Here is a 50,172-nt window from a genome sequence, read left to right as displayed (position 1 = left end):
CCTGATGAGGGTCCTCGCGTGCGGGAGCCGCATGCAGATTCTCCAGCTGCTCCAGGAGCGGCAGCGTCCGCTCCCGGTCGACGAGATCGCGACCGGCGTCGGGCTCCACGTGAACACCGCGCGGGAGCACCTCGACCGCCTCGTGGCGAGCGGCTTCGTCGAGCGCGAGGTCGAGCACCGCACGACCCGCGGGCGCCCGCGCATGCTCTACAAGTCGATCGACGCCGCCGCGGTGGCCGCCATCGACTCCAAGGCGCGCGCGCACCTCGTGTCCCTGCTCCTCGACGGCTACGGCCAGCCGATGGAGTCGCCCGTCGGTTCCGCGGAGATGGCGGGCATCGCCTGGGCCGCCGAGCTGGGCTGCCCCGGCTCCGAGCCCGCCGGCGACGACGAGCGCGACAGCCGCGAGCAGTTCGCGGCCCTGCGCCGGCACCTCGAGGAGCTCGGCTTCGAGCCGGAGACCATCGTCGAGGAGTCGGAGCTCGCGCTGCACCACTGCCCGTTCGCCGACATCCAGGGCGAGCGGCGCGGCGTCATCTGCGGCGCCCACCTCGGCCTCGCGCGCGGCATCCTCGAGCGCCACCAGGGTCCCCTGACGGTCGACGAGCTCGTCTCGCGCGGCCAGGGCGACCACTGCCTGCTCCGGCTCACGCGCGTGCCCACGCAGGCGACGCCGCACCTCGTCCCCGCCTGACGGGCTCGCCCACCCGGCGCCCCGCGCCGCCCGACGGCCCCCGCGGCCGCTCCGGCGGCCCGCCGACGGCTCCCGGTGTCGACAGTGCCGTCGGCGCCGGGGACCCTTGAGGTGTGCCTGACACCGTCCTCACGCTCGGCCACGGCGCCGCCGGCCAGGAGGCGTTGACGGCGTTGCTGCACGACGCCGGCGTCGGCCTGGTCGTCGACGTCCGGCGCTTCCCCGGGAGCCGCGCCCACCCGCACGTCGGGCAGGACGCCCTGGGCGCCTGGCTGCCGGCCGCGGGCATCGGCTACCGGTGGGAGCCCCGCCTGGGCGGGCGCAGGTCGCGTCCGGCGGACGCCGGGGAGGCCGCACGCGACGGCTGGTGGCAGGTGGCGGCCTTCCGTGCGTACGCCGCCCACACCCGCACGGACGAGTTCGCCGCAGGCCTCGACGACCTCGTCGCCGACGCGCGGACCCGCACGACGGCCATCATGTGCAGCGAGTCGCTCTGGTGGCGCTGCCACCGTCGGCTGATCTCCGACGCCCTCGTCCTGCTGCGGGGGACGGCGGTCGTGCACCTGGGCCACGACGGCCGTCGGACGCCGCACGAACCGTCCGCCGGCGCGCGCGTCGGGCCCGACGGCCTCACCTACCCGGCGACCGGCTGACGGCCCGTCAGGTGTGCGGGTCCGGCGGGGGCGTCTGCTGGTCCGCGACCCGCCGGCTCGCCCGCCCGAGCACCGTCGGCAGGACGAACCACGCCGCCACGAGCCCCGCGAGCAGCAGGAGCGAGGCGGTGAGCGCGGCCGCCCGGGTGGTCACCACGTCGAACACGAGCAGGACCACTCCCGAGACCGTCAGGGCCAGGAACACCAGGCCGACCCGCATGAAGCGGTCCGCCTCCGTGACGAGGGCGGACTTCGCGCGGCGACGGAACAGCATCCGGTGCAGGCTCACGGGCGCGACCATCAGCCCCGTGGTCACCGCCGCGAGGAGGACGAGCACGAGGTAGAAGCCGCGCTGCTCGTCGCTCAGGTCGGTGAACCGCTGCTGGAACGGAACCGTGAGCAGGAAGCCCGTGAGGATCTGGATGCCGGTCTGGGTGACCCGGAGCTCCTGCAGGATCTCGGCCCAGTTCCGGTCGAGGCGCTCGGTCGGCGTCTCGTGCCGGTCGTCGACGAGGGGCCTCTCGCTGCGGTCCATGGGCACATCGTGGAGCGTCCGGTGGCTGCGCGCCACCGGCCGACGCCGTCCGGAGGCTGCGCCGTCCGGTGGCCGCGCGCCACCGTCCGTCAGAGGTAGGCCGTCGGGTCGAACTCGGCCAGCGGGATGATCCGCACGCGGGGCAGGACGACGGTGAACGCCCGCGCGTCGGTCTCCAGGTCGAACAGGTGCAGGCCACCCTCGGTGAGGTGCTGCAGCGACGTCGAGGTGAACTCGCGGAAGCCGAGGACGCCGACGTTGCGGCCCGGCGCGAGCAGCCCGGCGACCTGGCTGGCGAAGTCGCTGTCGTGGCTGGCCAGGAGCACGTCACCGGGACGCTCCGCGAGCGCCTCCAGCGTGCGCTGGATGCCGATGTCCACGACCTTCTCGGTCGGCGCGCCGGCGAGGGGGATGGGGCGGAACCCGATCGCCAGGAGCGCCTGCACGAACGACATCGGCATCGTGCCGTTCGAGGCGTCCAGGAAGAACAGGCCGACGACGTCGTCGCCGCCGAACGCGGTGCGCGCGAACTCGAGCACCTTCTCCCAGCGGGGGCGCTGCTCCGGTGCGGGTCGCGCGCCGAGGATCGAGCCGCCGAGCGTGGCGTCGATGTTCTCGCCGTCGACGAGGAGGTAGGTGGTGCGCCGCGCGTCGGGCCCGTCCGTCATGGATCGAGGCTAGCGGGCGGCCCGGCGTGGCGGGGCCTCGGGGGGTGCGCCCCCGCTCACGTGGCGTGAGCGGGGGCGGGGCGGTGCCCGTCTCACCCGCACAGGGTGTGGCGGTGCACCACGGCCGGACCGGCCGGTCATCGCTCTCGCGATGACTGTGACGTGTGACCAAACCGTAACCCGGCCTTGACCAAACCGCACCCGCTGATCTGCGACCACGTGGTGCGGGGCGTGCGCGGGCCATGTGACGAGCCCGTGAACTCCTCCGGATGACCTGCGGATTCCCGGCCCGCGAGACGGGGCGCTCTCGACATCCGGACGAACCGGTCGTTCGGCATCTGATCTACCCGACCCGGCTCGGTCCGGATGGCGAGACGGCGACGGCGTCGTCGCACGTGGGAGGCCGATGGGTGAAATGTGGGTGAGTCTCGGGGGAGGCCGGAGGGGAGAGCGTTCCCACCTGACTCTTGACCGGGCCAGAGCAGCGGGCACATCCTGGCCCCCGTCACGCGAGCCCTGGTCGACGCGTGACCGCCCGGTCGGCGACGGAGCCGGCCCGAACCCAAGGGGGACCATGACAACGACGCGTCTGGCGCGCGCCGCGACCGCCGCGCTCGCCACCACCACCCTCGTGCTCGTCGCCGCGTCGTCGGCCACCGCCGCCGACGACGTGCTCGAGCCGGGGACGCCGCTGTACCTCGACATGTGGAGCTCACGCGTCGAGGCGGCGGCCGGGCTGTCCGGGCAGGACCGGACGAACGCCCTGCTCCTGGCGCAGTACCCCGCCGCGACCTGGCTCGAGACCGGCTCGCCCGCGCAGGTGGCCGCTCAGGCCGCCGACGTCGTGCAGCAGGCCGAGGCACTCGGCGAGGTGCCCGTGCTCGTCGCCTACAACATCCCGTTCCGGGACTGCGCGCAGTACTCCGCGGGCGGTGCGACGTCGGTCGCCGAGTACACGGCGTGGATCGACGGCGTGGCCGAGGGCATCGGCGACAGCCCCGCCGTCGTCATCGTCGAGCCCGACGGGCTGGGGATCATCCCCTGGTACACGCCGCTCGACCAGACGGCCCCCGAGTGGTGCCAGCCGGCCGAGGCCGACCCCGCCACGGCCGCCGACGAGCGCTTCGAGATGCTCAACTACGCGGTCGACGCGCTCGGCGCCCTGCCCGCGACCGCGGTGTACCTCGACGGCACGCACTCCGGCTGGCTCAACGTCGGCGACATCTCCGACCGGCTCGCCAAGGCCGGCGTCGCGGACGCCAACGGGTTCTTCCTCAACGTCTCCAACTACCACCACACCGAGAACCTCGTGCAGTACGGCACGTGGATCAGCAAGTGCCTCGCGCTGGGCACCTTCTCCACCTGCCCGAACCAGTACTGGAACGGCGGGCCGGGGGAGACGATGATCGGCCAGCTCCTCGGCCCGTGGACCGGCGTCGCGCTGAGCGGCGCGGGTGTGTGGAGCGACACCGCGACCGACCCCGCGCTCAACACCTCGGGCATCAACGCCCGGTACGCCGGCGTCGTCGGCCAGGCGCACTTCGTCGTCGACACCTCGCGCAACGGCCTGGGCCCCTGGACCCCGCCCGCCGGGACCTACCCGGACGCGCAGGACTGGTGCAACCCGCCGGACCGCGGCCTCGGCATGCGGCCGACCACCGACACCGGCAACCCGCTCGTCGACGCGTACCTGTGGGTCAAGATCCCCGGCGAGTCCGACGGCCAGTGCTCGCGGGGTCTCGGCCCGACCGGGACCGTCGACCCTGAGTGGGGCGTCGTCGACCCGGGCGCCGGGCAGTGGTTCACCCAGCAGGCCGCTCAGCTGCTCGAGCTGGCGAACCCGCCGGTCGCCGCGCCCGCGTGCGAGGTCGAGTACACGGTGCACGGCAGCTGGCCGAAGGGCTTCAACACCCAGGTCTGGCTGAAGAACACCGGCGCCACGCGGATCAACGGGTGGGACATCCGGTTCGCGTTCGAGGGTGAGCAGTCGCTGAGCAACTACTGGAGCTCGGACCTGACCCAGGTCGGCTCCGTCGTCCTCGGCGAGAACCTGTCGTGGAACGCGCAGCTCCGCCCCGGCCAGCGCACGACGTTCGGCTTCATCGGCCGGACGCCGGACGGCCCGGGGGCCGAGCCTCTCCTGTTCATCGTGAACGGGGCTGCCTGCACGGTCCGCTGACGCCGGCAGGGGGGAGTGGGGCCGGGCCGCGTGGCCCGGCCCCACTGCTGGCTGCGCCCGGAGTGGAGAGTTCCCGACGCGAGTGGAGCGAAATCGACCGACACGCCCGGCGTTTCCGTCCCGAACGCTCCACTCGGTGGGGGAGGGGGTGGGGTCAGCGGTGGTCGAGGCGGGCCAGGCCGCACGGCGCGGGGCCCTCGAGCCGCGTGCCGTCGGCGGCGAAGCGTGAGCCGTGCAGCGGGCAGTCCCACGACGTCTCGGCGTCGTTCCAGGTCAGCACGCCGCCCAGGTGCGGGCACACGGCGCTGACGGTGCGCACCTGGCCGTCCACGCGCGAGACCCCGACGGGACGCGCCCCCTCGCGCCCGACGACGCCCTTGCCCTCGGCGACGGCCGCCGGGTCCGGTCCGGCGCCGCGCAGTGCACCCAGCCAGCCCCGCGCCAGGTGCTCGGCGACGTGCGCGTTGAGCTTCGCCGTCGGCGGGGCCTGGACGGCGACGTCGCCGCGCCACGGGTCCCAGTCCGCGCCCCAGGGCACCGGCGTGCCGCGGATGGCGCCGGCGAGCGCGAGCGCGGCGGCCGTGCCCGTCGTCGTGCCCCACTTGGCGAAGCCGGTGGCCACCCACACGTCGTGCGCCCAGGGCTGGTGGCGCCCGACGAACGGCAGGCCGTCGGGCGTCCGGTAGTCCTGCGCGGCCCAGCGGTGGGTGACGTCGACGACGTCGAACGTCGCCCGCGTCCACGCCTCGAGGTCGGCGAAGCGCGCGGCGACGTCGTCGGCCCGGCCCACGGGGAAGCCGTTGCCGCCGACCACCAGCAGGTCGTCGACGGCGCTCGAGCGCCGCACCGACCGGGTCGGGGAGTCCACCGACAGGTACAGGCCTGCCGGCCGCTCGCCGCGCACGCGCACCGCGACGCACAGCGACCGCTGCGGCTCGAGGCGACCGAAGAAGCCGGACCGGTCGAAGACCGGCGTCCCCGTCGCGACCACCACGTGCTCCGCCTGGACGACGCCGTGCCCCAGCTCGGACCGCGTCCGCACCTCGCGCGGGCTGCCGGTCGCGCTCAGCCCCTCGGCGCGCGTCCCGACGTGCACGCGCACGCCCGCACGCAGGGCCTCGTCGAGCAGCGCGTGCAGGTAGGCCTGCGGCTGGAAGGCGAGCTGGCCGGGCAGGCGCAGCGCGCCGGTGACCGGGAAGGGCAGGTCGGGGGCGGCGTCGGACAGCTGCGGGCTCAGGCCGGCCACCGCCATCGCGGACGCCTCCGCGGTCAGCGCGGCGCGGCCCTGGGCGGTCGTGGCGTAGGAGACCCCGTCGCTCTCGTCGTAGGCGACGCCCGCGGCCTCGCACAGCTGGCGGATCCGTTGCTGCCCGACGATCGTCGCCTCCGCGTACCTGACCAGGGCCCCGGCGTCGTGCCGCTCGGCGAGCCCGGAGAACCGCGTGCCCTGGACGAGCGTCGCCTTCGCCGTCGAGCCGCCCGTCGTGCCGGCGCCCACCTCGCGCGCCTCGAGCACGACGACGTCGGCGCCCGCCCGGGCGAGCTCGACGGCCGTCGTCAGCCCCACGATGCCCGCGCCGAGCACGACGACGTCGGCCGTCACCGTGCCGACGAGGGGCCCCGCCGGCGCGACGGAGGCCGGCGCGGCGGTGTCCCGCCACAGGGGGTAGGAGGCGCGGGGGCGGGTCGCCGGGCGGGAGGTCGTCATGCCCCCACGATTCACCCGCCCCCGCGCCCCTGCATCCCCACGGCCCCCACGGCGCGGCCACCCCCACCCTCACCGCCGAGTGGAGCGTTTCTGACGGACACGCCGGGCGTGTCCGTCAGAAACGCTCCACTCGTGGTGCGAACGCTCCACACGCAACGGTGGGGGCCGCGTGCGGGCCGTGGGTGCGGGCGGGGCTTACGGGTACAGGCCGCGGGTGCGGTGCGCCGTCGCGACGCGCTGCACCGAGAGCAGGAGGGCGGCGTCGCGCAGCGTGACCTGCTCGCGGCGCGCCATCTCGGCGACCGCGGCGTACGCGGTGGCCATCCGCTCGGCGAGCTTCGCCTCGATCTCCGCCTCGGTCCACCAGTACGCCTGCTGCGCCTGCACCCACTCGAAGTAGGACACGACGACGCCGCCCGCGTTCGCGAGGATGTCCGGCACCACGACGACGCCGCGGTCCGCCAGGATCGCGTCCGCGCGGGGTGTCGTCGGGCCGTTGGCGCCCTCGACCACCCAGCGGGCCTTGACCTCGGGCGCGTTCTCGTGGGTGAGCACGCCCTCGACGGCGGCGGGCACCAGCACGTCGACGTCGAGCGTGAGCAGGGCGTCGCCCGGCAGCGGGTCGCCGCCGTCGAAGTCGACCACGGACCCGGTGCGCCGCACGTGGTCCAGCAGGCGGGGCAGGTCGAGCCCGCCGCTGCGATGCATGGCCCCGAACTCGTCGCTGACGGCCTCGACGCGCGCCCCGCCCTCGGCGAAGAACCGTGCGGCGTGCGAGCCGACCTTGCCGAACCCCTGCACCGCGACGCGCACGTCGGGCAGGTCGAGCCCTGACTCGGCGAGCGCGGCGCGGGCGCAGTGCACGACGCCGCGGGACGTCGCCGTCGCGCGGCCGAGCGAGCCGCCCACCTCGAGCGGCTTGCCGGTGACGACCGCCGGGATCGTGTAGCCCTGGTTCACCGAGTAGGTGTCCATGACCCAGGCCATGGTCTGCGCGTCGGTGCCGACGTCGGGCGCCATGATGTCCCGCTCGGGGCCGATCATCGGCATGATCTCGCTGGTGTAGCGCCGGGTCACGCGCTCGAGCTCGCCGGGGGAGTACAGGCGCGGCTCGATGGCCACGCCGCCCTTCGCACCGCCGTACGGCAGCTCGACGACGGCGCACTTCCAGGTCATCCACATGGCCAGCGCCCGGACCTCGTCGATGTCGACGCTCGGGTGGTAGCGCAGCCCGCCCTTGCCCGGCCCCCGCGTGATGTTGTGCTGCACGCGGAACCCGTGCAGCACCTGCGTGCTCCCGTCGTCGCGGCGCAGCGGGATCGCGACGTGCAGCTCGCGCCGGGGCGTGGCGAGCATCGTGTGCAGCCCCTCGTCGTAGCCCAGGCGTTCGACGGCGGCGGCGAGCTGGGCCTGCGCGGTCGCCAGCGGGCCGGCGTGGTTGGGCCGCGCCATCTCGGGCAGGGCGTCGGGGAGCGGGACGGGCTCGGGCGTCGGCTCGTGGCTCGGCTCGGGCATCGGTGGTGGCCTCCTGGCGCGTTCCGGCCGCGTCCTCGTCGACGCGGCGCTCGGCGTGCCCACTCTCCCGCGCCCCGTCGGGAACCGCCAACGTCGCATCGCCCGGCCGGCCCAGCGGGCCGTGTCCGCGTTGGGCGAAAAGGCATGACGTCGTGTGGGACCTCGGTCCTACAGTCGCCGACGTGGAGACGAACGCAGCGAAGGGGCCCGCCGTCGTCGCGCGGGGGCTGGTGAAGCGGTACGGGAAGGTCACGGCGCTCGCCGGGGTGGACCTCGATGTCCCCAAGGGCACCGTGCTCGGGCTCCTGGGGCCCAACGGGGCGGGCAAGACGACGACCGTCCGCATCCTCAGCACGCTGCTCAAGCCCGACGAGGGGACCGCGTCCGTCGCGGGCGTGGACGTCGCGCGGCACCCGCGCGAGGTGCGGCGCCGGATCGGTCTGTCCGGCCAGTACGCGGCCGTCGACGAGTACCTCACAGGGTACGAGAACCTCGTGATGATCGGGCGGCTGTATCACCTGGGCCGCGCGCGGGCGAAGGCCCGGGCCCGCGAGCTGCTCGCGCAGTTCCGGCTGGAGGACGCCGCGGACCGGCCCAGCCGCACCTACTCCGGCGGCATGCGGCGGCGCCTGGACCTCGCGGGCGCGCTGGTCGCCGACCCGCCGGTGCTCTTCCTCGACGAGCCGACGACGGGCCTCGACCCGCGCGGGCGCACCGAGATGTGGGAGGTCATCCAGGGCCTGGTCGCGGGCGGGACGACGCTGCTGCTCACCACCCAGTACCTGGAGGAGGCCGACCGGCTCGCGAACACGATCGTCGTCATCGACCACGGCCGCGTGATCGCGCAGGGCACGGCGGACGAGCTCAAGGCCCAGGTGGGCGGCGACCGCCTCGAGGTCACGGTGCGCGACGCCGCCCGCGTGGGCGAGGCCGCGTCGCTCCTCGCCCCGATCGGGGTGGGCGAGCCCACGGTCGACGAGCACCGACGCGCGGTCCTGCTGCCCGTCAGCGGCGGCTCGGCGGTCCTGACCGACGCCCTGCGTCGCCTCGACGCCGCGGGCGTGGTGATCGACGACGTCGGCCTGCGCCGGCCCACCCTCGACGACGTCTTCCTCGCCCTGACCGGGCGGCCCGCCGAGGAGCACGAGGACGCGTCCGACGACGGCGCCGCGTCCGGTCCCGCCGCCCGCACGCCCCAGAAGGAGACGGTCCGATGAGGGTCCCCACGGTCATCGCCGACGCGGACGTCGTCGCGCGACGCAACCTCATCAAGATCAAGCGGGTCCCGGACCTGCTGGTCTTCACCACGCTGCAGCCCATCATGTTCGTGCTGCTCTTCGCGTACGTGTTCGGCGGCGCCATCGGCGGGTCGCTGGCCGGGCAGAACTCCCTGGCCTACCGCGAGTTCCTCATGGCCGGGATCTTCGCCCAGACGGTCGTCTTCGGCGCCACGATCACCGGCTACGCGCTCGCCGAGGACGTCCGCAAGGGCATCATCGACCGCTTCCGCTCGCTGCCGATGGCGCCGTCCGCCGTCCTGACCGGGCGCACCTTCAGCGACGTCATGAACAACGTGCTCGTCCTGATCGTCATGTCGCTGACCGGCCTGCTCGTCGGGTGGCGCATCCGGAGCTCGATCGGGGAGGCCGTCCTCGGCTACCTGGTGCTGCTGATCTTCGCCTACGCGATCTCGTGGATCATGGCGTGGGTCGGGATGCTCGTGCCGAGCCCCGAGGTGGTCAACAACGCGGCGTTCATCATCATCTTCCCGCTGACGTTCATCGCCAACACGTTCGTGCCCCTGGAGACGCTGCCGGGCCCCCTGCAGACGTTCGCCGACTGGAACCCCGTGTCCTCGGTCACGCAGGCCGCGCGCGAGCTGTTCGGCAACGTGCCGCCGGGCACGCCCGAGCCGACGAGCTGGGCGCTGCAGAACCCGGCGCTGTACACGTTCATCTGGGCGGGCGTGATCCTGCTGATCTTCGTCCCGCTCGCGAACGCGCAGTACCGGCGGGCCGCCAGCCGCTGATCGGCTCAGCCCCGGTACTCGAAGTGCCAGTACTCGGGGTTGCCGGGCTCGCTCGCGGCCGGGTTGTGCCAGCCGTAGGCCGGCCCGTTCGCGACGAGCCACGCGTAGCGCTCGGAACCGAAGTCGTACGCGGCCCACTCCCACGTGTCGACGGCGGTGCCCAGGCCGTGGTTGGACGTCCCGGGACGGGCCGCGAGACCGCCGTACAGCTCGCGCGCCCGGACCTGGTCCTCGTAGGAGCGGTACGACAGGTCGATGGCGATGTTCTCGCCGAACTGCGCCCGGAAGGCGTCGTTGAGGCGGACCATCGCCTGCGCGGCGTCGGTCCGTAGCCACTGCTGGTTGCCGAGCGAGTCGGTGCACCAGCCGAGCGCCGTCATGGCCGACCGCGGCATGCGACCGTTGCTGCCGTCGCCGTCCTCGGCCGGCACGGACGTGTGCAGCGCGGCCCCGCCCGTGGACGGCTCGCTGATGCCCGACCCGCCGCAGTCCGCGCCGGCGCCCGAGCGACTCTCCCGCGCGCGGGCCGCTGCGGCGGCGGCCGCGGCCGCAGCGGCGTCCTGCTCGGCCTGCCAGGCGGCCTGGGCGGCCGTCACGGCCGCGGAGGCGTCGACGACGGCGGTCGTGGCCTCGGCCAGGGCGGTCGCGTCCTGGGCGCTCGGGTCGTCGGGCGCCGCGTCGAGGAGGGCGCGCAGCGCGTCGAGCGCGGCCGCCAGCGCGGACCGGACCGCGTCGTCGGGCACCGCGCCCTCGGAGCCGGCGAGGACCCCCTCGGCGGCCGTCAGGGCCGCCTGGGCCTTGCCGGACGCCACGGCCCACGCGGCCAGCCGCTCGCCGCGCTCGAGCGTCTCCAGGCGGTCCCGGGCGAGGGAGCGCGCGGTCTGGGCGCGCTCGTCGGCGATCCGTGCCGCCTCGGCGGCCTCCTCGGCCGCGATCTCGTCCCGCCGCTCCTGCGCCTGCGCGGCGCGGATCTGCAGCCCGGTGAGCATGCCCGCGAGCAGCGCGACGGCGGCCGCCGCGGCCATGGCGGTCAGCCCACGTGCCCGCCAGGGCAGCGGCCGCCGCAGGGGCAGTCGCAGCCTCACGCGGCCCAGTCTGACCATCGCCTCGCTCGTGTGTCGACTCCCGGCGCCCCGGCAGGACCTGCGGCCCAGGCGACCAGGCGAGCGGCGGGTGAGGCTAGAGGTCGACGCCAGACATCGAGAGGGGAGGCTGTCGCGATGAAGGTCCTGGTAGCGGTGGCCTCGCGCCACGGGTCGACGCGGGAGATCGGCGACGCCGTGGGGGAGGTCCTGCGGGACGGCGGTTTCGACGTCACCGTGGCCGATCCTGACGACGTCGACACCGTGGAGCCGTACGGCGCGGTGGTGCTCGGCTCGTCCGTCTACGTCGGCCGCTGGTCGGCGTCCGCCCGCGCGATGGTCGACAGGTGCGCCTGCTGCCTCGTGTCGCGACCGGTGTGGATGTTCTCCTCGGGGCCGGTCGGCTACCCGCTGGCGCCCGAGGCGATCGCCGACGAGGTGCCCGGCATCGTGGCGCGGCTGCACGCCCGTGGGCACCGCACGTTCCCCGGGCGGCTCGACACCGGGGCGCTCGGGCTCGCCGAGCGCGCCGCGGTCGCGCTGCTGCAGGCGGAGCCCGGCGACTTCCGGGTGTGGGCCGACGTCACCGACTGGGCGTCCGGCATCGTCAGCGAGCTGCACACCCAGGAGATCCGGGGCCTGAAGGTCGTGCACTGAGCCGCGTGCACTGAACTGCGTGCACCCAGCCGCGTGCACTGAGCTGAAGCGCGGCTAGAGCACCAGGGCCACGGCCACCGCGAGGCAGCCCAGGAGCCCCAGGACGGGCACGGCCCGCCGGGCCGTCCCGGGCAGGGTCAGCGCCGCCGCGTGCGCGACGGCGTAGTAGACGAGCACCGCGGTCGACGACGCGGCGATCGCGGCGCCCACCGGGACGAACGCGGCCACCACGCAGGCCGCGGCACCGACGACGAGCTGCGCCCGGACGGGCCGCGCGTCGTCGGCGGGACCGTCGAGGCGGGCCAGCCCGCGCGGCAGCACGCCGTCGCGCGCCATCGCGAACGCGGTCCGGGACAGGCCCAGCAGGACGCCGAGCCCGGAGGCGAGGGCCGCGACGACCGCCGCCGCGACCACGACGGGCACGAGGGCGTCGACGCCGAGCGCCGCCACGGCGTCCGCCACCGGGCGACGGCTGGCCGCCAGCCGCGGCACGCCGAGCACGCCGACGAGCACCGTGCCCACGACCGCGTACGTCACGAGCACGGTGGCCAGGGCGACGGCGATCGCGCGCGGGAGCGTCCGCTCGGGGTCCCGCACCTCCTCGCCGAGGGTCGCGATGCGCGCGTACCCGGCGAACGCGAAGAACAGCAGGCCGGCGCCCTGGAGGACGCCGACCGGGCCCACGTCGCCGTCCCCGGACCCGAGCCCCGCCAGCCCCGTCGCGCCCGCGTCCCGCCCGAGGACCGCGGCCAGGACGGCGACCGTCGCCAGGACCGCGAGCACGGCGACCACGACGACCGTCGTCACCCGGGCAGAGCGCTGGACGCCGGTCGCGGCCAGGGCCGTCAGGATCACGACGGCGCCGATCGCCACGACCCGGGCCCGGTCCGGCCACAGGTAGGAGCCCGCGGTCAGGGCGACGGCCCCCACGCTGGCCGTCTTGCCGACGAGGAAGGCCGCGCCGGCCAGGGTGCCGGCCGCCGGCGACAACCGCGCCCGCCCGTAGGCGTAGGCGCCTCCCGACGTGGGCAGCCGCGCGGCGAGGCGCGCGCTGGAGTCGGCGTTCGCCCAGGCGATGACTGCCGCCAGGGCGAGCGCGATCGGGAGCGCGCCGCGTGCGGCGTCGGCGGCCGGGCCGAACGCCACGAAGACGCCCGCGCCGAGCATCGCGCCCAGACCGACGGCCACGGCATCGCGCAGGCCGAGGCGCCGGGCCAGCCGGGCGGTCACGGGCCGACCCGTCGGAGCCGGGCGCGGGCGTGGGCCCACCGGCAGGCCCACGGCTGGGCCCAGCGCGGCGGGACCAGTGCGATCCTCAGGCCGACTCGCGGACGACGAGCTCGGCGTGGAAGATCCGCGGCACGACCTCCTGGTCCCCCCCGGTGATCTTCGCCAGCAGCAGCTCGCCCGCGGCGCGGCTCATCTCCACCACGGGGTTGCGCAGCGTCGTGAGCGGGGGAGCGGTCGACGTGGCGACGCCGAGGTCGTCGTAGCCGACCACCTTGATGTCGCCCGGGACGGAACGGCCGTGCCGCGCCAGGACGCTCAGTGCGCCCGCCGCCATGAGGTCCGACGCCGCGAAGATGCCGTCGATGTCCGGGTAGGCCGCGAGCAGGCGCTCGGTCGCCGCGGCGCCGCCGGCCGACGTGAAGTCGCCGCGCGCCATCGCCTCGTCGGACAGGCCGGCCTCGTGCAGCGCGGAGCGCCAGCCCGCGAGCCGGTCCAGGCCGGCGGCCATGTCCAACGGGCCGGCGATCGTCGCGATCCGCGTGCAGCCGGCCTTGATGAGGTGCTCGGTGGCGATGCGACCGCCGTGCTCGTTGTCGACGTCGACGAAGGCGACGTCGCCCGCGGCGGCCCAGGGCCGGCCGACGAAGACGGTGGGCAGCCGCGAGTCGTGCAGCACCTGGTCGAGGGCGTCGTCGCGGTGGTGGGAGACGACGACGGCGCCGTCGACGTGGCGGTTGAGCAGGTAGCGGGTGGTCCGCTTGGCCTCCTCGCCGCGGCGGGCGATGAGCAGGACCAGCTGGATGTCGGTGGGGTCCAGGGCGGCGGTGATGCCCTGGAGGGTGCCCGCGAAGTACGGGTCGGTGAGGACGCGCTCGTCAGGCTCGGGCACGACCAGCGCGACCGAGTCGGTGCGGCGCGTCACGAGGCTGCGCGCGGCGCGGTTCGGCGTGTAGTTGAGCTCGGCGATGGCGGCGTCCACCGCGGCCTGCGCTGCGGGGCTGACCTTGAGGCCGCCGTTGATCGCACGCGACGCCGTCGAGCGCGAGACGCCGGCGCGCCGGGCGACCTCCTCGAGCGTCGGGGCGTGCGGCATCGTGAGCCCTGACCGACCCACGGCCGGTGCGGCCGAACGGGCGTCGTCCGTCATCAGGACCTCTCCTCCCACGGCAGCCCTCCCTGGGCCGCCACCTGCGCAAACCACTCGCCCGACGTCTTCAGCGTGCGTTGCTGCGTGGCGTAGTCCACGTGGACCAGCCCGAACCGGCGGGAGTACCCCCACGCCCACTCGAAGTTGTCCAGCAGCGACCAGACGAAGAACCCGCGCACGTCCGCGCCGCTCGCGACGGCGTCCTGGACGGCGCCGACGTGGGCGGCGAGGAATGCGCGCCGCTCGGGGTCGTCGACCCGACCGTCCGGGCCGACGACGTCATCGTAGGCGGCTCCGGTCTCCGTCACCGCCATCGCGACGCCTGCGGGGCCCGTGTACTCCTCCTGCAGGCGCAGGAGCAACCGGGTCAGGCCCTCCGGCTGCACCTCCCAGCCCATCGCGGTCTGCGGGAGGCCGCGGGGCACGCGGTGGATCCCCTCGGGCGCCGGGAGCGGGCTGGTGACGGGCCGCGCCAGCGACGGCAGCCCGTGCAGCGGCGTCGGGGGCGGCCGGTGGCTCACGGCCTGGCCGTGGTAGTAGTTCACGCCGAGCACGTCGAAGGGCGCCGCGATGGCCGCCAGGTCGCCGTCGCGCACGTGGTCCGTCAGCCCGAGGTGCGCCGTCTGCGCCAGCACGTCCGCCGGGTACTCGCCGCGGAAGAGCGGGTCCAGGAACAGGCGGTTCCACTGGCCGTCGATGCGGCGGGCCGCGTCGACGTCACCCGGGTCGGCCGGGTCCGCCGGGTCCGCGACGTCGAGGTTGAGGCTGATCGCGAGCGTCGCGGTCGCGTCCTGCCGGCGCAGCTCGGTGGTCGCCAGGCCGTGCGCGAGGAGCAGGTGGTGCACGGCGGCCATGGCCGCACGGGCGTCGCGGCGGCCCGGCGCGTGCTGGCCGTTCCCGTAGCCGAGGAACGCCGAGCACCACGGCTCGTTGAGCGTGGTCCACACCCGGACCCGGTCCCCGAGCGCGTCGTGCAGCGTGGCCGCGTAGTCGACGAAGCGGTAGGCCGTGGAACGCTCGGCCCAGCCGCCCTGCTCCTCGATCGCCTGGGGCAGGTCCCAGTGGTACAGGGTCAGCCACGGCGCGATGCCGGCCTCCAGGAGCGCGTCGACCAGGCGCGAGTAGTAGTCGACGCCCGCGCGGTTGACCGGGCCGCCGTCCGGACGGACCCGGGCCCACGAGGCCGAGAAGCGGTAGGCGCCCAGGTTCAGCGCGCGCGCCGCGGCGACGTCCTCGGCGTACCGGAAGTAGCTGTCGGTGGCGACCTCGCCGTCGTGCTCGTCGACCACCGCGCCCGGGACGCGGCAGAACACGTCCCAGATGGAGTCCCGGCGCCCCTCGAGGTGGGCGGCACCCTCCACCTGGTAGGCGGCGGTCGAGGCGCCCCAGACGAAACCGGGCGGGAGCACGGACGCCGCTCTCGTCATCGAACCGTCCCGCCTCGCCGCCGCCGCCGTCCGCGGCGGGTGTGCCGACCGGGCCGAGGAGGGGGCCCGGACACCGGGTGAGAGCGATCCCACCAGGTGCTGCCATAGTGGCCGCCGCCGCTGCCGGGTGTCAACATCATCCGGTCGACGACGACGTCGGCTCAGTCCGGATGCCGGGCGAGCCAGGCTGCCCCGGCGCCCTGCTCCGCGTCGAGCGCGCCGCGCACCGCGCCCGACGCCGCCTCCTCGAGGGCGGACGCGAAGAGCGGGAGCGTGGCCTTGAGCTCGCCGTCCACCTCGACGACCGTGCCCTCGCCGTCGGGGGCGAGCTGCAGGCGACCCGTGAAGCGCACGGGTGCGCCCACGATCTCCAGGACCACCGAGCCCTTCCGCTCGCCGTCGACCAGGGGCTCCCAGGCCTCGACGTGCCGCACCTCGAGCGTCGACCCGACGAAGGTGCGGAACTGCGGCGGGATCGAGTCGGTCGGCATCTCGCGGCGCGTGGTCACGGTGAAGCCGCGGTCCGGGTCCCCGACGACGTTCGCGTGGTGCGAGAGGGCCCCCGACGCGAGCAGCTTCTCCTCGACGAACCCGGTGTCCGCCAGCATCCGGCCCACGCGGGCGACGCCGGCGTCGTAGTGCAGCGTGGCGTGCAGGTGCACGGTCCCTCCCTCGGGGCGGTGGGACGAGGCTAACAAGTGCAGGTGCCCCACGACCTAGGCTGTTCGGCGTGTCCACCCTCAGCGACCTGATCGCCCGCCACGGCCAGCTGCCCCCGCGCGACGTCGAGTGGCTGCACCTGCTGGTGGGGGACTGGCAGCTGATCTCCGACCTCGCCTTCGCGGACCTCGTCCTGTGGCTCCCGACGCCGGCCGGCAACTTCGTCGCCGTCGCCCAGGCCCGCCCGTCGACGGGCGCCACGGTGCACTACGACGACGTCGTCGGGTCCACCGCCCCCGAGGGGCTGCGGCCGCAGCTCGAGCGCGCGATGGCGGACGTGGCTATCCAGCGCTCGCGCGAGCCGCGCTGGTTCGGCACGTACGCGGTGCGCGAGGAGGCGGTGCCCGTCCTCCACGACGGCCGGCCGCTCGCCGTCGTCGCGCGCCAGACCAACCTGGGCGGTGTGCGCACGCCGAGCCGCCTCGAGCTCAACTACGTCGAGGCCGCCGACGACCTGGTCGGGATGCTCGCGCGCGGGGAGTTCCCGTCGCCCGACTCGGCGACCGGGCCCCGGCGCGGCGCCCCGCGCGTCGGCGACGGCCTCATCCGCCTGAACTCCGAGGGCGAGGTGCTCTACGCGAGCCCCAACGCCCTGAGCTGCTTCCACCGGCTCGGCGTGCTCGGCTCGCTCGTCGGGGAGTCGCTGGCCGAGGTGACCACGGGCCTGCTCGAGGACCACTCCACGGTCGACGAGTCGCTGCCGCTCGTGGTGATGGGCCGGGCCCCGTGGCGCACCGACGTCGAGGCCCGCGGCGTCTGCATCTCGCTGCGCGCCGTGCCGCTGACCGAGCGGGGCCAGCGCACCGGCGCCGTCCTGCTGTGCCGGGACGTCTCCGAGCTGCGCCGCCGCGAGCGGGAGCTGCTCACCAAGGAGGCGACCATCCGGGAGATCCACCACCGGGTGAAGAACAACCTCCAGACCGTCGCCGCGCTGCTGCGGCTTCAGGCGCGGCGCATGCACTCACCCGAGGCGAAGGCCGCGCTGGAGGAGGCGATGCGGCGGGTCTCGACGATCGCGCTCGTGCACGACACGCTCTCCCAGGCGCTCGACGAGGCCGTCGACTTCGACGACCTGGTCGACCGCAGCCTGCGGCTCGCGGCCGACGTCGCCTCCGGCGGCACGGTGCCGGTGCGCACCGTGCGGGAGGGCACGTTCGGGATGGTGCCCGCGGAGGGCGCCACGGCGCTCGCGCTCGTGCTGACCGAGCTGGTGACGAACGCCGTCGAGCACGGGCTGGCGGGCAGCGGCGGGGGGACCGTCGAGGTCATCGCCGAGCGTGCCGGTGCCCATCTGCGCACGGTGGTGGCGGACGACGGCGTGGGCGTGGACCCTGCGCACGGCCCGATGAGCGGGCTCGGCACGCAGATCGTCGAGACGCTCGTGCGCAACGAGCTCCGGGGGACCATCGAGTGGCTTCCGCGGCCCGGTGGCGGCACGCAGGTCGTGCTCGAGGTCGAGCTGCGCGAGCGCCGTCGCGAGAGCTGACCCCCGTCAACTGGAGCAACGTGGCGGCCACTTGGGTCAACTGGAGCGACGTGGCGCCACCGTGCTCCAGTTGAGGGAGGCGGCGCCGGACAGACGTCGGCCCCGGGACCGCAGGGGGCGGAGGGTCCCGGGGCCGACGGGTTCGGGGGTCGTCAGCCGGCGCGGCGGGCGCGGGCGGTACGACGCTTGAGCGCGCGGCGCTCGTCCTCGGAGAGGCCGCCCCACACACCGGCGTCCTGGCCGGTGTCGAGCGCCCACTTGAGGCACGTGTCGATGACCGGGCAGCGGCGGCACACGGCCTTCGCGTCCTCGATCTGCTGCAGCGCGGGACCGGTGTTCCCGATCGGGAAGAAAAGCTCGGGGTCCTCGTCGAGGCAGGCAGCGCGGTGGCGCCAGTCCATCAGGTCTACTCCTCCAGACACACCTGAGGGCACACCTGTGGCGTGCTCTTCGGTGAGGGGATCAAGGGCGAACGTCCTATGACTGAACACAAGGGTCACACGCTTTCTTCCGGGTGCACAAGAGGTGTCGGCTGTGTTTCGCCCGCAACGGGGTGAGGTCTTGATCACATCGGTTCGACCCGTGACCAACGGCCTAGGCTCACGTCGCGTGAGCCCCGCCACCCCCTCGCGTCCTGCTGGTCCCGATTCGCCCGGCATGCAGCCGCCGCGCGCCCTCGACGTCGTCCTCGCGGGTGCCGTCGTGGAGGCCGCCGTGCTCGGAGCGGGCGTCGTCTGGGCCGCGCTCGACCTCGTCCGGGGGCGGTCCGAGGCGCCCGGCGCGAGCATCGTGCTCGCGGTGTTCCTCGCCGGGGTCGCCGCGGCACTCGTGGCGGCCGCGCGTGCGCTGCGTCGCGGCGCGAGGCGCGCGCGAGGGCTCGTCGTGACCTGGCAGCTCCTGCAGGCGGCGACCGGACTCACGCTGCTCGGCGTGCAGGACGCGCCGGCCGCGCTGCCCTGGGCGGCGGCGGGCGCCATCGGCCTGGCCGTCGTCGTGGTCGCCGCGGCGCTGAGCCCGGCCTCGGTCCGCTTCACCGCCGAGCGCGACGAGCGCGACGAGGGCGCCGACGGCCAGTGAGCCGACCGTCGGTGAGCCGACGGTCCGCACGACGCCCAGCACGCTGAGCGGCGGTCACCGCTGCGCGACCTGCACGGGCGTGGCCCGCCCGTGGACGACGAGGGCGCCACGGCCGGGGTGGCGGGGGAGCGCGGGGTCGCACACGGACGCCAGGTCGGTCCCGGCCACCTCCGCCGAGCCGGCCTCCAGCGGGCTCAGCACGAGCACCGGTGACGCGCCGCGCAGCGCCGCCACCGTGCCGCGGTAGGCCGACGCCGCGCGGTCGGTCCGGCACGTGGCCAGGACCACCGGCGCCGCCTCGCCGCGCTCGACGGCCTGCACCCAGGACGCCAGCCGGTCGTCGAGGTCGGGGGCGGCCCGGGCCAGCGCGTCCAGGTCGTCCACGGCGAGCACGTCGAGCGCGCCGGGTCCCGACCGCTCGACCAGGGCGAGCGCTCCGGCCGGCGACCCGGCGGACGGCAGCGCGGCACCCCGGGCGGCGTTCGCGAGCGGCCCCTCGCGCGCGACGACGCCCACCCGCAGCCCCGCGCCCGCCAGGCCGAGCACGAGCGTGGTCAGCGCGGTCGTCCGGCCGGACCCGGGCGGCCCCACGACGAGGACGCCGCGGCGCACGTCCACCGTCACGCGGCCGGCCTCGTCCCCGCCGGCCCCGACGGCGACCGACCAGCGCGTGCCGGTCGTCGCGCGCGCGACCTGCTCGGGGATCGGCCGCAGCCGCAGCGGCCGCCCGGTCCGGCCGTCGACGCGCGGCGGGGCGGTCGAGGGGAGCGCGACGTGGCAGCGCACGGGTGCACCCCCGGCCACCAGGACCCCGCGGCCGGGGAGCGTGCGGGCCGCCAGGTCGCGTGGCACCCCCAGGCCGGCGTCGTCGCCGGCGTCCGCCACGGGGAGCACGAGCCGTGCCGCGGCGAGGGGAGCGAGGCGCATCAGGTCGCGCGGATGACCGGTGACCAGCACGCCCAGGCCGTGCCGCCGCGCGTCGCGGGCGAGACGCTCGAGCAGGTCCGCCCCGGCCCCGCGCGGCATCCGGTCGAGTGCGGCCACCGCGGACGCGACGTCGTCGATCAGCAGGAGAGGTCCGGGGCCCGCGTCCCGCGGCGCCGCCGGGCCGGCCCCGGACCCGGTGTCGGGCCCGGTGCCGGTCGTCGCGAGCAGGGTGAGCAGGCGCGTCAGGCGTCGGGGGTCGCCGCCGTCCACGCCGGTACCGAGCGCCGGGTGGTCCGCGGGCAGCAGCCGCGCCACCGGGCCGACGGCGTGCACGTGGCGGCCGGCGGCGAGCGCGACGGCGCCGGCCCGGGCGGCGGCCGTCGTCCGCCCGGACCCGGGGCCTCCGGCCACCAGCAGCAGCCCGCGGCCGTCCCACGTGAGCAGGCCGCGCGGCCCGGCCCCCGGGGGGTCCGTCAGGCCGAGCACCAGGTCGGCGGCGTCGGCGGCGGCCTCGAGCTCCCGCGCGTCGACCACGGCCGGCAGCGGTGGCGACCACAGCGGCTCGTGGGCGCGGACGGGCAACCGGTCCGCCGCCGTCGTGGCCAGCGCCGCGAGCGCCGCGGTGCCGTCGTGGGCGACCGACGGCGCCGTCGGGGGCCAGGGACGACCGAACGCCTCCCAGGGCCGGGCCGGGCGGACGGGATGTTCGTGGTGTGAGGGCAGGGCCGTCCAGACGGTCTGGACCACCTCCACCCGGCCGTCGGCGCGGCGCACCACCGCACGGCCGGGTGCCCGCGCGGGCAGGGCGGCGGCGTCGGGCACGTCCACGACGTCGTGCGAGTCGGCCGGCTCGGTCACCCGCAGGCAGATGCGCAGGGCGAGGTTCGCACGCATCTGGGCCGTGACCGCGCCGGCCGGGCGCTGGGTGGCCAGGACGAGGTGCATCCCCAGCGAGCGCCCCTGCGCGGCCAGCCGGACCAGCCCGGGCACGAAGTCCGGCAGGTCCTCCGCGAGCGCCCGGAACTCGTCCACGACCACGAGCAGGCGCGGCGGCGCCCGGTGTCCCGCTGCCCCGCGCAGGGTCTCCAGGTCCGAGACCCCGGCGGCAGCCAGGAGGCGCTCGCGGCGTCGCAGCTCGGCCGCGAGCGCCTCGAGAGCGCGGACGGCCTGCTCCGGGTCCAGGTCGCTCACCCGTCCGACGACGTGCGGCAGGTCTGCGCACGCGCGAAGGCCGGCCCCGCCCTTGAAGTCCAGCAGCACGAGCCCCAGCTCGGTCGGCGGATGGCGCAGGGCGAGCCCCAGGACGAGCGCCTGGAGCAGCTCGGACTTGCCCGATCCCGTCGTCCCCGCGACGAGCGCGTGCGGACCGTCCGTCAGGAGGTCCAGCCAGGCAGGTGCGGGGCCACGGGGCCCCGCCGCCATCCCGATCGGCACCCGCAGCCCGGTCAGGGCGCGCCCGCCCGCTCCGGGGCCACCCCACGCCACGCAGACCTCGTCGGCGTCGCCCGGCAGGCCGACGGCGCCGGGTCCGACCCGCAGGGGCAGCTCGGCTCCGGGGTCCGCCGCCCGGCCGGGGGGCCACGCGGCCGCGGGTTCCGGGCATGCCCGTGCGGCGAGCGCGTCGCGAGCGGCGAGGCGTCGGGCGTGCGCCTCGGCCCACGCCGCCGAGGCGACGGGCGCGGCGAGCCGCGTCGTCAGGCCCGGCCCGGTGAGCTGCGCGACGCCGTCGCCCGTCACCGTGAGCAGCCAGCGGCACCAGGCCGGGGCCGGTTCGTCGCCCCGGACCAGCACGAGCGCCGCCCGGTCGCCCTCGCGGCCGCCCGACGCCGCGGCCCACCACCACCGGTCGAGGTCGGTGCGCCAGGGGCCCGTGCCGTCGGCGACCACCAGGTGCCGGTCGCCGACGCCGTCGAACGCCGCGTGCCCGGCCGCGGCCACGCGCGCCCGTGCGCCGCCGCCCAGCCGCGGCGCGAGCCACCTCGCCCACCGCCACTCGGCGGTGCGGCGGGCGTCGTGGAGCACCGTCAGGCCGGTCGACGGGTCGACGACGGCTCCGCCGACGAGCGCGCGTCCGGCGGCGGCCACGGCCGCCTCGCTGCCGCGCACGACGAGCCCCTCGCGCGCGAGCGACCACCAGGGCGGCGGGCCGGTCTCCGGGCGCGTCCCGGCCCCGGCGAGCAGCACGGTCAGCGCCGCGGGGTCGGGACCCAGCCCGACGGCCGGCCGCCCGCGCCGGTGCCGCGCGAGCCGCGCGCAGACGGCGGGCGCGGCCATCGTCAGCGGTGCCGTCGCCGCCATCAGCAGGAAGACCGGGCTGCCGGTGACGGCCGCCATGGTCACCGCGAGGAGCACCGGCGTGAGGGCCCCGGCGACGCGGCCTGCGACCGCCCCGGGCTCCGCGGGTCGGTCCCCGCCCGGGCGGCCGCCCGGCTCGCCGAGCCGGTCCGCGCCCCGGCCGGCCCGCTCGGCACGCCCGCGTCCCGGCGCCGGGGCGACGACCTGCGCCGGCACGACGTCGCGGCGCAGCTCGAGCTCGGTGCCCCCGAGCCGCAGGCGGTCGCCGGCCCGGAGCCGGGCGGGCCCGCGGACGCGACGCCACCGCCCGGACCAGGGCAGCCGCACGCGCCGCGGCTGCCCGCGGGGCGGCCGCCGCCGCCAGGTCCGGTTCGCCGAGCCGCGGTCGCGGACGACCACCGTGCGGCCCCGACCGACCAGGACGGCGTGCCCGCGCGACACCGCCGGATCCGTCAGGGCCAGGCGGGCGGGGCCCGGTCCCGGCCCGCGCCCGACGTCCAGGCGGCCGTCCGGCCCGGGGGCGGCGACCGCCCCGGCGTCGGGGCCGGCCACCACCGCCACGTGCCACGCGGCGGCGGCGACGTGCGACGGGTCGCCCGCACCGTCCGCCGGCGCGAGCCCGACCTCGACGTGCGCGCCGGGCACCCACGGGGGTACGCCCGCGACCTGCTCCGCCGCGAGCGGCCGGCCCGCGACGGTGAGCTCGGCCCCGGCGGACGGGCCCAGCAGGGCGTCGACGGCCTCGCGGCACTCGGCCAGGGTGGTCCCCGGCGTCACGTCGAGGTCGCCGACCGAGCCCAGGGAGAAGCGCACGACGCCCGAGGATGCCGCGGGCCGGGCCGCCCCTCGGGGGCGACCCGGCCCGGGTGTGGAGCCCTCCGCATCCACACCCCGTGTGCCCCGCGCGGTCGCGGAGCCGGCGGCGCTCACTCCACCGCCAGCGCCTCCACCGGTGAGGTGCGGGCCGCGCTGCGCGCCGGCAGGACCGACGCCAGCAGCCCCGCGACGACGGCGACCACGAGGGCGATGACGAGCTCGCGCCACGGCACCTCGAGCGACACGGCGCCGAGCGCCCGCATCACCGTCATGGCCCCGGTCCAGCCGTACGCCAGCCCGAGCACGATGCCGAGGACCGCGCCGACGCCCGCGATGAGCGACCCCTCGAACGCCAGGGAGGCCCGCAGCTGCCCGCGCGTCAGGCCGATGGCCCGCAGCGTGGCGGACTCGCGGCGCCGCTCGATCACCGACAGCGACAGCGTGTTGGCCACACCGATGAGCGCGATCACCACCGCGGCCGCCAGGAGGCCCAGCACGACCGCGAGCAGCGTGTCGACGATGCCCTCGAACGCGACCCGCTCCAGCGCCGCGCCCATCACCTGGACGGGGACCTCGGAGAGCAGCTCCTGGATGTCGTCCATCGCCACGACCGCGTCGGCGTCGTCGGCCAGGCGCAGCCACGCCTCGTTGGCCGGCAGGTCGACGCCCATCGCGGCCAGGGTCGCCGGCGTGACGACCAGGCCGGTCGGGAAGTCGGTGACGTGGGCGGTGCGCTGCACCGGCTCCCCGCCGTCGACGGTCAGCGTCAGGGTGTCCCCGTCCACGACGCCCGACCGCTCGGCGTCGTCCCGGGCGACCACGACCGTGTCGTCCGCGAGGCCGGCCGCGTGGTCCGGCGCCCGCAGGAGCGTCGTCGCGTCGTCCGGTGCCAGGGCGCGGAGCTCCAGCCAGCCGAGGTCGCCTGCGTCGTCGGCCCACGCGGTGGTGACCGTGACGGTGGCACCGGTGGCGGCGACGCCGTCGATGCCCGCGAGGCGCTCGAGCAGGGCGGGGGTGAGGTCCGCCTCGGCGTCGTCCGGCCCGTCCGGGCTGATGTCCGGGTCGGCCACCAGCACGTCGACCGGGAACTGGGACGCCAGCTCGTTGCCGAGCGTCGCCCGGGCGCTCGCCGCGCCGGTGCTCATCATCGCCACGAGCGTGACGCCGATGAGCAGCGCGGCGCTCGTCGCGGACGTGCGGCGCGGGTTGCGCAGCGTGTTCGCCGCCGCGAGCCGGGCGCTCGGACCGGTGGACGCGAGCAGGCCGCCCGCGAGGCTCACGACGCGCGGGATCCACAGCACCGCACCCACCACGACGCCGATGAACGAGAGCGTGCCGCCGAGGATGCCGATCGGCAGCCCGACCATGACGCCGCCCTCGGTGCCGGAGACGACCACGCCGAGCGCGAGCAGCCCGACCCCGCCCAGGACCAGCAGCGAGGAGAGGACGGCGCGCGTGCGACCGGCCCGCCGCAGCCCCACGGGCTGGTCCGCGGGGCGCAGCGCCTCGAGCGGGGCGACCCGGGTCGCGGCCCGGGCGGGCGCGAGGGCCGCCACGAGCGTGACGAGCGTGCCGACGACGAGCGGCACCAGGACCACGGCGGGCGTCACCGGGACGGCCGCCGGCAGCGGGACGTCGGGGTTCGCGTTGCCGAGGACGACGAGCGTCCCCTGCGCGAGCAGCAGGCCCGCGGCGAGCCCGCCGGCCGACGAGACGAGACCGAGCAGCGTCGCCTCCACGAGCACCGACCGGCGGATCTGGCCCTTCTCGGCCCCGACGCAGCGCAGGAGCGCGAGCATCCGCGTGCGCTGGGCGACCAGCACCTGGAAGGTGTTCGCGACGACGAGGGCCGCGACGAGGAGCGCGACGGCGGCGAAGCCGAGCACGATGCCCGTCAGGGCGTCCGAGTCGCCCGTGACCTGGGCCGTGAGGTCCTCCGCCCGCTCCTGCTTGGTCTGCACCCTGGCGTCGGGGACGGTCGGCGCCAGCGCCTGTGCGAGCTCGGCCCGCACGGTCTCGACGTCCGCGCCCTCGCTCAGGGCCACGACGGCGGTCTCGTAGCTCGGCGCCGCGCCGCCGTAGTCCTGCGCGTACCAGCGGGTGGCGTCCTCGGCGTCCGCGATGACCGCGCCCTCCGACTGCGCGAAGGCGCCGGAGGGGTCGTCGGTCAGGCCGACGACGGTCACCACCTCGGAGGCGTCCGTGGACGTCTCGCCGCCCTCGTCCCACAGCTCGCGGACGACGGTGATCGTGTCGCCGACGCCCACCTCGAGGCGGTCGGCGAGGGGCTCGGGCAGCGCGACCTCACCGGAGGCGGCCGGGAACGCACCGGCGGTGAGCTCCTGCGCTTCCAGGCGGGGGTCCGACGCGCGGACCGTGGCCCGCGGGTAGGCCCGCTCGCCGCCCGCCCGGACCTCCGTCCACAGCTCGAGCTGGCCGTCCGCGGCGGCGACGCCGTCGGCGGCCCGGAGCGTGTCGACGTCGTCGGCCGTGATCTGCTGCGCGAGGACGACGAGGTCGGCGTCGGCGAGCGATGCGGCGATCGCGTCGTAGCTCGTGCGGGTGATGACGTTGCCGGCCACGAGGGTGGCGGCCACGAACGCGGTCCCGATGAGGATCGCGATGCCCGCCGAGACGAGCCTCGGCAGGCTGCGGCGCATCTGCGCCAGGGCGAGCCGGATCATCGGACGGCCACCTCGTCGAACGAGCGCAGCGCGTCGAGCCCGGCGAGGACGGCCTCGGGCGTCGGGTCGGTGATCTCCCCGGCGATCCGGCCGTCGGCGATGAGGACCACGCGGTCGGCGTACGCCGCGGCGGACGGGTCGTGCGTGACCATGATCACGGTGCGGCCGAGCTCGCGCACCGACCGGCGCAGGAAGCTGAGCACCTGGGCGCCGGACCGCGAGTCGAGGTTGCCCGTGGGCTCGTCCGCGAACACGACGTCGGGCTTGGCGATGAGCGCGCGCGCGATGGCGACGCGCTGCTGCTGGCCACCGGACAGCTCGGACGGGCGGTGGTCGAGGCGGTCCGTGAGCGCCAGCGTCGACACGAGGGTGTCGAACCAGTCGCGGTCGAGCTCCCGCCCGGCCAGGTCCAGCGGCAGCACGATGTTCTGCTCGGCCGTGAACATCGGGAGCAGGTTGAAGGACTGGAACACGAAGCCGACCCGGTCACGGCGCAGCCGCGTCAGGGACCGGTCGTCCAGGCCGGTGATGTCGACGTCGCCGATGAGGGCGCGGCCGCGGGTGGCGCTGTCCAGGCCTGCCAGCAGGTGCATGAGCGTGGACTTGCCCGAGCCGGACGGCCCCATGATCGCGGTGAACTCACCCGCGGCGAAGTCGATGTCGGCGTCCACGAGCGCCTCGACGGCGGACGCGCCGGAGCCGTACACCTTGGTCAGGCCGCGCGCGTGGACGGCGGGCCGCGGGGCACCGGTCGGGCCGGGCAGGGGCGAGGGCGTGGGCGAAGCGGTGAAGGTCACGGGTTTCTCCTTGTCGGTTCGCCCATGACGCTACGGAGGCACCCCGCGGCGACGCGTCGAGCCGCGGCATGGCATCCGCCGGGCCGCCGTCATCCCGTGGTGGGACCCCGCGGCGGACCGTGGGGGGACGGCCGGGTCAGGAGCCCGGCGTCACCAGCCCGCTCTCGTAGGCCACGACGACCGCCTGGACGCGGTCGCGCACGCCGAGCTTGGCCAGCACCCGTCCCACGTGCGTCTTCACGGTCGCCTCGGCGACGAACAGGTCCGCCGCGATCTCCGTGTTCGACCGTCCCCGCGCCATCAGCACGAGCACCTCGCGCTCGCGGTCGGTGAGCTCGGCGAGCCCGGGGTGCTCCGGGCGCTCCTGGAGGTCCGGGAGGGTCGTGACGAGCCGTTCGAGCAGCCGCCGGGTGGCGGACGGCGCGATGACCGCCTCGCCCGCGTGCACGGTGCGGATGGCCGCCAGCATCTCCTCGGGCGGGGCGTCCTTGAGCAGGAAGCCCGACGCGCCGGCCTTGATCGCGGACAGCACGTACTCGTCGAGGTCGAACGTCGTCAGGACGATCACCCTGGGCGGGTGGACCTGTCCGGGGCGCGCCTCGTCGGGCGACGTCAGGCGGGCCGTCGCGGCCAGCCCGTCCAGCTCCGGCATCCGCACGTCCATGAGGACGACGTCCGTCTCGACCACCGCGAGCCGGCGCAGCGCCTCGAGGCCGTTGCCGGCCTCGAGGACGACCTCCAGGTCCGGCTGGGAGTCGATGACCATCCGGAAGCCGGCGCGGACCAGCTGCTGGTCGTCGACGAGGGCGACCCGGATGGGACCGCCGGGACCGGCGGGGCTGGCGGCGGGGCTGGCGTCGGTCACTGCGACTCCTCGGTGCGGCCGTCCGCGGGACTCACGGGCGGGATGGGGATCTCGGCGCGGACGCGGAACCCGCCCCCCGGCCTGGGGCCGGCGGTCAGCGTCCCGCCCAGCATGGTGGCGCGCTCGCGCATGCCCAGGAGGCCCTGGCCGTGCCCGTCCGTCCCGGCAGCCGCGCCGCGACCGTCGTCGGACACCTCGAGCACGAGGGACGCCGTCGTCCACTGCAGCAGGACGGTCACCGACGGCGAGGGCCCGGCGTGCTTGAGCACGTTCGTGAGGGACTCCTGGCAGATCCGGTAGACGCTCAGGCCGGTGCCCGGCGGCAGCGTGCGCGGGGTGCCCATCCGCACGAGGGACGCGCGCACCCCGCTGTCGCGCACCTGCGCGACCAGGGTGGCGACGTCGTCGGCGCCGGGCTGCGGCGTGAGCTCCCCGCCGGGGCGGGGTCCGGGGGTCGGTGCCTCCGGGCGCGCACCGGGTGCGCCCGCCGGTCCGGGGCGCGTCGTGCCCGGGCTCACCTCCGCCGCGGGCCGCAGGACGCCGAGGAGGCGGCGCATGTCCGCCAGGGCGGCGCGGCCGGTCTCGGCGATCGTCGTGAGCGAGCGGGTCGCGGCGGCGGGGTCCGCCTCGGCGGCGTACCGGCCGCCGTCGGCCTGGGCGATGATCACCGACAGGGAGTGGGCGACGATGTCGTGCATCTCGCGCGCGATCCGCGCTCGCTCGGCCGCTGTGGCGATCTGGGCCTGCTGGTCGCGCTCGACCTCGAGCCGCTGCGCGCGGTCCACGAGCGCGTCGATGGTCACCCGCCGGGAGCGGCGGACGAGCGCGACGGCGAACACCGTCACGCACAGCAGCAGCGAGACGAAGCCGAGGAAGGCCGAGTCCATGCTCCCGAAGTCGTCGAAGCCCAGCACGACGGCGAACAGGAGCGAGCCGAGCACGCTGCTCGCGCCCGCCGTCCGGTAGGCCCACTGGGGCCCGTGCACCGTCACCGAGTAGAGCGCGACGAGCACGAACAGGTCGGCGGGGAGGATCAGCGGGATGCCCACGGCCAGGTGCGCGAGCGCGATGGCGAACACCGCGATGGCCGACGCCGTCGGCCGCACCCGGCGCCACGCGAGCGGGATGGTCATCGCGAGCGACCACAGCTGCAGGCCCGAGTCCGGGGACCGCCCGTAGAAACCGGAGGCGATCGGGACCGCGAACAGGCCCATGAAGAACGCGCCCGTGGCGTCGACGGCGAGACGGTGGGTGGTGTCCCACGCCCCGACCCGTTCCCACCAGCGCACCCGGCAAGCCTAGGCGTGCGGCGGCCGCCCGCCGTCACCCCTGGGGGCGACGCGGGGCGCGCCGGTGTCCCACCGTGGGACGAGCGCGCGTCGGCACCCGCGTGGGGACCCTGTGGCAGCATGTGCGCATGACGCGCGTCCTGTTGGCCGAGGATGACCCGGCCATTGCCGAACCCTTGGCACGGGCCCTCGGGCGCGAGGGCTACGACGTCCTGGTGCAAGGGACCGGTCAAGGAGCGATCGACAACGTCCCCTCGGCGGACCTGCTCATCCTCGACCTGGGCCTGCCGGACATGGACGGCCTGGACGTGGCGAGGTGGGTGCGGGGGCGCGGCCTCACCACCCCGGTGCTCGTCCTCACGGCGCGGGCCGACGAGGTGGACCTCGTCGTCGGGCTCGACGCGGGTGCCGACGACTACGTCACCAAGCCCTTCCGGCTCGCCGAGCTGCTCGCCCGGGTGCGGGCCCTGCTGCGGCGGACGCAGGGGGACGGCGCCGACGGCGAGGAGCTGACGGCCAAGGACGTGCGCATGGACCTCGCCGCGCACCGGGCGTTCCAGGCGGACCGCGAGCTGCACCTGACGGCGAAGGAGTTCGAGCTGCTGCGCGTGCTCGTGCGCGACGCCGGGTCGGTGGTCTCGCGCGAGCAGCTGATGCGCGAGGTCTGGGACTCCGACCCGACCGGGTCGACCAAGACGCTCGACATGCACGTGTCGTGGCTGCGCCGCAAGCTGGGCGACGACGCGAACGACCCGCGCTACATCTCCACGGTCCGGGGCATGGGCTTCCGGTTCGAGTCCGGGCCCCGCTGAGCCCGCGCGGGACCTGACGTGCGCCGCCGCGTGCTGCAGGCGACCATCGCGGCGGTGACGGTCGCGGTGGTCCTCCTGGGCATCCCGCTGGCGTTCTACGGCGCGCGCCTCATCCGGGACACCGAGCTGCGCGACCTCGAGGACGACGCCGCCGCGCTCGCCCGCCAGGTCGACGCGCGCATCGCCGCCGACCGTGAGCTCACCGCGGACATGCTCGAGCCGTACGTGGACGGCCGGAACGGGGACATCCCGGCGTCCGCGTCGGTGGTCGCCCCCGACGGCACCCGGATCCAGGGCGGCGACCCGGTGGAGGGGCAGGCCTACACGTCGATCCCGCCGACCGACTCCGGGGCCGTGGTCGTGCTGTCGATCTCGTACTGGGACGTCGTCTGGCGCACGGTGCGCATCGCCGCCCTGGTCGTGGTGGCCGCCATCGTCGCCTTCGGCGCCGGCATCGCGATGGCGCTGTGGCAGGCGCGGCGGCTCGCGGCGCCGCTGGTGTACCTCGCGGCCAGCGCCGAGCAGCTCGGCTCGGGTCAGGTGCGGCCGCGGCTCGAGCCGTCGGGGGTCGAGGAGATCGACCTCGTGGCGGCCGAGCTCGTGCGCAGCGCCGACCGCCTGGCGGGCCGGCTGGCCGCCGAGCGCCAGTTCGCCTCGGACGCCTCGCACCAGCTCCGCACGCCGCTGACGGCGCTCTCGATGCGCCTCGAGGAGATCATCGCCGCCTCCGACAGCGACGAGGTCCGCGAGGAGGCGCGCATCTCGCTCGAGCAGATCGAGCGCCTCGTCACCGTGGTCGACGACCTCCTCACGCGCTCGCGGCGCGCGCAGGGCGGCACGACGGAGGCCGTGCACCTGGCGACGGTGTTCGGCCAGCAACGCGAGGAGTGGGCGCCCACGTTCGCACGCGCCGGCCGCCGTCTCGTCGTCGAGCCCGCCGACGGCGTCGCCGTCCTCGCGACGCCCGGTGCGCTCGCGCAGGTGCTCGCGACCCTCATCGAGAACTCCCTCAAGCACGGCGGCGGCACGACGACGGTGCGCTCGCGGCCGTCCGGCCCGGGCGGCGCCGTCGTCATCGAGGTGGCCGACGAGGGCCAGGGCGTCGCCGACGACGTCGCCCCGCGCATCTTCGAGCGCGAGGTCAGCGCGGGCGGGGGGACCGGCCTCGGGCTGTCGCTCGCCCGGGACCTCGTGGCGGCCGACGGCGGCCGGCTCGAGCTCGCGCAGCGGCGGCCGCCCGTGTTCGCGGTCTTCCTCGCCGGCGTGCCGAAGGCGCTGGACCCCGACGTCGTGCTCCCGCGGGGGTCGCTCGTCTCACCGCAGGGGAGGCGCCGCCGCCGTCGTGCATGGCGCTGAGGCGGGGGCGAGCTCGGTCGGCCGGACCCCGTCGCCGGGGGCGTCGTCGGGCAGGGGTGCGGGCCCGCCCGTGAAGACGAAGAACCGGTACGCGAGGTAGCGGAAGATCGTGCCCAGGCCGAGCCCGACCACGTTGGCGGCGATGTTGTCGGCGAGCGCGGACGTCAGGCCGAGCACGTAGTGGGAGACGGCGAGGCAGCCGACCGCGATCGCCATGCCGATGACGTTGGCCACGGCGTAGGCGACGAACTCCCGGGTGCGGTTCTCGGTGCGCCGGGCCGCGAACGTCCAGTACCGGTTGCCCAGCCAGGCCACGACCGTGGCGACCGCGACCGAGACGACCTTGGCGGTCAGGGGCTTGTGGCCGAGCACCTCGCCGGGCCCGAACCGCAGCAGGTTGAAGAGCCCGGCGTCGACGACGAATGCCAGGCCCCCCACGAAGCCGAACCGCACGAGCTCGGCCAGCCGCTCCCGCATGGGGGCCAGCCTAACCAGCCTCGCGCGACGCCCGGCCGTCGCAGGTCCTGGACCGGGGCTGCGACGGGCCGTGCGGCAAGGCATGATGCGCCCGGGACGGCCGTCGGGACGGTACGGCCGCCGGACGAGGGGAGCGGCATGGGCGAGCAGGCGCAGGTCGGGATCATCATGGGGTCCGACTCGGACTGGCCGGTGATGGAGGCGGCGGCCACGGCGCTGGCCGAGTTCGGCATCGGGCACGAGGTGACCGTGCTCTCCGCCCACCGGATGCCCGACGACGTCATCGCCTGGGGCCGCGGGGCTGCTGACCGCGGGCTGCGGGTGATCATCGCCGGGGCGGGGGGCGCCGCGCACCTGCCCGGCGTGCTCGCGGCGGTCACCGTGCTGCCGGTGATCGGCGTGCCGGTCCCGCTCGCGAACCTCGACGGCCTCGACTCGCTCCTGTCGATCGTGCAGATGCCGGCGGGTGTGCCGGTGGCGACGGTCGGCGTCGGTGCGGCGCGCAACGCCGGGCTGCTCGCGGCGCGCATCCTGGGTGCCGGGTCGGACGAGGCCGCCGCCGCCATGCGCGAGCGGATCGTCGCGTTCCAGGGCGAGCTGCGCGAGCAGGCGCTCGCCAAGGGGGCGCGCCTGCAGGCCAAGGTCGCCGGCACGCAGACCACCGGCTTCAGCGCCTGAGCCCTCGGCCGGCGCGCAGCGGGTGCTCCCGCCGCGCGCCGGCCGCTCGGCGGGCGGATTCCCCGTGACCTGCCTAAGGTCACGGAATGATAACGACGACCGTCGAGGCCGCCGCCGCACCGCCCGCGACCACCTCCGCCCGACCGGGACCGCGCGGCCCGGTCGTGGCCCGCCGGGCCCCCGCCGACGACGTCCCCGGCGGCCGGCTGCACTCGGTCGACGGGGTGCGCTTCCTCGCCGCCCTGGGCGTCGTCGTCTACCACTACACCGCCCTGTGGAGCACGGTGTGGGGGGAGGACCCGGGCGACCGGTTCCCGACCGTCGGGCCCGCCGTGATGTACCTCTCGGTCGCGCCCGAGCTCTTCTTCGTCGTCAGCGGGTTCGTCGTCCTCTGGACGGCGTGGGGCCGCAGCGTGCCGCAGATCGTCGCGTCCCGCCTGGCCCGCCTCTACCCCGCCTACTGGGCGGCGCTGGCGGCGACCAGCGTGCTGCTCCTCGTGATCTGGCCGGCCGGCAAGCGCATCACCCTCGGCGAGGTCGCCGTGAACGCGACGCTGCTGCAGGAGGCCCTCGGCGTGCGCAACGTCGACGGGGTCTACTGGACGCTCTACGCCGAGCTGCGCTTCTACCTGCTCGTGGCGGTCTTCGCCGCCGTGGGCATCACGCGCCGCCGCGTGGTCGCCGTCGCGGCCCTCTGGCCGGTGGCGGCCGTCGTCGTCGAGCGGCTCGGCTGGGACGGCGTCGCCGAGCTGCTCATCAGCCGCTACGCCCCCTTCTTCGCGGCAGGGATGCTGCTCTTCCTCGTCTACCGGGACGGGCACACCCGGCCGTTGTGGGCGCTGATCGGCGTCAACACCGTCCTGGCGGTGGCGACCAACCTTCCCGTCAAGGCGCACGAGCTGCGGACCGCGACGGCCTTCGAGCCCGTCACCTGGCTGCTCGCCGGAGCGCTCGTGGCCTGCGTCGCGGCGGTCGCCCTCGTGGCGCTCACGCCGGTGCGGCGCCTGTCCTGGCGGCACCTGGCGACACTCGGGGCGATCACCTACCCCCTGTACCTCGTGCACCAGTTCTGGGGCTGGTGGGTCATCGCGCACCTGTCCCCGTACGTCCCGACGCCGGTGGCGCTCCTCGCCGCGGTGGCGCTCGCGCTGGTCCTGGCGCTCGCGATCCACCGGCTCGTCGAGGTCCGCGTGAACGGCCGGGCGCGGCGTCAGCTCGAGGCCTCGCTGACGCGCGCGGCGTCAGCCCTGCGGCATGCCGCCCACCGGGCCCGGGGGCAGGGTGCCGGCGACGATCTGCTGCCAGAACGCGGGCGCGGTGGCCGTGTCGAGGAGCACGGTCGACCCGATGTCGCCCGGGCGGTAGTCGAGACTCGCGATGGGCGGCGTGCCGCGGATGCCACCCGGGCCGGTCGCGTCCCGGAACGCCAGGGCCAGCCGGCCCATGTCCACGATGTCGGTGCCCTCGCTGACCGTCAGGGCGCCCAGGCCCGTGCGGACGAGGCTCACCTGGCGGGTCGGCTGCCACAGGAGTGACGGGTCCGCGACGGTCGAGGCGACCGACGCGATGAGCTGCTGCTGCCGCTTGCCGCGCCCGATGTCGCCCTCGTGGTCCGCCTTGCGCATGCGGGCGAACGCGAGCGCCTCGACGCCCGGCACGACGCGGCAGCCCGGCGCGTCCCAGACCATGCCCGAGTCCGCGTCGTTGACGGGGAACGTCACCATGTTCACGGCCGGGTCCATGCACAGCTCGACGCCGCCGACCGCGTCGACGATCTGCGCGACGCCACCGAGGCCGATCTCCGCGTAGTGGTCGATGTGCATGCCCGTCAGGCCCTCGACGGTCTGCACCAGCAGGGCCGGGCCGCCGAACGCGAAGGCCGCGGTTCAGCTTGTTCGGGCCGTAGCCCGGGATCTCCACGTACGTGTCCCGGGGGAGGCTGATGAGCGCGGACGGACCCGACGTCGGCACGTGCAGCACCATGACGGTGTCGGTGCGCGCGCCCGTGACGCCGTCGTCGACGATGCCCGCCTCGCCGCCCCGCACGTCGGAGCCGGCGAGCAGGTACGTGGTGCCGGGCGTCGTGTCCGGCGTGCCGGAGAGCGCCGCCACGTGCTGGATGCGTCCGTTCGCCCAGATCAGCAGGCCCAGCGGCCACGCGATGGCGAGCGCGAGCACGAGGAGCAGCGCGACGACGACCATCCGTCGGCGGCTGCGCCGACGGACGGGCGCGACGGGCGCGACCCCCGGGCGGGTCTGCCCCTGGGCGCGGCCGGGCGTCTGCGCCGGTGGGCGGGTACCCCGCGCGGTGCCCGACGGCGGCACGGACGCCCGGCCGGCCGGCGGTACCTGCGCCGGCCGGGCGCGGGGCTGCGGAGGCGGGGGTGGTGGCGGCGTGGCGCCGCGCCGACCCGTGGGCTGCTGCGGTCGCCCGGGCGTGCCCACGACGACGGGCGGTCGGGTTTCGCCGTCCGGCCGGGGCCGTCGGCCCTCGGGGACGAACGACGGCGGCGTCTGGTCCGGGCCGCGCGTCGTCCGGCGCGGGGGCACCGGCTGGGCACCGCCGCCCGGCCGCGCGCGGCTGGCGGACGGCCTCTCGCGCGGCCGGTCGTCGGCCATCAGCCGCAGACCGCCGGGAGGTCGGCAGGCGTGAACGGGTCGACGCCGGGCGTGGGTGCCTCGGTCGGCTCGGTCGGAGCCGGCGGCGGCGCGTTCGGGTCCACGGGTGCGTTCGGGTCGGCAGGCGCGTTCGGGTCGGCAGGCGCTGTCGTCTCCGTCGTCGGCGGCGCGGTCGCCTGCCCGACCATCGGCACGTCGGCCGCGATGTTGGCCCAGACCTGCGCCGCCTCGTCGGCCCAGACGACCTCGTTGCGGTCCGCGGGGTTCGTGCGGTGCGGGATGGTCATGAAGGTGATGTTCTGCACCGGGATGCTCTGCAGGCTCCAGCCCAGCCCCGCGAGCGTGCGGATGCTGCCCAGCCGCGGGTCGGCGGTCAGCGACTGCGTCGCGGCGGTGAGGAACCGGTAGAGCTGGTCGATGTCGGTGAGGAGGTTCTTCTCGAAGACCTCGTGGGCGATCGCGCCCATCAGCTGCTGCTGGCGGCCGAGGCGGTTGATGTCCGACCCGTTGCCGAGGCCCTCGCCGGTGCGGGCGCGCGCGAAGGCGAGGGCGGTCGTCCCGTCCAGGTGCCGGTTCCCGGCGCTGAGGTACAGGTTCGCCTTCTCCGAGGCCATGTCGTTGGGGATGCACATGTCCACGCCGCCCAGGGCGTCGACCATGTTCCGGAAGCCCGCGAAGTCGACGACGATCCAGCCGTCGATCGGGATGCCCGTGAGGCTCTGCACCGTGTTGATGGTGCAGGCGGCGGCCTCGCCGACGTCGCCGTGCTCCGCGCCGATCGAGAACGCCGCGTTGAAGCGCGCCGACTGCGGCCGCGACGTCGTGCCGTCGAGGTAGGAGCAGGCGGGGATGTCCACGCGGGAGTCGCGCGGGATCGAGACCAGCTCGACACGGTTCCGGTCGGCGGAGACGTGCGCCACGATCGTGGTGTCCGAGCGCATGCCCTCGTTCTCGCCGCCGATCACCGCGTTCTCACCGCTGCGGACGTCGGAGCCCATGATCAGGAAGTTCAGGGCCCGGCCTTCGTAGGCGTCCTCGGGGTCGTGCTGCGTCGTGACGTTCGGCTTCGGCGGCACCTCGTCGATGAGCTGCGCGACGTCGTGCGTCTCGATGTTGTTGCCGAGGCGGACGATGGCGGTGGCCACACCCGTGCCGACGAACGAGACGAGGGCGAGGGCGACCAGGGCGGCACCGCTGAGCAGCGGGTGGCGGCGCTGACGGCGCGCGTGGCGGACGCGGTGCTGCGGCGTGGCCGTGTGGCGGGGAGTCACGGCTCACGAGCATAGGTGGGCAGGTGGGGCGGGGCGGGTGCACCTCGGGCCAAGGTCGTGGAGGTGTCGTGGAGATCGGTTCCCGCGCCCGGGCCGCTGACGGCGGGCGCGGGAACCGACGGCGTCAGCGCCCCAGGCGGGCGTACTTGGCCTCGGTGGCGTCCTTCTGCGGGCGCCACCAGGCCTCGTTGGCGCGGTACCACTCCACCGTCGCCGCGAGGCCGTCACGGAAGCTGCCGTAGCGCGGACGCCAGCCCAGCTCCTCGCGGAGGCGCGTCGCGTCGATGGCGTACCGCATGTCGTGCCCCGGCCGGTCGCTCACCAGGTCGTAGGCGTCGCGCGGCTGCCCGGTGAGCTCGAGGATGAGCTCGACGACGTCGCGGTTGTTCATCTCGCCGTCGGCCCCGATGAGGTAGGTCTCGCCGATGCGGCCCTTCTCGATGATCGTCCAGACGGCGGAGTTGTGGTCCTCGACGTGGATCCAGTCGCGGACGTTCTCGCCCTTGCCGTAGAGCTTGGGGCGGATGCCGTCGACGACGTTCGTGATCTGGCGCGGGATGAACTTCTCCACGTGCTGGTACGGCCCGTAGTTGTTGGAGCAGTTCGAGATCGTGGCCTGCACCCCGAACGAGCGGACCCAGGCGCGCACCAGCAGGTCGCTCGCAGCCTTCGTCGAGGAGTAGGGGCTCGAGGGGTTGTACGGCGTGGCCGGCGTGAACTTCGCCGGGTCGTCGAGCTCGAGGTCGCCGTACACCTCGTCGGTGGAGATGTGGTGGTAGCGCGCCCCGTGCCGGCGCACCGCCTCGAGCAGGGTGTACGTGCCCACCACGTTGGTCTGCACGAACGGCCAGGGGTCGTCCAGGGAGTTGTCGTTGTGCGACTCGGCCGCGAAGTGCACGACGACGTCGGCGTCGCCGACCAGCCGGTCCACCGTCTCGGCGTCGGCGACGTCGCCGCGCACGAAGGTGATCGCGTCCGCGACGGGCGTGAGGGAAGCCTCGTCGCCCGCGTACGTCAGGGCGTCGAGGACCGTCACCCGCACGTCCGGCCGCTCGCGGACCGTCTGGTGGACGAAGTTGGCGCCGATGAAGCCGGCTCCGCCGGTCACGAGCAGTCGCACGCGGACCTCCCTTGTCGATGTACGCCGCCCAGCGTACGCAGTCCACGCTGGTATCCTCGATCGGACCTTCCCCCATCCGCCGCCGCGAGCGGGTGCGGATGTGCGCGTGCCGAGACCTGGAGAACTGCACTGAGCGACCACGGCCATGCCGGGGCTCCCGTCGCCCCTCGAGCCCGGCGCACGGACCCTCGGGTGCGGTCAGTCCGGTACACGCCGCCCCTCTGGCGTCAGTGGAACCTCGTCTGGAACTTTGCCCAGCGTGACCTGAAGTCGAAGTTCAAGGGCTCTGCGCTCGGGTGGGCCTGGTCGCTCATCGTGCCGCTCGCCACGCTGGGGATCTACACCGTCGTCTTCTCGTTCATCTTCCGAGCCGAGCCGCCCGACCTGGGCAACGGCCGTGACGGCGTCTTCGTCCTCTTCCTCTTCGCCGGCCTGACGGCGTGGACCTTCCTCGCGTCGTCGATCAACGGCGGGATCAGTGGCTTGATCGGGACAGGCGCTCTGCTCAAGAAGATCTACTTCCCGCCGTACGCGCCGGTGCTCGGCGCGGTCGTGGCGGTGGGGGTCCAGAGCCTCATCGAGCTTGGGCTCTTCCTCTCGGTGCTGCTCGTCCTGGGCAACGTCGGGTGGAGCTGGCTGCTCGTCCCCGTCTGGGCCGCCGTGTTCACCACGTTCACGGTCTCGCTCGCGGTGATCTTCGCCGTCCTCAACGTGACCATGCGCGACCTCGCTCACCTCGTGACGATCGCCCTCCAGCTGTTGTTCTACGCGACACCGATCATCTACCCCCTGACGCTGGTGCCCGAGCACTGGCACTCGGTCCCGCTCAGAGTCCTCATCGAGTGGACGCCCTTCAGCCAGTTCATCCAGGTCTTCCGGGGGCTCACCTACGGACTCGACGCCGGTTCGTGGATGTCCTGGCTGACGATGGTGGCCTGGGCGGCCCTCGCCCTGGGCATTGCCGCGCTCGTCGTTCGACGCCGCGGCGGAGACCTCGGGGAGGAGCTGTGAGCGAGCCGGCCATCCGCGTCGAGGACCTATCCAAGGTGTTCCGCCTGCACACGGAGCGCCGGTCCTCCCTCAAGGAGATCGTCGTGCGGGGCCGGTCCCGCCGTGCGGGATCCTTCCAGGCACTGGAAGGCGTCTCGTTCGAGGTCCCCCGGGGCACCACCGTCGGTCTCATCGGGCACAACGGCTCGGGCAAGTCCACGCTGCTGAAGATCCTCGCGGGCGTCTACCGCCCGACGTCGGGGGGCGTCGTCGTGGACGGCCGGGTCTCGGCCCTTCTCGAGCTGGGTGCCGGTTTCCACGGCGAGCTCACCGGTCGCGAGAACATCTATCTCAACGGCTCGATCCTCGGCATGTCGCGGCGTGAGATCGAGTCGTCGATCCAGGAGATCATCGCGTTCGCCGGGATCGGTGAGTTCATCGACTCGCCCGTGAAGGTCTACTCGAGCGGCATGTACGTCCGGCTCGGCTTCGCGATCGCGGTGACCCTCGACCCGGAGATCCTCATCGTCGACGAGATCATCGCCGTCGGTGACGAGGAGTTCCAACGGAAGTGCTTCGACCACCTGTTCCGGCTGCGGAACCAGGGCACCACGATCGTCCTCGTCACGCACTCGATGGGCCTGGCAGCGGAGCTGTGCGACACCGCCGTCTGGCTCGATCACGGACACGTGCGGGCGATCGGCCCGGCGCCCGAGGTCATCAGCGAGTACCTCGGCGCGGTCAACGAGAACGAGGCCCTGTCGAACGACGAGCCGGGGATGATCAGGGCCGGGCTCGACGCCGTCCGGAGCGGTTCCGGCGAGGTTCAGGTCCGGGCCGTCGAGGCGCTGGACCAGCTGGGCAGGCCCCTCCCGGTCGTCCTGACGAACGAGCCGCTCACCCTGCGCGTGCACTTCGACGTGAAGGTCCCTGTCCGCGACGTGACGATCGGGATCGGGTTCATCCACGAGAACGGCACAGGAATCGGCGGCAGCAACACGCGTGAGCACGGGGTGCCCATCCAGTTGGAACCGGGCGTCGGGTACATCGACTACACGACCGATCGTCTGGACCTCATGCCCGCCAACTGGCGCATGTCCACCGCCGTCCGCAGCCACGGTCATGTGTACGACATGCTCGAGAAGGCATTCCCCCTCCCGGTCCGCAGCAGCGGCGGCAGCACCGAGGGCGGCGCCGTCCGGATCCACGGTCGCTGGGGTGCGGCCGTCCAGGAGGACTCGCCCTCGACCGCTCCGTCGGCTGCGACGCCATGAGGGTGTCGGCGCGGCGGGTCGGTCGTCGGGTCCGCGCGGTCCTGGCACCACGGCGCTCGGCACCTCTGGCCGACGCGTACCCGCGGGTCCTCGAGCAGACTGAAGGGCGAGTGGTCGAGGAGCGGGTCGGCGGCGAGTTCGCCGCGGCCGTCGCGGGCGGCAAGGCGGCCGTGATCGCACACTGGTCCCGGTCGCCGCAGGTGACGCTCTCCGTCCGGGCCCTCGTCGGTCAGCTCTCCGCGGCCGGCTACGCGGTGCTCCTCTCGTCGAGTTCACCGGCCGGGCCGCTCGTGTGGGGCGACCTCGACCTCTCCCGCGTCGCTGTGCTGCGCAAGCCCAACGTCGGGTACGACTTCGGGTCCTGGGCGGTCGCTCTCGACCGGTACCCGGACCTGGCCGCTGCGGACACGCTCGTGCTCACCAACGACAGCATGGTCGGACCGTTCGCGTCGATCGCACCGCAGCTCGACCTCCTGGCGTCGTCAACCACTGACGTGTGGGGGATGACCGAGACCGCCCAGTTCACCCGCCACATCCAGAGCTACTTCCTGGGCTTCCGGCGCGGCGTCCTGCGGAGGCCCGCGCTCGCTGCCTTCTGGCGGGACGTACGGCACTACGACGACAAGCAGCTGGTCATCCACCGGGGCGAGCTGGCCCTCGCCACTCTCCTGCATCGTGAGGGCATCCCGCTGGGCGCCGCCTTCCCGGCCGGGAGCGTCGTCGGCCTGGCGGACAACCCGACGATCATCGGCTGGCGGCGGCTGCTCGAGGCGGGCTTTCCGTTCGTGAAGCGCGAAGTCGTGCGTTCACCCCATCTCGCGCCCGATGGTGACCGGGTCGCCGAGGTGGTGCGCGATCTGTACGACGTCGACGTGGCCGACTGGATGGAGCACGACGAGGCGCACGGCGAAGGGGGGGAGCACGGATGAGGCGGATCACTCGGGCGGGCTTCGAAGGAAGGCTCAAGCGACTCCGGATCGCGGTCGGCGCGAGGATCGCGGGGACGCGTCCACGCAAGCCCGACTCCGGTGCGCGGACGAGCATGTCGAGCTGGCTGCGTCGGCAGCGCGGGCGACGGACGGGTGCCTTCCCGAACGAGTGGCGGTCCGACGAGACCATCCCCTTCGCGTCGCCGTCGAGGGTCGGCGTCGTGCTGCACGTCTTCTACGGGGACCTCGTCCCGGAGCTGTTGCGTGAGCTCGTGAACGTCCCCGTCGGGATCGATCTGCTGGTCACGAACGCCTCAGGCTCTCCGCTCACCATCGACGTGTCCGCTCTGCCCAACGTCCGGAACGTCGCCGTCCTCGACGTCCCCAACCGCGGCCGGGACATCCTTCCGCTCGTCTACCTGGTCAACGCCGGGCTCCTCGACCCGTACGACCTCGTGCTCAAGGTCCACACGAAACGCAGCACGTGGCGTCGCGAGCACGCCGAGCTCGGCGGCACGGGGGACACGTGGAAGGAGTCGTTCTACCAGTGCCTCCTGAAGGACGAGGAGAACGTCGCGGAGATCCTCGGCGCCTTCGCGTCACAACGGGACCTGGGCGCCGTCACAGCGGACGGGAGCGTGCTCGGCGCCCAGTTCTGGGGCGCCGACGAGCCGGGAGCCCGGGATCTTCTGGAACGGCTGGGCATCTCCCTCGAGGCGTCCGCTCTGCGCTTCCCCGCCGGCTCCATGTACTGGGTCCGCGGGATTGTCCTGCAAGGCCTGCGGTCGCTCGCGCTCTCGGCGGAGGACTTCGAGCCGGAGGCCGGGCAGGTCGACGGGACCACGGCGCACGCGATCGAGCGACTCATCGGTGTCCTCACGATCGAGGCAGGCCTCCGTGTGGAGGAGCGGCACACCGTCCGCGGCGAGGCCGGTCGGGCCCAGCGCTACGCGGCGGACGCCGAACCCGAGCGCTGCCTGCGGGTCGTGCCCTTCTACCTCCCCCAGTTCCACGCGACGGACGAGAACGACCGTTGGTGGGGCACCGGGTTCACGGAGTGGCAGAACGTCACGGCGGCCCACCCCGTGTACCCAGGGCACGAGCAGCCCCTTCTTCCTGCCGACCTCGGTTTCTACGACCTCCGCCTCGATGCGGTGCGGGCGGCGCAGCAGAGCCTCGCGACGGCGTACGGCGTCGAGGGGTTCATGTACTACTACTACTGGTTCGCGGGCAGACGGCTGCTGTCGATGCCGATCGAGAAGCTCCTCGCGAGCGACACCCCGAAGACGTTCTGCCTCATGTGGGCCAACGAGAACTGGACGCGGCGCTGGGACGGCCGCTCATCCGACACGCTGATCGGTCAGGACTACGACAGCGTGCCCGCGACGCAGTTCATCGACGACATCCTCGAGTTCATCCGGGACGAGCGGTACCTGAAGGTGGCCGGTCGCCCGGTGGTGTCGGTGTACCGGATCTCCCAGATCCCGGACTACCCCGCGGTGCTCGAGCACTGGCGCCGTCGTGCCCGCGAGGAGGGCGTCGGCGAGCTGTTGCTCATCAACGCCGACGTGGCGAAGGAGTTCGACGGCCTCGACCGCTCCGTGGCGACGGCCGGTCTGGACGGCACGCACGGGTTCCCTCCCCACAACGCCAAGTGGGACTGGGTGGACTACGCCGATCTCGGTGCCGACGCGGAGTTCCACGGAAACCTCCTGAGCTACGACGCCCTCGTGCGCGATGCCGAGACGCGGCTCCGCACCCTCCGCCCAGGGTTCTTCCCGGCCGTGATGGTGAACTTCGACAACACCGCGCGGCGCCAGTGGGGAGCCGACATCTGGCACGGCTCGAACCCGTACACGTTCCGTCGGTGGCTCGCGGCGACGGCCGACGCCGTCGCGGGTCGTCCGGAAGCCGAGCGCCTCGTGTTCGTGAATGCGTGGAACGAGTGGGCCGAGGGCGCCGTCCTCGAGCCGACCGTCCGGCACGGCCACGGCTATCTCTGCGCGGTCAGGGACGTGGTCTTCTCATGAGTAGGCCCAGATCCGGCGGCCGACAGCGACCGTGCCGGCTCGGTGAGGCGTGACGGCCCTCGGCGGGGCGGAACCCCGCGGTCGGCTGGGACCGTCGCGGGCCACGGCCCGGTGGGCGCTGGCTCCGCGACGGATGAGGATCAACGCCGCTCGCCGTGAAATCCACGAGCGGAGCGCGGCCGACGCCGAGTTCCGGTCCTCGCTCGTCGACCTGTACTTCGACCTCCGGAACGACCTGCCGACGGGCCGGGGGGACCTGCGGAGCCCGGCCGAGATGCCTGTCTGGTGGTACTGGGCGGACGGCGTCGACCAGGCGCCGCCACTGGTCCAGCGCTGCCTGGAGAGCGTCCAGAAGCACCGGGGCGCACACCCTGTCGTCGTTCTCGACAGCTCCACGTGGCCCACGTACGTCGAGCTCCCCGACCATGTCCTCGCTCGCCGGAGCGCCATGTCGGAGACGCACTTCTCGGACATCCTCAGGGCCGCGCTTCTGGCGGCACGGGGAGGGGTGTGGATCGACGCAACGGTCCTGCTGACCGCACCGCTGGAGGAGGTGTCGCGTCTCGCGGCGGAGAGCGGCTTCTTCGCCTTCTCCAGGCCGTGCGACCCGTTCGTCATGTCGAGCTGGCTCATGACGTCGGCGTCCGGCAACGCCCTGACCCAGACCCTGCGCGACCTGCTCTTCGCCTACTGGCGCCGGCATGACCAGCTCGGGCACTACTTCCTGATCCACTTCCTCGCGGAAGTCGCCATGACCCTGAACACCCCGTGTCGGCAGATCTGGGAGCGCACACCGGAGCGCTCGTTCGACCCGCCCCATCGGCTGCAGCACGTCCTCGGCGATCCCTTCGACGCGGTCCTCCTCGAGCAGATCCGGCGGGGCTCAGGCGTCCACAAGCTGAACTGGCGGGTCGAGCAGCGGATGCGGGCGACCGGCAGCGTCCTGAGCGGGACGTTCCTCGGCGCGATCGTCGGGGGGGACGTGACGGGCGGGCGGTGACACCCGCGCTCGCTGCGCCCCCGCTCGGACGAGCTGCAGCGTCAGCAGTAAGGGAGGACCCACGCCAACCACTATCGTCATCCTCGTGTTCGGCTGTCCACGGCGGTGCACTCGGTCTCCGGGGGCGCCCACCCGCCGGCGACACCATGCCGATCGTCGTAGTCACCAGCCCGGACGATGACGTCCCGGCCGATCCGGGAGCAGGTGTTGTGAGCACAGATCCGACGGCGGAGACGCCGCTGCGTGCGCTGCCCACACGGCGCGTCGATGGCGTCCACATCGTCCGCGAGACCGGGCAGTCGTGGCTGGACGGTTCGGAGGAGATCCTCTTCGAGCGCATGACCACGTCCGGCCTGCCGCTCGACTCGCTGAGCGACGAGCTCTTCGCGACCGCCACCAACTGGCCGGAGCAGTACCACCTGTCGCCGTCGCGGGCGAACGTCCTGCGGGCGCTCGACCTGCCGTCGGACGCCGTCGTCCTCGAGATCGGCGCGGGGTGCGGCGCGATCACGCGGTACCTCGGCGAACGGTGCGCGTCGGTGGATGCCCTCGAGCCGACCCTGGCTCGGGCGCGCGTCGCGGCGGCCCGCACGGCGGAGTTGCCCCACGTCCGGGTCTTCAACGCCGAGGTGGCCGACCTCCCCCAGGTGCCGGCATACGACCTCGTGGTCGTGGTGGGCGTGCTCGAGTACGTCGGCAGCGGCAAGGACGACACGACTCCCTACGTCGAGTTTCTGTCCGCCCTCCGCGGTGTCCTCCGCCCTGGCGGCCGCCTGGTGCTCGCCATCGAGAACCGCATGGGGGTGAAGTACCTCGCCGGAGCGCCTGAGGACCACTCCGGCGAGGTGTTCCACTCGGTCGAGGGCTACCGCGAGGACGGTCCCGCGAGGACGTTCAGCCGTCGGCGGCTCCTCGAGCTCGCGCGGCTCGCCGGCTACCGTGACGCCCGCGCCCTGGGCGCCTTCCCCGACTACAAGCTCACCCGCCTCGTGTTCGACGACGCGCTCCTGTGCCACTCCCGGGAGCTTGCGGTTCAGATCCCCCGTTTCCCCAGCCCGGACTGGGCGACACCTCGCCCAGCCCTCGTCGACGAGGGCAGGCTGTGGGCGCAGCTGGTGGACGCGGGTGCGGCCGGCGAGCTCGCCAACTCGTTGGTGCTCGTCGCACAGGCGGGAGGCGGTACCGACGACGTCGAGCCGGAGGGTCTCTGGCCGGCCGAGCGTCTCGCGGTGTACTTCTCGATGCGCCGCCGACGTCCCTTCCAGGTTCTCAAGCGGGTGGACCTCGTCGACGAGGTCGTCACCGTCACGAGCGTCCTCCTCGGCCACGGTGAGGCCGACGGCCTCCGGGTGCTGCCGTACTCAGAGCCGGCCGTCGACGGCACGTCGTTGGTCGACAAGCTCCTGCGGGAGCCCGAGCGACTCCCGGAGCTCGTGGGCGTGTGGGCCCGACTGCTCGAGGGCCGCGCGAAGGAGAGCAGCGAGGGGACGCCGGTCGACGTCCTGCCGCACAACGTGCACTTCGTCGACGGCGTCGGGCGGTTCATCGACGACGAGTGGCGTTCGGATGCGATCTCGCTCAACGAGGCGAAGCTGCGCGGGGCGGTCCTCCTGGCCCGCGACCTGAGCCAGGTGCGCCCGCTGCGGGTGTGGCGCGCCGCATCCGTCACGGCTCTGGCTGTGGAGATCGCCCGCCATGCGGGCGTCAAGACCGACGCGGACGGGATCCGCAAGGCGCTGGACCGCGAGGCCGAGTTCCAGGCCCGGGTGGGCGGTGGGAAGCCGGGTTCGGAGGCGTACGCCACCACCCGCGAGGTCGTCCGCGTCGAGCTCGGCCGACAGTTCTCGACGCCGCAGCCCGACGTCGCCCCGGAACGCGTCTGGGAAGCCGGTCAGCGCGCCCAGCAGGAGGCGATCGAGGCGCGGGACCTGCTCTTCGAGACGGGCCGTCAACTGGAGGCCGCCCGCGCCGAGCTCGACCGACAGCCGACCGTCCGGCTCGCGAGGGCGTTCCACGCGGCGGTGAGCCAGGCCCGCCGCGTGGCGCGCGGGGGACTCCGTCGCATGTCACGCGGGTAGCCGATCAGCACGCCTCGTGCGTCAGCCGCGGACCGCCCCTGAGCCGGGCGGCCGTCGTCGGGCAGCGCAGGACGGTCAGGGCACCGTCACCGTCTGGCACGCCAGGAGCCGGCTGGCGCCGGCGCCGGTGTTGATTCCGTAGACGCACGCCGTGTGCGTCCCGCGCGTCGCGGCGATCGAGATGCGGTAGCCGTGGTTCTGGCCCGCGCTCGGGTACACCGCGCCGACGTCGGCGCGCGGCCCGTCCGCTCGGACCACCGTCTGGGTGCGGCCGTCGAGGTAGAGCTGGACCAGGATGGGGTCGCTCGTGTCCGGGTCGATCGCCCAGCCGGTCGCCGTGACGGTGCCGGAGGCGGCCGAGACCGACTCGACCGAGCCGAACGGGTCCGCCGAGGGCACCTGGACGACGCGGCATCCCAAGAGGACGCTCGCGCCGGGCCCGGTGTTGATCCCGTAGAGGCACACGCCGTGGCTTCCGGGCGTGGCCGGCATCGTCATCTGGAAGCCGTGGCGGGAGCCGAAGCCGGGGAACGCGGCACCGACGTCGGGGCGGTCGCCGTCGGCCCGGCCGACGGAGTTCGCGCGCCCGTCCACGTACATCTGGACGAGGATCGGGTCCGTGCTGTCCGGGTCGATCGTCCAGCCTCGTGCGCTGACGGTCCCGGGCCCGGTCGTCACCGCGTCGATGTTGCCGAACGGGTTCGGCGGGGGCACGTCGACGACCCGGCATCCGAGCAGGACGCTCGCACCCTCGCCGGTGTTGATGGCGTAGAGGCAGACCGTGTGGCGCCCGCCGTCGCTGGGCATCGTGACGGAGTACCCGTGGTCGGGCCCAGCGCTCGGGTACGCGGCACCGACGTCGGGCCGTGCGCGGTCGGCCCGGCTGACGGTCTGGGTCCGTCCGTCGAGGTACATCTGCACGAGGATCGGGTCGGTCGTGTTGGGGTCGATGGCCCAACCGGACACGGTGACCTTGCCCACGCTGGTGGTGACCGTGTCGACCTGGCCGAACGGGTCGCTGGACGGGACGAGGACGGAGCGGCACCCGAGGTTGCGGCTTGATCCCGGACCGACGTTGATGGCGTAGAGACACACGTCGTGCCAGCCGGCGCTCGCCGACATGGTGACCGAGTACCCGTGATCGGGACCGGCGGCAGGGAAGGCGGCGCCGATGTCGGGGCGCGGTGCGTCGGCTGTGCCGACCGTCTGAGTGCGCCCGTCGAGGTACATCTGGACGAGGATCGGCCCGGTCTCGGCCTCGGGATCGAGGGCCCAGCCGCGTGCTGTCACGAGGCCAGGAGTGGCCGAGACGGCGTCCAGCTGGCCGGTCGGGCTTCCCCGGTTCGGGTCCGTGTCGAGGAAGTTGTTGTCGATGTTGATCGTGACGCCGCCCCACGTCTCGTTGTGTCCGCCCCGGTACTGATGGATGCGGGCATACGGGGCCCAGAGCGTGTCGGGAACGTAGCTGTCGTGGCTGTAGACGTCCGGGACCCCGTTCCAGCGGGCGATCCAGATCTTGTTGGGCGCGACGTAGCCCGGCTGTGGGAAGCCTTGCGCGAGGTCCTCGATGCCCGTCGCCGCGCTGCTGTAGACACCCGAGCTGTACCCGTTGTAGTTGAGGGCTTGCGTCCATGACGACAGGAACGCGCGCACCGAGCCGCTGCACTGCGGGCCCTGGGTGTAGCTCTCCATGTCGAAGTAGATGTCGGAGCCCGGCCCGATGCCGAGGGCCTGCGCCCGCGCGATCGCGTCGAGCGCCGAGTCGCGGCCCTGCTGCCACTCCTGGCCGTAGGTGATCTTGTTCGTGTAGTTCGAGCAGGGAGCCTGCAGGCCGACGTAGATCGGCGTGACCTTCCACCCGAGGCCGGCGATCGATCGCAGCCAGGAGGAGGTCAGGTTCGGCTGCGCCGCGCACGCTCGCGAGATGCCCCCGACGTACACGCCCACCGAACGGTACGGAGAGGCGAGCCAGGCCTGCATGGTGGACAGGCTGGGTGCGTTGCACGCGTCGAATCCCTCGCCGTAGTGCCAGGTGAAGGAGCGATCCAGTGGCGTCGGGTTGGCCATGGCATGACGCGGTGCCGCCGCCGGCGCGACCGCGTCAGCCGTCACGACGACCTCGCCCACCTGCGGCACGCTCCCGTCGGGCTCGAGGGTGATCGTGAGGAGGACGTCGGTCCCTTCGACGACACCGACGAGCTCCCCGGCGACCCGTTGCGCAGCGGTCGGTTCCGGGAGCGGACCAGGTGCCAGGGACACTGTGCCGAAGGGGGGCTCGGCGGGCACCGGCTGGAGGAGCACGCTCCCGACCCGCCCGAGGAGGAGGGGCGGGCAGTCCTGGTCAGCGCCAGGTGCTCCGACGTAGACGGCGTGCGTGTCGGCGCGCACGCAGGTCCGAGGCTCGGCGGTGAGATCCAGTACGGGCCATCCGGCGGGGACGGTGAGCCCGACGCCCCGGTAGACCAGCTCGGGCGCCGGCGCCGCTTCGGTCGCCGCGGGCGGCGCCGGCGGAACCGTCATCGTCGCCTCGTTCGGCGCCACGTCCGGGGTGGGGTCCGGCGTCGGTACCGAGGTGGGTTGGGTGCTCGGGTCGGACGTGGGTTCCCCTTCGTCCGAGAGGCCGGGGGTCGCGGGCGGGCTCGCCGTGGCGGACGGCGTCGGCTCGGCGCCGTCCGGTGCGGCGCCCGCGGGCAGCGCTCCGAGCAGCGCCACGGCACCGACCGCGAGCGTCGTCGTCAGCCCGCGCATGCGCCCGAACCGGGTCATGTCGTTCCCCTCGATCAGTGTGCGTCGGTTTGGCAGACCTGTCGAGGATGCCAGGCGTCGGATCCCTCGTGTGGCCGGCGCTCCGGCGCGCCGCACAGGCCTTCTTGGGTGTGCCGTCACGGGCCGGATACGGTGAGGATCGGCCCGCAGAAGCGGTGTGTGAGTGGTGCGGGAGGATTCGGATGCGACGGCGGCTCGCTGGGGTGCTGACGACGGTGCTGGCCATCATGGCGGTCGGCTTCGGACCGGTCTCGGCGCCGTCGGCCTTCGCCGTGACCGAAGAGGCATACACCCCTCCCCCCTCGGGTGCATGGCAGGTCGAGGGCCGCGGATGGGGGCACGGCGTCGGCATGTCGCAGTGGGGCGCCCAGGCACAGGCTCTGCAGGGGCGGACCGCCGAGCAGATCCTGGACTTCTACTACCCCGGCACCGCTCGCTACGACATCGGCCAGGACTACCCGCTGCGAGTCCGGCTGGACGCCCTGGCCGGCGCGACAATGACGTCCGGCCCGGTGCCCGGTGGATCCCTGGTGATCACGGATCTGGCCACGGGCGCGTCCGCCACGGCACCGCCCGGAGCGCGCGTCGAGGTGACCAGATCCGCCGGAGCGTTCACCGTGACGACCGGGGGTGCTCCTCTTGCCGTCGGCGCGTCGGCGGTGGTGACGGGCCCGGTCCAGGTCGGCGGCTCCGGGGGATCTCAGGTGTGGGCGTACCGCCCGGACGGTTCGGGCACCCGGTACCCGGGGGCACTCCGGGCGAACCCAACCGGTGCGGCCACGCTCGAGGTGGTCAACCACGTCCCGATGGAGCAGTACCTGCGCGGCGTCGTGCCGCGCGAGTCCCCGGCGTCATGGGGTGCGGCAGCACTCCAGGCACAGGCGATCGCTGCGCGAACGTACGCCCTCGCCGTACGCAACACCGCCGCCACGGCGGACTTGTGCGACACGACGCAGTGCCAGGTGTACGGCGGCGCCGCCGTGGTCACTGCTTCCGGCGCCGTGACTGAGCGCTTCGACCCGCGGACGGACGCTGCCATCAGCGCGACGGCACGCATCGCGCGCTACTACGGAGGCGGCCCTGCCTTCACCCAGTTCTCGTCGTCGAACGGCGGGTACTCGCGGGCGGGAAGCCGGCCGTACCTCGTCGCTCAGCCGGACCCCTACACGGGCACCGCGCCCGGCGACGACGTGAGTCGATGGACCGGGACTCTCTCGGTCAGCCGTGTGCAGCAGTCATGCCCCAGCGGTGGCACTCTGCAGCGGATGGTCCTGACGCGGGATGGTCGCGGCGAGCTGGGAGGCCGTGTCACCCAGGCCCGCCTGGAGTGCACGACCGGCACGGCGACGGTCAACACCCCGGCGTTCGGACTCCTGTCGAGCTGGTGGCGCCCGACATCCGTCGGCCAGCCGTTCGGCAACGCTGAGGCGATCGTCGGCAGCAGCGGCGGCATCACGGTGACGGGCTGGGCCATCGATCCTGATACGACGTCGCCCGTCACGATCCGCGTCGAGGTGGACGGCGGCACGGCGGGATCGGTCCTGGCGAACGGCCCGCGCGCGGACGTCGGTGCGGCGTTCCCCGCGTACGGAGCCGCTCACGGGTTCGACGTCACGCTCCCGTCGGCGCCGCGCACCGCCGACGTCTGCGTCGTCGCTGTGAACACCGGAGCCGGCAGTGACAGCGTGCTCGGCTGCCGGACGCTCACCGTGCCCCCGGGCGCGCCGTACGGGGCCGTCGACGCGGCGAGCGGCGTGCCGGAGCGAGGCAGCTCTCCACAGGGCATCAGTGTCCGGGGCTGGGCCGTCGACCCGGACGCCGGCACGGCGCCCGTCGCAGTGGAGGTCCGGGTCGACGGCACTCCTGCGACGACGGTCACCGCCGATCTGAGCCGTCCCGATGTCGGTGCCGCCCTGCCCGGTGTCGGTGACCGGCACGGGTACGGGGTGACGGTTCCGGCGACACCCGGCGCCCACGAGGTATGCGTCCTCGCGGTCAACATGCCGGCGGGGCGGAACCCGACGTTGGGGTGTCGGTCGGTCACGGTGCCAGGCGGCCCTGCCGTCGGGAACTTCGAGATCCTGGAGGTCGTCCCGGGGGGCGTCCGCGTGCGTGGCTGGGCGCTCGACCCGGACACGGCGAACCCCGTCTCCGTGTGGTTGAGCCATGGAGGCAGTGGTGAGCCCGTCGTCGCGGATCGGCCGCGGACCGACGTCGCTGCCGCGTACCCGGAACACGGTGATCGGCACGGGTTCGACGTGACCTTGTCACTGCCGGCCGGGCTCCAGGCGG

General features: G+C 74.4%; 39 protein-coding genes and 1 pseudogene. 20 read left to right on the top strand and 20 right to left on the bottom strand.

Annotated elements, in window-relative coordinates:
* Both AFE02nite_RS17090 and AFE02nite_RS17085 read left to right on the top strand, forming a co-directional pair.
* Positions 1-694: helix-turn-helix transcriptional regulator (locus tag AFE02nite_RS17090; RefSeq protein WP_146820105.1), on the top strand; the 694-nt coding region annotated here is incomplete at its 5' end.
* 113 nt (positions 695-807) lie between these two features.
* Positions 808-1,347: a DUF488 domain-containing protein gene (locus tag AFE02nite_RS17085; protein ID WP_034247159.1), complete on the top strand. Its 540-nt coding sequence runs from the start codon at positions 808-810 to the stop codon at positions 1,345-1,347.
* Between the two features lie 7 nt (positions 1,348-1,354).
* On the opposite strand, the gene AFE02nite_RS17080 is transcribed toward AFE02nite_RS17085, so the two are convergent.
* Together AFE02nite_RS17080 and AFE02nite_RS17075 are read right to left on the bottom strand one after the other, a co-directional pair.
* A complete protein-coding gene (locus AFE02nite_RS17080; RefSeq protein ID WP_034247157.1) occupies positions 1,355-1,882 on the bottom strand; it encodes a DUF6328 family protein in 528 nt (175 codons plus the stop codon).
* Between the two features lie 89 nt (positions 1,883-1,971).
* Positions 1,972-2,550 carry an NYN domain-containing protein gene (locus tag AFE02nite_RS17075; protein WP_034247155.1) on the bottom strand — a complete coding sequence of 193 codons (579 nt, stop codon included), beginning with the start codon at positions 2,548-2,550 and terminating at the stop codon, positions 1,972-1,974.
* Positions 2,551-3,124: 574 nt separating this feature from the next.
* Between AFE02nite_RS17075 and AFE02nite_RS17070 the strand changes: the two genes are divergently transcribed.
* Positions 3,125-4,729: a glycoside hydrolase family 6 protein gene (locus tag AFE02nite_RS17070; protein WP_052113784.1), complete on the top strand. Its 1,605-nt coding sequence runs from the start codon at positions 3,125-3,127 to the stop codon at positions 4,727-4,729.
* Between the two features lie 154 nt (positions 4,730-4,883).
* Here the strand turns inward: AFE02nite_RS17070 and AFE02nite_RS17065 are convergent, their stop codons facing one another.
* Together AFE02nite_RS17065 and AFE02nite_RS17060 are read right to left on the bottom strand one after the other, a co-directional pair.
* Positions 4,884-6,437, bottom strand: a complete 1,554-nt coding sequence (locus tag AFE02nite_RS17065; protein WP_052113783.1) for an FAD-dependent oxidoreductase — start codon at positions 6,435-6,437, stop codon at positions 4,884-4,886.
* A gap of 195 nt (positions 6,438-6,632) precedes the next feature.
* Entirely contained in the window at positions 6,633-7,889 is a 1,257-nt protein-coding gene (locus AFE02nite_RS17060; RefSeq protein WP_034247165.1) for a Glu/Leu/Phe/Val family dehydrogenase, read from the bottom strand.
* Positions 7,890-8,134: 245 nt separating this feature from the next.
* Here AFE02nite_RS17060 and AFE02nite_RS17055 point away from each other — a divergent pair, with 245 nt between their 5' ends.
* Together AFE02nite_RS17055 and AFE02nite_RS17050 are read left to right on the top strand one after the other, a co-directional pair.
* Positions 8,135-9,169, top strand: a complete 1,035-nt coding sequence (locus AFE02nite_RS17055; RefSeq protein ID WP_052113782.1) for an ATP-binding cassette domain-containing protein — start codon at positions 8,135-8,137, stop codon at positions 9,167-9,169.
* A complete protein-coding gene (locus AFE02nite_RS17050) occupies positions 9,166-9,981 on the top strand; it encodes an ABC transporter permease (protein ID WP_034247152.1) in 816 nt (271 codons plus the stop codon). The genes AFE02nite_RS17055 and AFE02nite_RS17050 overlap by 4 nt, the downstream gene beginning before the upstream one ends.
* Before the next feature lie 5 nt (positions 9,982-9,986).
* Here AFE02nite_RS17050 and AFE02nite_RS17045 read toward each other — a convergent pair whose 3' ends face one another.
* Positions 9,987-11,066: a M15 family metallopeptidase gene (locus AFE02nite_RS17045; RefSeq protein WP_146820104.1), complete on the bottom strand. Its 1,080-nt coding sequence runs from the start codon at positions 11,064-11,066 to the stop codon at positions 9,987-9,989.
* A 135-nt stretch (positions 11,067-11,201) separates the two neighbouring features.
* Between AFE02nite_RS17045 and AFE02nite_RS17040 the strand changes: the two genes are divergently transcribed.
* Positions 11,202-11,720 carry a flavodoxin domain-containing protein gene (locus tag AFE02nite_RS17040; protein WP_146820103.1) on the top strand — a complete coding sequence of 173 codons (519 nt, stop codon included), beginning with the start codon at positions 11,202-11,204 and terminating at the stop codon, positions 11,718-11,720.
* 54 nt (positions 11,721-11,774) lie between these two features.
* On the opposite strand, the gene AFE02nite_RS17035 is transcribed toward AFE02nite_RS17040, so the two are convergent.
* The 4 genes from AFE02nite_RS17035 to AFE02nite_RS17020 form a co-directional block, all read right to left on the bottom strand.
* Positions 11,775-12,950, bottom strand: a complete 1,176-nt coding sequence (locus AFE02nite_RS17035) for an APC family permease (RefSeq protein ID WP_222594433.1) — start codon at positions 12,948-12,950, stop codon at positions 11,775-11,777.
* Between the two features lie 85 nt (positions 12,951-13,035).
* Positions 13,036-14,097: a LacI family DNA-binding transcriptional regulator gene (locus AFE02nite_RS17030; protein ID WP_407643109.1), complete on the bottom strand. Its 1,062-nt coding sequence runs from the start codon at positions 14,095-14,097 to the stop codon at positions 13,036-13,038.
* Positions 14,097-15,524: a GH1 family beta-glucosidase gene (locus AFE02nite_RS17025; RefSeq protein WP_034248442.1), complete on the bottom strand. Its 1,428-nt coding sequence runs from the start codon at positions 15,522-15,524 to the stop codon at positions 14,097-14,099. The genes AFE02nite_RS17030 and AFE02nite_RS17025 overlap by 1 nt, the downstream gene beginning before the upstream one ends.
* 161 nt (positions 15,525-15,685) lie before the next feature.
* Positions 15,686-16,186, bottom strand: a complete 501-nt coding sequence (locus AFE02nite_RS17020) for a DUF2505 domain-containing protein (RefSeq protein WP_261765691.1) — start codon at positions 16,184-16,186, stop codon at positions 15,686-15,688.
* 68 nt (positions 16,187-16,254) lie between these two features.
* Between AFE02nite_RS17020 and AFE02nite_RS17015 the strand changes: the two genes are divergently transcribed.
* A complete protein-coding gene (locus tag AFE02nite_RS17015) occupies positions 16,255-17,730 on the top strand; it encodes a sensor histidine kinase (protein ID WP_034248441.1) in 1,476 nt (491 codons plus the stop codon).
* Between the two features lie 152 nt (positions 17,731-17,882).
* Here AFE02nite_RS17015 and AFE02nite_RS17010 read toward each other — a convergent pair whose 3' ends face one another.
* The gene (locus AFE02nite_RS17010) at positions 17,883-18,131 is read right to left on the bottom strand and encodes a WhiB family transcriptional regulator (protein WP_034248438.1); all 249 of its coding nucleotides are present in this window, start codon (positions 18,129-18,131) and stop codon (positions 17,883-17,885) included.
* Positions 18,132-18,387: 256 nt separating this feature from the next.
* Between AFE02nite_RS17010 and AFE02nite_RS17005 the strand changes: the two genes are divergently transcribed.
* Complete coding sequence (locus AFE02nite_RS17005; RefSeq protein ID WP_186814598.1) at positions 18,388-18,807, top strand: hypothetical protein; 420 nt, start codon at positions 18,388-18,390, stop codon at positions 18,805-18,807.
* A 54-nt stretch (positions 18,808-18,861) separates the two neighbouring features.
* On the opposite strand, the gene AFE02nite_RS17000 is transcribed toward AFE02nite_RS17005, so the two are convergent.
* From AFE02nite_RS17000 to AFE02nite_RS16980, 5 genes are all read right to left on the bottom strand, one after another.
* A complete protein-coding gene (locus tag AFE02nite_RS17000) occupies positions 18,862-22,842 on the bottom strand; it encodes an FtsK/SpoIIIE domain-containing protein (RefSeq protein WP_146820101.1) in 3,981 nt (1,326 codons plus the stop codon).
* A 113-nt stretch (positions 22,843-22,955) separates the two neighbouring features.
* Entirely contained in the window at positions 22,956-25,529 is a 2,574-nt protein-coding gene (locus tag AFE02nite_RS16995) for an ABC transporter permease (protein WP_034248589.1), read from the bottom strand.
* Positions 25,526-26,326, bottom strand: a complete 801-nt coding sequence (locus AFE02nite_RS16990) for an ABC transporter ATP-binding protein (protein WP_146820100.1) — start codon at positions 26,324-26,326, stop codon at positions 25,526-25,528. Before AFE02nite_RS16990 ends, AFE02nite_RS16995 begins: the two co-directional genes overlap by 4 nt.
* Positions 26,327-26,462: 136 nt before the next feature.
* Positions 26,463-27,191 (bottom strand): response regulator, encoded by a 729-nt coding sequence (locus tag AFE02nite_RS16985; protein ID WP_052114008.1) that lies wholly within the window; start codon positions 27,189-27,191, stop codon positions 26,463-26,465.
* Positions 27,188-28,480, bottom strand: a complete 1,293-nt coding sequence (locus AFE02nite_RS16980) for a sensor histidine kinase (RefSeq protein WP_146820099.1) — start codon at positions 28,478-28,480, stop codon at positions 27,188-27,190. The genes AFE02nite_RS16985 and AFE02nite_RS16980 overlap by 4 nt, the downstream gene beginning before the upstream one ends.
* Positions 28,481-28,608: 128 nt before the next feature.
* Here AFE02nite_RS16980 and AFE02nite_RS16975 point away from each other — a divergent pair, with 128 nt between their 5' ends.
* Together AFE02nite_RS16975 and AFE02nite_RS16970 are read left to right on the top strand one after the other, a co-directional pair.
* The gene (locus AFE02nite_RS16975; RefSeq protein ID WP_034248093.1) at positions 28,609-29,292 is read left to right on the top strand and encodes a response regulator transcription factor; all 684 of its coding nucleotides are present in this window, start codon (positions 28,609-28,611) and stop codon (positions 29,290-29,292) included.
* Positions 29,293-29,310: 18 nt separating this feature from the next.
* Positions 29,311-30,648 (top strand): ATP-binding protein, encoded by a 1,338-nt coding sequence (locus AFE02nite_RS16970; protein ID WP_034248088.1) that lies wholly within the window; start codon positions 29,311-29,313, stop codon positions 30,646-30,648.
* On the opposite strand, the gene AFE02nite_RS16965 is transcribed toward AFE02nite_RS16970, so the two are convergent.
* Entirely contained in the window at positions 30,607-31,125 is a 519-nt protein-coding gene (locus AFE02nite_RS16965; protein WP_146820098.1) for a GtrA family protein, read from the bottom strand. The genes AFE02nite_RS16970 and AFE02nite_RS16965 overlap by 42 nt on opposite strands.
* A 138-nt stretch (positions 31,126-31,263) precedes the next feature.
* On the opposite strand from AFE02nite_RS16965, the gene purE reads away from it, so the two are divergent.
* Positions 31,264-31,803, top strand: a complete 540-nt coding sequence (purE, locus tag AFE02nite_RS16960) for a 5-(carboxyamino)imidazole ribonucleotide mutase (protein ID WP_034248090.1) — start codon at positions 31,264-31,266, stop codon at positions 31,801-31,803.
* A gap of 86 nt (positions 31,804-31,889) precedes the next feature.
* The gene (locus AFE02nite_RS17895; protein WP_052113956.1) at positions 31,890-33,338 is read left to right on the top strand and encodes an acyltransferase family protein; all 1,449 of its coding nucleotides are present in this window, start codon (positions 31,890-31,892) and stop codon (positions 33,336-33,338) included.
* 66 nt (positions 33,339-33,404) lie between these two features.
* On the opposite strand, the pseudogene AFE02nite_RS17890 reads toward AFE02nite_RS17895, so the two are convergent.
* A pseudogene (locus tag AFE02nite_RS17890) lies at positions 33,405-33,626 on the bottom strand (LCP family protein); the annotation flags it as partial.
* Positions 33,627-33,745: 119 nt separating this feature from the next.
* Here AFE02nite_RS17890 and AFE02nite_RS17885 point away from each other — a divergent pair.
* Complete coding sequence (locus AFE02nite_RS17885) at positions 33,746-34,456, top strand: hypothetical protein (protein ID WP_261765690.1); 711 nt, start codon at positions 33,746-33,748, stop codon at positions 34,454-34,456.
* Here AFE02nite_RS17885 and AFE02nite_RS16945 read toward each other — a convergent pair.
* Both AFE02nite_RS16945 and rfbB read right to left on the bottom strand, forming a co-directional pair.
* Positions 34,422-35,693, bottom strand: a complete 1,272-nt coding sequence (locus tag AFE02nite_RS16945; protein ID WP_052113651.1) for an LCP family protein — start codon at positions 35,691-35,693, stop codon at positions 34,422-34,424. The genes AFE02nite_RS17885 and AFE02nite_RS16945 overlap by 35 nt on opposite strands.
* A gap of 124 nt (positions 35,694-35,817) precedes the next feature.
* The gene (gene rfbB / locus AFE02nite_RS16940; protein WP_034245943.1) at positions 35,818-36,813 is read right to left on the bottom strand and encodes a dTDP-glucose 4,6-dehydratase; all 996 of its coding nucleotides are present in this window, start codon (positions 36,811-36,813) and stop codon (positions 35,818-35,820) included.
* Between the two features lie 192 nt (positions 36,814-37,005).
* Between rfbB and AFE02nite_RS16935 the strand changes: the two genes are divergently transcribed.
* The 6 genes from AFE02nite_RS16935 to AFE02nite_RS16910 all read left to right on the top strand — a co-directional run bounded on the left by AFE02nite_RS16935 (position 37,006) and on the right by AFE02nite_RS16910 (position 45,114).
* Complete coding sequence (locus AFE02nite_RS16935) at positions 37,006-37,824, top strand: ABC transporter permease (protein ID WP_146820097.1); 819 nt, start codon at positions 37,006-37,008, stop codon at positions 37,822-37,824.
* Entirely contained in the window at positions 37,821-39,077 is a 1,257-nt protein-coding gene (locus AFE02nite_RS16930) for an ABC transporter ATP-binding protein (RefSeq protein WP_052113652.1), read from the top strand. Before AFE02nite_RS16935 ends, AFE02nite_RS16930 begins: the two co-directional genes overlap by 4 nt.
* Positions 39,078-39,187: 110 nt before the next feature.
* Positions 39,188-40,006, top strand: coding sequence for a rhamnan synthesis F family protein (locus AFE02nite_RS16925; RefSeq protein WP_052113653.1), 819 nt, complete (start codon positions 39,188-39,190; stop codon positions 40,004-40,006).
* A 113-nt stretch (positions 40,007-40,119) separates the two neighbouring features.
* Complete coding sequence (locus AFE02nite_RS16920; protein WP_261765689.1) at positions 40,120-42,036, top strand: glycoside hydrolase family 99-like domain-containing protein; 1,917 nt, start codon at positions 40,120-40,122, stop codon at positions 42,034-42,036.
* 133 nt (positions 42,037-42,169) lie between these two features.
* Positions 42,170-43,036 (top strand): capsular polysaccharide synthesis protein, encoded by an 867-nt coding sequence (locus AFE02nite_RS16915; RefSeq protein ID WP_034245948.1) that lies wholly within the window; start codon positions 42,170-42,172, stop codon positions 43,034-43,036.
* 209 nt (positions 43,037-43,245) lie between these two features.
* Positions 43,246-45,114 carry a methyltransferase gene (locus AFE02nite_RS16910; protein WP_034245950.1) on the top strand — a complete coding sequence of 623 codons (1,869 nt, stop codon included), beginning with the start codon at positions 43,246-43,248 and terminating at the stop codon, positions 45,112-45,114.
* Positions 45,115-45,189: 75 nt separating this feature from the next.
* Here AFE02nite_RS16910 and AFE02nite_RS16905 read toward each other — a convergent pair whose 3' ends face one another.
* Entirely contained in the window at positions 45,190-47,880 is a 2,691-nt protein-coding gene (locus AFE02nite_RS16905; protein WP_052113654.1) for a DUF1906 domain-containing protein, read from the bottom strand.
* A gap of 182 nt (positions 47,881-48,062) precedes the next feature.
* Between AFE02nite_RS16905 and AFE02nite_RS16900 the strand changes: the two genes are divergently transcribed.
* On the top strand, positions 48,063-50,172 hold a 2,110-nt coding region (locus tag AFE02nite_RS16900; protein ID WP_186814597.1), incomplete at its 3' end, for a SpoIID/LytB domain-containing protein.

Source organism: Actinotalea fermentans (genome assembly GCF_007991475.1).
GTDB classification, from domain to species: Bacteria; Actinomycetota; Actinomycetes; order Actinomycetales; family Cellulomonadaceae; genus Actinotalea; species Actinotalea fermentans.
This window is presented reverse-complemented; position numbering and strand designations above follow the sequence as displayed.

What these genes read in the sequence shown, in the direction of transcription:
- AFE02nite_RS17080 (WP_034247157.1), bottom strand. Translation starts at nt 1,882, where the DNA reads ATGGACCGCAGCGAGAGGCCCCTCGTCGACGACCGGCACGAGACGCCG.
- AFE02nite_RS17075 (WP_034247155.1), bottom strand. Translation starts at nt 2,550, where the DNA reads ATGACGGACGGGCCCGACGCGCGGCGCACCACCTACCTCCTCGTCGAC.
- AFE02nite_RS17070 (WP_052113784.1), top strand. Translation starts at nt 3,125, where the DNA reads ATGACAACGACGCGTCTGGCGCGCGCCGCGACCGCCGCGCTCGCCACC.
- AFE02nite_RS17065 (WP_052113783.1), bottom strand. Translation starts at nt 6,437, where the DNA reads ATGACGACCTCCCGCCCGGCGACCCGCCCCCGCGCCTCCTACCCCCTG.
- AFE02nite_RS17060 (WP_034247165.1), bottom strand. Translation starts at nt 7,889, where the DNA reads ATGGCGCGGCCCAACCACGCCGGCCCGCTGGCGACCGCGCAGGCCCAG.
- AFE02nite_RS17050 (WP_034247152.1), top strand. Translation starts at nt 9,166, where the DNA reads ATGAGGGTCCCCACGGTCATCGCCGACGCGGACGTCGTCGCGCGACGC.
- AFE02nite_RS17040 (WP_146820103.1), top strand. Translation starts at nt 11,202, where the DNA reads ATGAAGGTCCTGGTAGCGGTGGCCTCGCGCCACGGGTCGACGCGGGAG.
- AFE02nite_RS17030 (WP_407643109.1), bottom strand. Translation starts at nt 14,097, where the DNA reads ATGACGGACGACGCCCGTTCGGCCGCACCGGCCGTGGGTCGGTCAGGG.
- AFE02nite_RS17025 (WP_034248442.1), bottom strand. Translation starts at nt 15,524, where the DNA reads ATGACGAGAGCGGCGTCCGTGCTCCCGCCCGGTTTCGTCTGGGGCGCC.
- AFE02nite_RS17010 (WP_034248438.1), bottom strand. Translation starts at nt 18,131, where the DNA reads ATGGACTGGCGCCACCGCGCTGCCTGCCTCGACGAGGACCCCGAGCTT.
- AFE02nite_RS17005 (WP_186814598.1), top strand. Translation starts at nt 18,388, where the DNA reads ATGCAGCCGCCGCGCGCCCTCGACGTCGTCCTCGCGGGTGCCGTCGTG.
- AFE02nite_RS16995 (WP_034248589.1), bottom strand. Translation starts at nt 25,529, where the DNA reads ATGATCCGGCTCGCCCTGGCGCAGATGCGCCGCAGCCTGCCGAGGCTC.
- AFE02nite_RS16975 (WP_034248093.1), top strand. Translation starts at nt 28,609, where the DNA reads ATGACGCGCGTCCTGTTGGCCGAGGATGACCCGGCCATTGCCGAACCC.
- AFE02nite_RS16965 (WP_146820098.1), bottom strand. Translation starts at nt 31,125, where the DNA reads ATGCGGGAGCGGCTGGCCGAGCTCGTGCGGTTCGGCTTCGTGGGGGGC.
- purE (WP_034248090.1), top strand. Translation starts at nt 31,264, where the DNA reads ATGGGCGAGCAGGCGCAGGTCGGGATCATCATGGGGTCCGACTCGGAC.
- AFE02nite_RS17895 (WP_052113956.1), top strand. Translation starts at nt 31,890, where the DNA reads ATGATAACGACGACCGTCGAGGCCGCCGCCGCACCGCCCGCGACCACC.
- AFE02nite_RS17885 (WP_261765690.1), top strand. Translation starts at nt 33,746, where the DNA reads ATGAGCGCGGACGGACCCGACGTCGGCACGTGCAGCACCATGACGGTG.
- AFE02nite_RS16920 (WP_261765689.1), top strand. Translation starts at nt 40,120, where the DNA reads ATGTCGAGCTGGCTGCGTCGGCAGCGCGGGCGACGGACGGGTGCCTTC.
- AFE02nite_RS16915 (WP_034245948.1), top strand. Translation starts at nt 42,170, where the DNA reads ATGAGGATCAACGCCGCTCGCCGTGAAATCCACGAGCGGAGCGCGGCC.
- AFE02nite_RS16905 (WP_052113654.1), bottom strand. Translation starts at nt 47,880, where the DNA reads ATGACCCGGTTCGGGCGCATGCGCGGGCTGACGACGACGCTCGCGGTC.